The organism is Streptomyces sp. NPDC111802, assembly GCF_055634335.1.
In genome coordinates, this window is sequence record NZ_JBVKCZ010000020.1 from 1 (window position 1) to 57,671 (window position 57,671).

44 protein-coding genes, 3 tRNA genes and 2 pseudogenes (1 of these 49 running past the window's edge) are annotated in these 57,671 nt (G+C 70.9%); 26 read left to right on the forward strand and 23 right to left on the reverse strand.

Going from position 1 to position 57,671, the window contains the following annotated elements; all coding sequences use genetic code 11:
• The 3 genes from ACZ7NC_RS22585 to ACZ7NC_RS22595 form a co-directional block, all read right to left on the reverse strand.
• On the reverse strand, positions 1 to 371 hold a 371-nt coding region (locus tag ACZ7NC_RS22585), incomplete at its 3' end, for a class F sortase (protein WP_471490704.1).
• Positions 372 to 488: 117 nt separating this feature from the next.
• Positions 489 to 998, reverse strand: a complete 510-nt coding sequence (locus ACZ7NC_RS22590) for a hypothetical protein (RefSeq protein ID WP_471490705.1) — start codon at positions 996 to 998, stop codon at positions 489 to 491.
• 318 nt (positions 999 to 1,316) lie between these two features.
• Complete coding sequence (locus ACZ7NC_RS22595) at positions 1,317 to 2,963, reverse strand: M4 family metallopeptidase (protein WP_471490706.1); 1,647 nt, start codon at positions 2,961 to 2,963, stop codon at positions 1,317 to 1,319.
• 110 nt (positions 2,964 to 3,073) lie between these two features.
• Here ACZ7NC_RS22595 and ACZ7NC_RS22600 point away from each other — a divergent pair, with 110 nt between their 5' ends.
• On the forward strand, positions 3,074 to 3,508 hold the full coding sequence (locus tag ACZ7NC_RS22600; protein ID WP_471490708.1) for a gamma-glutamylcyclotransferase family protein: 435 nt from the start codon (positions 3,074 to 3,076) through the stop codon (positions 3,506 to 3,508).
• 101 nt (positions 3,509 to 3,609) lie between these two features.
• Here the strand turns inward: ACZ7NC_RS22600 and ACZ7NC_RS22605 are convergent, their stop codons facing one another.
• Together ACZ7NC_RS22605 and ACZ7NC_RS22610 are read right to left on the reverse strand one after the other, a co-directional pair.
• Positions 3,610 to 5,808, reverse strand: coding sequence for a molybdopterin oxidoreductase family protein (locus ACZ7NC_RS22605; protein WP_471490710.1), 2,199 nt, complete (start codon positions 5,806 to 5,808; stop codon positions 3,610 to 3,612).
• A gap of 124 nt (positions 5,809 to 5,932) precedes the next feature.
• Entirely contained in the window at positions 5,933 to 6,619 is a 687-nt protein-coding gene (locus tag ACZ7NC_RS22610) for a SanA/YdcF family protein (RefSeq protein WP_471490711.1), read from the reverse strand.
• A gap of 223 nt (positions 6,620 to 6,842) precedes the next feature.
• On the opposite strand from ACZ7NC_RS22610, the gene ACZ7NC_RS22615 reads away from it, so the two are divergent.
• From ACZ7NC_RS22615 to ACZ7NC_RS22635, 5 genes are all read left to right on the forward strand, one after another.
• Positions 6,843 to 7,715, forward strand: coding sequence for a sirohydrochlorin chelatase (locus ACZ7NC_RS22615; protein ID WP_471490712.1), 873 nt, complete (start codon positions 6,843 to 6,845; stop codon positions 7,713 to 7,715).
• A gap of 156 nt (positions 7,716 to 7,871) precedes the next feature.
• Complete coding sequence (locus ACZ7NC_RS22620; RefSeq protein ID WP_471490714.1) at positions 7,872 to 9,125, forward strand: deoxyguanosinetriphosphate triphosphohydrolase; 1,254 nt, start codon at positions 7,872 to 7,874, stop codon at positions 9,123 to 9,125.
• A 155-nt stretch (positions 9,126 to 9,280) separates the two neighbouring features.
• A complete protein-coding gene (locus tag ACZ7NC_RS22625) occupies positions 9,281 to 10,546 on the forward strand; it encodes an NAD(P)/FAD-dependent oxidoreductase (protein ID WP_471490715.1) in 1,266 nt (421 codons plus the stop codon).
• A 63-nt stretch (positions 10,547 to 10,609) separates the two neighbouring features.
• Positions 10,610 to 12,517, forward strand: coding sequence for a DNA primase (gene dnaG, locus ACZ7NC_RS22630; protein WP_471490716.1), 1,908 nt, complete (start codon positions 10,610 to 10,612; stop codon positions 12,515 to 12,517).
• An 81-nt stretch (positions 12,518 to 12,598) separates the two neighbouring features.
• Entirely contained in the window at positions 12,599 to 13,900 is a 1,302-nt protein-coding gene (locus ACZ7NC_RS22635) for an RNA polymerase sigma factor (RefSeq protein ID WP_471490717.1), read from the forward strand.
• Between the two features lie 154 nt (positions 13,901 to 14,054).
• Here ACZ7NC_RS22635 and ACZ7NC_RS22640 read toward each other — a convergent pair whose 3' ends face one another.
• From ACZ7NC_RS22640 to ACZ7NC_RS22655, 4 genes are all read right to left on the reverse strand, one after another.
• The gene (locus ACZ7NC_RS22640; protein ID WP_471490718.1) at positions 14,055 to 15,983 is read right to left on the reverse strand and encodes an ABC transporter ATP-binding protein; all 1,929 of its coding nucleotides are present in this window, start codon (positions 15,981 to 15,983) and stop codon (positions 14,055 to 14,057) included.
• Positions 15,983 to 17,716 (reverse strand): ABC transporter ATP-binding protein, encoded by a 1,734-nt coding sequence (locus ACZ7NC_RS22645; RefSeq protein WP_471490720.1) that lies wholly within the window; start codon positions 17,714 to 17,716, stop codon positions 15,983 to 15,985. The genes ACZ7NC_RS22640 and ACZ7NC_RS22645 overlap by 1 nt, the downstream gene beginning before the upstream one ends.
• A gap of 175 nt (positions 17,717 to 17,891) precedes the next feature.
• Positions 17,892 to 19,346: an FGGY family carbohydrate kinase gene (locus ACZ7NC_RS22650; protein ID WP_471490721.1), complete on the reverse strand. Its 1,455-nt coding sequence runs from the start codon at positions 19,344 to 19,346 to the stop codon at positions 17,892 to 17,894.
• Positions 19,347 to 19,498: 152 nt separating this feature from the next.
• A complete protein-coding gene (locus tag ACZ7NC_RS22655; RefSeq protein WP_471490722.1) occupies positions 19,499 to 19,807 on the reverse strand; it encodes a YtxH domain-containing protein in 309 nt (102 codons plus the stop codon).
• Positions 19,808 to 19,965: 158 nt separating this feature from the next.
• Here ACZ7NC_RS22655 and ACZ7NC_RS22660 point away from each other — a divergent pair.
• The 3 genes from ACZ7NC_RS22660 (at position 19,966) to ACZ7NC_RS22670 (ending at position 20,370) form a co-directional block, all read left to right on the forward strand.
• Positions 19,966 to 20,038, forward strand: a tRNA-Asn gene (locus ACZ7NC_RS22660).
• 5 nt (positions 20,039 to 20,043) lie between these two features.
• Positions 20,044 to 20,116 (forward strand) — tRNA-Asn (locus ACZ7NC_RS22665).
• 180 nt (positions 20,117 to 20,296) lie between these two features.
• Positions 20,297 to 20,370: transfer RNA gene (locus tag ACZ7NC_RS22670), tRNA-Ile, on the forward strand.
• A 481-nt stretch (positions 20,371 to 20,851) separates the two neighbouring features.
• Here ACZ7NC_RS22670 and ACZ7NC_RS22675 read toward each other — a convergent pair.
• Positions 20,852 to 21,843, reverse strand: a pseudogene (locus ACZ7NC_RS22675) (carbohydrate kinase family protein).
• Positions 21,844 to 22,038: 195 nt separating this feature from the next.
• Here ACZ7NC_RS22675 and ACZ7NC_RS22680 point away from each other — a divergent pair.
• The 8 genes from ACZ7NC_RS22680 to ACZ7NC_RS22715 all read left to right on the forward strand — a co-directional run bounded on the left by ACZ7NC_RS22680 (position 22,039) and on the right by ACZ7NC_RS22715 (position 34,061).
• The gene (locus ACZ7NC_RS22680; RefSeq protein WP_471490724.1) at positions 22,039 to 23,061 is read left to right on the forward strand and encodes a LacI family DNA-binding transcriptional regulator; all 1,023 of its coding nucleotides are present in this window, start codon (positions 22,039 to 22,041) and stop codon (positions 23,059 to 23,061) included.
• A gap of 75 nt (positions 23,062 to 23,136) precedes the next feature.
• Positions 23,137 to 24,819: an ABC transporter substrate-binding protein gene (locus tag ACZ7NC_RS22685; RefSeq protein WP_471490726.1), complete on the forward strand. Its 1,683-nt coding sequence runs from the start codon at positions 23,137 to 23,139 to the stop codon at positions 24,817 to 24,819.
• A gap of 101 nt (positions 24,820 to 24,920) precedes the next feature.
• Positions 24,921 to 25,898: an ABC transporter permease gene (locus tag ACZ7NC_RS22690; protein WP_190047318.1), complete on the forward strand. Its 978-nt coding sequence runs from the start codon at positions 24,921 to 24,923 to the stop codon at positions 25,896 to 25,898.
• Positions 25,899 to 25,914: 16 nt separating this feature from the next.
• Positions 25,915 to 26,856 carry an ABC transporter permease gene (locus tag ACZ7NC_RS22695; RefSeq protein WP_471490727.1) on the forward strand — a complete coding sequence of 314 codons (942 nt, stop codon included), beginning with the start codon at positions 25,915 to 25,917 and terminating at the stop codon, positions 26,854 to 26,856.
• 3 nt (positions 26,857 to 26,859) lie between these two features.
• Positions 26,860 to 27,813, forward strand: coding sequence for an ABC transporter ATP-binding protein (locus tag ACZ7NC_RS22700; protein ID WP_471490728.1), 954 nt, complete (start codon positions 26,860 to 26,862; stop codon positions 27,811 to 27,813).
• Positions 27,810 to 28,862, forward strand: a complete 1,053-nt coding sequence (locus tag ACZ7NC_RS22705) for an ATP-binding cassette domain-containing protein (protein WP_471490729.1) — start codon at positions 27,810 to 27,812, stop codon at positions 28,860 to 28,862. Before ACZ7NC_RS22700 ends, ACZ7NC_RS22705 begins: the two co-directional genes overlap by 4 nt.
• Positions 28,859 to 30,403, forward strand: a complete 1,545-nt coding sequence (locus ACZ7NC_RS22710) for a glycoside hydrolase family 32 protein (RefSeq protein ID WP_471490730.1) — start codon at positions 28,859 to 28,861, stop codon at positions 30,401 to 30,403. The genes ACZ7NC_RS22705 and ACZ7NC_RS22710 overlap by 4 nt, the downstream gene beginning before the upstream one ends.
• A gap of 85 nt (positions 30,404 to 30,488) precedes the next feature.
• Positions 30,489 to 34,061 (forward strand): glycoside hydrolase family 32 protein, encoded by a 3,573-nt coding sequence (locus tag ACZ7NC_RS22715; RefSeq protein ID WP_471490731.1) that lies wholly within the window; start codon positions 30,489 to 30,491, stop codon positions 34,059 to 34,061.
• Positions 34,062 to 34,208: 147 nt separating this feature from the next.
• Here the strand turns inward: ACZ7NC_RS22715 and ACZ7NC_RS22720 are convergent, their stop codons facing one another.
• The 3 genes from ACZ7NC_RS22720 to ACZ7NC_RS22730 form a co-directional block, all read right to left on the reverse strand.
• Entirely contained in the window at positions 34,209 to 34,688 is a 480-nt protein-coding gene (locus tag ACZ7NC_RS22720; protein ID WP_471490732.1) for a MarR family winged helix-turn-helix transcriptional regulator, read from the reverse strand.
• Positions 34,689 to 34,699: 11 nt separating this feature from the next.
• Positions 34,700 to 35,761, reverse strand: coding sequence for an alkene reductase (locus ACZ7NC_RS22725; protein WP_471490733.1), 1,062 nt, complete (start codon positions 35,759 to 35,761; stop codon positions 34,700 to 34,702).
• 67 nt (positions 35,762 to 35,828) lie between these two features.
• Entirely contained in the window at positions 35,829 to 36,734 is a 906-nt protein-coding gene (locus tag ACZ7NC_RS22730) for an NADP-dependent oxidoreductase (RefSeq protein WP_471490734.1), read from the reverse strand.
• 64 nt (positions 36,735 to 36,798) lie between these two features.
• Between ACZ7NC_RS22730 and ACZ7NC_RS22735 the strand changes: the two are divergent.
• The 3 genes and pseudogenes from ACZ7NC_RS22735 to ACZ7NC_RS22745 form a co-directional block, all read left to right on the forward strand.
• Positions 36,799 to 37,041, forward strand: a pseudogene (locus ACZ7NC_RS22735) (type II toxin-antitoxin system RelE/ParE family toxin); the annotation flags it as partial.
• A 239-nt stretch (positions 37,042 to 37,280) separates the two neighbouring features.
• Positions 37,281 to 38,432: a glutathione-independent formaldehyde dehydrogenase gene (locus ACZ7NC_RS22740; protein ID WP_471490735.1), complete on the forward strand. Its 1,152-nt coding sequence runs from the start codon at positions 37,281 to 37,283 to the stop codon at positions 38,430 to 38,432.
• A 134-nt stretch (positions 38,433 to 38,566) separates the two neighbouring features.
• A complete protein-coding gene (locus ACZ7NC_RS22745; RefSeq protein WP_471490736.1) occupies positions 38,567 to 40,906 on the forward strand; it encodes an FdhF/YdeP family oxidoreductase in 2,340 nt (779 codons plus the stop codon).
• Between the two features lie 27 nt (positions 40,907 to 40,933).
• On the opposite strand, the gene ACZ7NC_RS22750 is transcribed toward ACZ7NC_RS22745, so the two are convergent.
• The 6 genes from ACZ7NC_RS22750 to ACZ7NC_RS22775 form a co-directional block, all read right to left on the reverse strand.
• Positions 40,934 to 42,673, reverse strand: coding sequence for a VanW family protein (locus tag ACZ7NC_RS22750; protein WP_471490737.1), 1,740 nt, complete (start codon positions 42,671 to 42,673; stop codon positions 40,934 to 40,936).
• Positions 42,674 to 42,838: 165 nt separating this feature from the next.
• Positions 42,839 to 43,993: a DUF475 domain-containing protein gene (locus ACZ7NC_RS22755; RefSeq protein WP_471490738.1), complete on the reverse strand. Its 1,155-nt coding sequence runs from the start codon at positions 43,991 to 43,993 to the stop codon at positions 42,839 to 42,841.
• Between the two features lie 2 nt (positions 43,994 to 43,995).
• Entirely contained in the window at positions 43,996 to 44,391 is a 396-nt protein-coding gene (locus tag ACZ7NC_RS22760; RefSeq protein ID WP_471490739.1) for a universal stress protein, read from the reverse strand.
• Between the two features lie 18 nt (positions 44,392 to 44,409).
• Complete coding sequence (locus tag ACZ7NC_RS22765; RefSeq protein ID WP_471490740.1) at positions 44,410 to 45,912, reverse strand: tripartite tricarboxylate transporter permease; 1,503 nt, start codon at positions 45,910 to 45,912, stop codon at positions 44,410 to 44,412.
• A gap of 7 nt (positions 45,913 to 45,919) precedes the next feature.
• Positions 45,920 to 46,447 carry a tripartite tricarboxylate transporter TctB family protein gene (locus ACZ7NC_RS22770; protein WP_471490741.1) on the reverse strand — a complete coding sequence of 176 codons (528 nt, stop codon included), beginning with the start codon at positions 46,445 to 46,447 and terminating at the stop codon, positions 45,920 to 45,922.
• Complete coding sequence (locus tag ACZ7NC_RS22775; RefSeq protein WP_471490742.1) at positions 46,444 to 47,454, reverse strand: Bug family tripartite tricarboxylate transporter substrate binding protein; 1,011 nt, start codon at positions 47,452 to 47,454, stop codon at positions 46,444 to 46,446. The genes ACZ7NC_RS22770 and ACZ7NC_RS22775 overlap by 4 nt, the downstream gene beginning before the upstream one ends.
• A 103-nt stretch (positions 47,455 to 47,557) precedes the next feature.
• On the opposite strand from ACZ7NC_RS22775, the gene ACZ7NC_RS22780 reads away from it, so the two are divergent.
• Both ACZ7NC_RS22780 and ACZ7NC_RS22785 read left to right on the forward strand, forming a co-directional pair.
• The gene (locus ACZ7NC_RS22780; protein ID WP_471490744.1) at positions 47,558 to 49,243 is read left to right on the forward strand and encodes a sensor histidine kinase; all 1,686 of its coding nucleotides are present in this window, start codon (positions 47,558 to 47,560) and stop codon (positions 49,241 to 49,243) included.
• A complete protein-coding gene (locus ACZ7NC_RS22785; RefSeq protein ID WP_471490746.1) occupies positions 49,240 to 49,920 on the forward strand; it encodes a response regulator in 681 nt (226 codons plus the stop codon). The genes ACZ7NC_RS22780 and ACZ7NC_RS22785 overlap by 4 nt, the downstream gene beginning before the upstream one ends.
• Positions 49,921 to 49,932: 12 nt before the next feature.
• On the opposite strand, the gene ACZ7NC_RS22790 is transcribed toward ACZ7NC_RS22785, so the two are convergent.
• Positions 49,933 to 50,202, reverse strand: a complete 270-nt coding sequence (locus ACZ7NC_RS22790; protein ID WP_471490747.1) for a DUF1876 domain-containing protein — start codon at positions 50,200 to 50,202, stop codon at positions 49,933 to 49,935.
• A 144-nt stretch (positions 50,203 to 50,346) separates the two neighbouring features.
• Here ACZ7NC_RS22790 and ACZ7NC_RS22795 point away from each other — a divergent pair, with 144 nt between their 5' ends.
• From ACZ7NC_RS22795 to ACZ7NC_RS22810, 4 genes are all read left to right on the forward strand, one after another.
• Entirely contained in the window at positions 50,347 to 51,210 is an 864-nt protein-coding gene (locus ACZ7NC_RS22795) for a DUF6424 family protein (protein ID WP_471490749.1), read from the forward strand.
• A 305-nt stretch (positions 51,211 to 51,515) separates the two neighbouring features.
• Positions 51,516 to 52,193: a response regulator transcription factor gene (locus ACZ7NC_RS22800; RefSeq protein ID WP_471490750.1), complete on the forward strand. Its 678-nt coding sequence runs from the start codon at positions 51,516 to 51,518 to the stop codon at positions 52,191 to 52,193.
• A 10-nt stretch (positions 52,194 to 52,203) separates the two neighbouring features.
• Positions 52,204 to 53,448, forward strand: a complete 1,245-nt coding sequence (locus ACZ7NC_RS22805) for a sensor histidine kinase (protein WP_471490752.1) — start codon at positions 52,204 to 52,206, stop codon at positions 53,446 to 53,448.
• A 152-nt stretch (positions 53,449 to 53,600) separates the two neighbouring features.
• Positions 53,601 to 54,962, forward strand: coding sequence for a hypothetical protein (locus tag ACZ7NC_RS22810; RefSeq protein ID WP_471490753.1), 1,362 nt, complete (start codon positions 53,601 to 53,603; stop codon positions 54,960 to 54,962).
• Between the two features lie 24 nt (positions 54,963 to 54,986).
• Here the strand turns inward: ACZ7NC_RS22810 and mreB are convergent, their stop codons facing one another.
• The 3 genes from mreB to ACZ7NC_RS22825 all read right to left on the reverse strand — a co-directional run.
• Entirely contained in the window at positions 54,987 to 56,021 is a 1,035-nt protein-coding gene (gene mreB / locus ACZ7NC_RS22815) for a rod shape-determining protein MreB (protein WP_471490755.1), read from the reverse strand.
• Positions 56,022 to 56,271: 250 nt separating this feature from the next.
• Positions 56,272 to 57,609 (reverse strand): carboxyl transferase domain-containing protein, encoded by a 1,338-nt coding sequence (locus ACZ7NC_RS22820; protein WP_471490757.1) that lies wholly within the window; start codon positions 57,607 to 57,609, stop codon positions 56,272 to 56,274.
• On the reverse strand, positions 57,606 to 57,671 hold the final stretch of the coding sequence (locus tag ACZ7NC_RS22825) for an acyl-CoA synthetase (protein WP_471490759.1). 1,377 nt of this gene lie beyond the right edge of the window; 66 of the gene's 1,443 nt are visible here — the last part of the coding sequence; its start codon lies beyond the right edge, outside the window; it ends in the stop codon at positions 57,606 to 57,608. Before ACZ7NC_RS22825 ends, ACZ7NC_RS22820 begins: the two co-directional genes overlap by 4 nt.

Consider the following 57,671-nt stretch of genomic DNA (forward strand, 5'->3'; position numbering starts at 1 on the left):
GGTGTGGTGCCGGCCTCGTACCAGCCGGCGAGGTTCTTCCGTTCCGCGGGCGGCACATCGAGGCTGCCCGTCTTCGTCAGACCCAGGCCCATGAGGGGGGCGTCCACGCGGATCGAGGGGATGCGTATCCGGTCGGGAGGGGAGGGCGGGAGCGCGAGGGCGGCGTCGTGCAGGGGGTCGCGCGGGTCGGCGGGCGGGCGGCCGGTCTCCGGGGCCGCCGCGGCCCCGGTGACGTCCCCGCTCTGCGCCGCCGACGGCTGCGGCGGGGCGTGCGTCCCGGCGCCGTTGTGCAGCAGCCAGGCGCCGGAGCAGAGGGCGAGCACGGTGACGGCGGCTATCGCGGCGTCGCCGACGCCCCTGTGACTGCGCACGCGAGCCTCCTGGGACTCTCCTCGGGCCACCCGATCCCCCTCCGGGCCGCGAGGGGCATCGGACCCGGAGGGGGAGGGGACATGCGGTACCGGCGGACGGACAGCGGAGGGTGTCCGTCAGATCCCGTCGCCTCTCGCCCGGCGATGCAGGAGCCAGGTACCGCCCGCGGCGGCGACGGCGAGAGCCGTCACGCCGGCCGCGGTCTGCACGGGATCGGTGCCAAGAGCGCCGCCGACCCCCGTCTTCACACTTCCTCTCGGATGCACCTGTCCGCGCGCCGACGTCAGCGTGACCACCAGGTCGCCCGTCACCCGTCGGCCGCCCTCGGCGCAGGTCGCGACGATCTCGTACGTCCCCGGCTGCGCGCTCGGCGGTACCCGGAACCGACCGGTCGCCGCCCGCTCGTGCGGTGCCAGCGTGAAGGGACCGGCGCCCACCGCGCTGGCGTCGCCCGCCGCGCCGCCGTCCCGGCACGCGGCCGTGTGCACCGTGACCTGTCCGCCCGGTACGACCGAGGACGGGACCAGCTTCAGCCCGCCACCGTCGCCGTACGCGGGCGCGACGACGAGCCCCACGGCACCGACGGCCAGCGCGGTCCCGGTCAGCAGACGGGCGGTACGTCGCATCGAAGCTCCTCCGAGCGCAACGGCCCACGACCCGCGACACCCCCATGTGCCGCCGCTTCGGCCGAGCCCCTGCTCTTCCGAGGTAAGGGGCAGCGGGCCGGGCGCGCTTCCCGAGAGAGCGCCGGAATTGGGGTGAATGAGGGTCGACGGGAGCCGCCGGAGCATCAATGCGGCGGTGTTTCAGCAGGTCATCGCCGTCATCGCCGTATCGAGGGCGTGCCGCGGAAGAATCCGACGGGCGGAGGGCCGAGGGTGTGAACGGGCGACCACATCCGGCGTGGGCGCCCGTTCCCCAGGGACCGTTCCCCCGGGTGGCCCTCAGCCGACGTTCACCGCGCTCCAGGCCGCCGCCACCGCGTCGTGCTCGGTGCTGCCGGCCCCGTACAGATCCTTCGCCGCGTTCAGCGTCGCCGTCCGTGCGGCGGCGTAGTTCGTCGAGGACGTCATGTAGACGGTCAGTGCCCGGTACCAGATCTTCCCGAGCTTGTCCCGGCCGATGCCGGTGACCGAAGAGCCGTCGCAGGTGGGGGAGTCGTAGCTGACGCCGTTGATCGACTTCGGGCCGCTGCCTTCGGCGAGCAGATAGGCGAAGTGGTTGCCGACGCCCGACGAGTAGTGGACGTCGAGGTCCGCGGTGGTCGTGCTCCAGCAGTCCACCGAGACGCCGTCCTTGGACGGCTTGTCCATATGGCGCAGGGCATCGCGTCCGAGGCCGTCACGGACGATCTTCTCGCCGATCAGATAGTCCCCCGGGTCCGAGGCGTTGCCCGCGTGGAACTCCACCAGGGTGCCGAAGATGTCGGAGGTCGCCTCGTTCAGCCCGCCGGACTCGCCCGAGTACGTCAGCGCCGCCGTCTTCGACGTCACCCCGTGCGACATCTCGTGCCCGGCGACGTCCAGCGACACCAGCGGTCCGAGCTTGGTGCCGTCACCGTCGCCGTACGTCATGCAGAAGCAGGTGTCGTCCCAGAAGGCGTTGTTGTAGCCGTCGCCGTAGTGCACGCGGTTGTACGAGCCCTTGCCGTCGCCCGCGATGCCGTTGCGGCCGTGGACGTCCCGGTAGTAGTCCCACGTCGCGTCCGTGCCGTACTGCGCGTCCACGGCGGCCGACGAGCGGTCGGCCGTAGTGCCGCTGCCCCAGTGGTTGTCGGCGTCCGTGAAGACCGTCGACGGGGCGCGGTCCAGGCAGATGGTCAGGACGCACAGGTCCGTCTTGTTCGCCGCGTCACCCGTGTAAGTGCCGCCACGGGTCGCGTCCTTCAGCTGGTACGTCGATCCCGACGCCGTGGTCTGCAACGGCACCGTGCCCCCGTACAGCGACTTCCCGTCGCCGGACGCCGTCTCGATGCTGTCCCAGGCGTCGATCTGCGCGCCGCTGCCGGCGTCCGTCAGCACCGTGCGGGCGACCGGGTTGCCGCGGGCGTCCTGGGCGACGGCATCGGTCCGCCAGGCCAGTTTCGGCGCGCCGTGCAGGGCGTCGACGACCAGCTCGGGCCTGGCCGTGAGCCGCTTCAGCGTCTCGCCGAGGTTCAACGCGCGCAGCACGCTCGTGGCGAGGTCGGCCGCCTCGGGCGCCGAGACCTTGGGCGTCACGCTCTTCAGGGCGACCGTGTCCCCGGTGGCCCGGGAGGCGCCGCGGTATGTGCCGTCCTTCGCCAGGTGCAGGACGAAATCGCCGCCCAGGACGGGAAGTTGACGATAGGTCCGGTCGTAGCGGACGTGCTGGGTGCCGTCCGCGTCCACGACCACGTCCCGGACGCGGGTGTCCTGAGCGGCCGTCAGTCCCAGGCTCCCCGCGAGGTCCGTGAGAGCCGACGCGGCGTTCTCGACGGCGTCGGCCCTGCTCGGCGTCTCGTCCGCGCCGGCGGTCGGCGAGAGGGCGGTGGCCAGCAGAGCGGTCACGGTCACGGCGATGCCCGCCGTGACAAGACGGGCCCGTCGGATGTGCGAACGTATTCGGCGCATCGGTCTCCTTGAACTGGGCGGCACAGAAGGTGACCAAGATTCAAGGCGCCGTGCACATGCCATGGCCAGGGTGAATACGTGCAGGTGTGTGAGAGGAGAGAATCGTTTCCGTGACCCTCTCTCCTCGACTGCCGTTCTTCGTCTACGGCACCCTCCGCCCCGGCGAGCCCAATCACGACGCCTTCCTGCGCGGCCGCACGCTCACGGAGGAGCCGGCGCGGTGGGAAGGGGCGCTGCTGTACGACGGGCCGGGCTACCCGTACGTCGTCGAGGAGGCGGGCGGCGAGGGCACCGTGTACGGCGACTTGGTCACCGCCCGCCCCGAGGAGTACTCGGCGCTGCTGGCCGCCTTGGACCGACTGGAGGAGTACGCCCCCGGCGACCCGCGCAACCTCTACGACCGCCTGGCCCGCAAGGTGGTCCGCGACTCCGACGGAACGGCCGTGCAGGCATGGGTGTACGTCGCCGCCCCCACCGTCGCCGCCCGCCTGCGCGCCGGCGGCAGGCTCATCGAGAGCGGCGACTGGGCGGTACGGCGCGGCTGAGTCCCCGGCCCGGCTACGGCTTCGCCGCCCGCCTGCGCGCCGGCGGCAGGCTCATCGAGAGCGGCGACTGGGCGGTACAGCGCGGCTGAGTCCCCGCCCCGCTACGGCTTCACCGCCTCCACCCGCACCGCGCACGCCTTGAACTCCGGCATCCGCGACGTCGGGTCCAGCGCCGGGTTGGTCAGGGTGTTGGCGCGGCCCTCTCCCGGCCAGTGGAACGGCATGAAGACGGTGTCCGGGCGGATGCCGGTCGTGATGCGGGCCGGGGCCACCGCCCGGCCCCGGCGCGAGACGACGGCCACCGGATCGCCCTCGGCCGCCCCGAGCCGCGCCGCCAGCCGGGGGTGCAGTTCCACGAACGGGCCCGGCGCGGCGGCGTTCAGCTCCTCGACGCGGCGGGTCTGGGCGCCGGACTGGTACTGCGCCACGACCCGCCCGGTCGTCAGCAGCACCGGGTACTCCTCGTCCGGTTCCTCGGCGATCGCCCGGTGCGAGACGGGGGCGAACCTCGCCCGTCCGTCGGGCGTGGCGAACCGGTCGAGGAAGAGGCGGGGGGTGCCGGGGTGCGTCGCGCCGGCCTCGCGGTCCCGTGCGGGGTCGTCGGCCCCGGTGCCCGCGCCGGCCGGCGAGGAGTCCTCGGCTGCCTCGGCCGGCGAGGAGTTCTCGGCTGCCTCGGCCGCGACCGGGCACGGCCAGAAGACCCCGTTCTCCTCCGCCAGCCTGCGGTAGGTGATCCCCGAGTAGTCCGCCGGCCCGCCCGCGCTCGCCCGGCGCAGCTCCTCGAAGACCTCCTCCGGATCGGTCGGGAAGCCCTTCTCCAGAGCCAGGCCCTTCTCCCTGCCCAGCCGCGCCGCGAGTTCGTGCATCACCTCAAGGTCGCTGCGGACGCCCTCCGGCGGGCTGATCGCGCGCCGCCGCAGCAGCACCCTGCCTTCCAGGCTGGTCGTCGTGCCCGTCTCCTCCGCCCACTGGGTGACCGGCAGGACGACGTCCGCGAGCGCCGCCGTCTCCGACAGCACGACGTCGCACACGGCAAGGAAGTCAAGGGACTTGATCCGCTCCTCGATGTGCGCGGCACGCGGCGCGGACACCACCGGGTTGGAGGCCATCAGCAGCAGCGCGCGGATGTCCGTACCCAGCGCGTCCAGCAGCTCGTAGGCGCTGCGTCCCGGGCCGGGCAGGCTGTCCGGGTCCACGCCCCACACCTCGGCCACGTGCCGCCGCGCCGCCGGGTCGTCCAGCTTGCGGTAGCCGGGCAACTGGTCGGCCTTCTGGCCGTGTTCGCGCCCGCCCTGTCCGTTGCCCTGCCCGGTGAGGCAGCCGTATCCGGACAGCGGCCGGCCCGCCCGCCCCGTCGCCAGGCACAGGTTGATCCACGCGCCCACGGTGTCCGTGCCCTTGGACTGCTGCTCGGGCCCGCGCGCGGTCAGCACCATCGCATGCTCCGGCTCGCAGAACAGCCGTACGGTTTCCCGGAGTTGAGGAACGGACACCCCCGTGATCCGCTCCACGTACTCCGGCCAGTGCGCCATCGCGGCGGCCCGCGCGTCCTCCCAGCCGACCGTGCGTTCCCGGACGTACTCCTCGTCGACCCGCCCCTCGGCGACGACCAGGTGCAGCAGGCCGAGGGCCAGCGCGAGGTCGGTGCCCGGACGCGGCATCAGGTGCAGATCCGCCTGCTCGGCGGTCTTGGTCCGCCGCGGGTCGACGACGATCAGCGTGCCGCCGTTCTCGCGCAGCTCGTTGAAGAAGCGGAGCGACGGTGGCATCGTCTCGGCGGGGTTGGAGCCGACGAGGATCACACAGCCCGTCTTAGGGATGTCCTCCAGCGGGAACGGCAGCCCCCGGTCCAGGCCGAACGCCTTGATCCCGGCCGCTGCCGCCGACGACATGCAGAAACGGCCGTTGTAGTCGATCTGCGAGGTGCCGAGCACGACCCTGGCGAACTTGCCGAGGCTGTACGCCTTCTCGTTCGTCAGGCCGCCCCCGCCGAAGACCCCGCACGCGTCCGGGCCATGTTCCGTACGCGTGCGACCGAGGCCCTCGGCGATCCGGTCCAGCGCCTCTTCCCAGGTGGCGGGCACGAGCGTGCCGCCCGCCCGCACCAGCGGCGAGGTCAGGCGGACGCTCGACGCCAGCACCGCGGGAGCCGTACGGCCCTTGCCGCACAGCGCTCCCTTGTTCACCGGGAAGTCCGGGCGCTCGACCACCGCGACACCCCCGTCCTGGAGGGGCGTGAGGTTCATCCCGCACTGCAGGGCGCAGTACGGGCAGTGCGTGGGCGTCGCGGAGTTCGGCATACCGTCCAGCGTGAGTCGGGCGTGTTACGTGCGGGACGGCTCCCTGTTACGCGGCCGGGACGGTGACCTCCCCGCCGCCGGCCGGCCGCGGTGAGGCTTTGCCGGGAGCGCGCATGTGGGCGCTCTATCGCCCCGCCGCCAACGCGTTCGCCACGCCGGGTTCCCTCGGCCCGAGGAATCGGGGGTCCGGCTCGAAGACGGCGTCCAGGGCCGCCTTGCCGGCCGCGAAAAGCTCCCGGGTGCCGCCGTAGTACCAGGTCGCGTCGTGCCGGTCCTCGACCCCGACGCCGTACGACGTCACCCCCGCCTCCTGGCACAGCGCGACCGCCCGCCGGATGTGGAAGCCCTGGCTGATCAGCACCGCCTCGTCCACGCCGAAGATCTTCTTGGCGCGGACGCAGGAGTCCCAGGTGTCGAAGCCGGCGTAGTCGCTGACGATGCGCGAGTCGGGGACGCCATGCCTGGTCAGATACGCGCGCATGGCGTCGGGCTCGTCGTAGTCCTCCCGGCTGTTGTCACCGGTGACAAGCACCACCTTGATCCGCCCCGCCCGGTACAGCTCGGCCGCCGCGTCCAGCCGGTGCGCGAGATACGGGGACGGCTCGCCGGCCCACAGCCCGGCCCCGAAGACGACGGCGACGTCCGTGCGCGGCACGTCGGCCTTGGTGCGCAGCCGGTCGCCGGTGACGAGGTGCAGCCAGGTGGCCGGAAGCAGCCCCAGCACGCATCCGGCCACCACCGCCCGCACCAGCCGCCGCTGCCCGGCGCGGGTGCGTGGAAGTCTCGGTCGGCCCAGCTTCGGTCGGCGCATCGGACGGTCCCTCCCCGGTCGGCCACACGGCCGGTCCTCGACATTCAGGGACGTCCTGTCAGCCACCGCGGTTCACTCCACGCGACGTGAGCAGCTTCACTCCGCCCGCTGAAACCGCAGGTCAGGAAGCCTCACACAGCCCGCGACCCGCAGGTGAACCCGGCGTAAGAACCCGTCATTCCCGCGAAACGGGGAGGCAACGTCCCGCCGCCACCATCGGTTCATGACGGCGTCGAACCCGCTTCACGACGAGTCCACGACGGCCCACCTCGACAGTACGGCGCACCTGATGAACCGGATCAGCACCCAGCTCGCCAGCCAGCTCAGCCTGGTCTCGCTCGACGGCAGGCGCCGCCCCGAGGCGCCCGCGCTCGTCGTCGTCGCCCACGGCAGCCGCGACCCGCGCGCCCTGAGCACCGTGCGCGCGCTCCTCGACAAGGTCCGCGCCCTGCGCCCCGGTCTGCCGGTCCACCTCGGCCACATCGAGCTCAACGAGCCCCTGCTCCCCGACACCCTCGCCGCCCTCGGCGACCGGGCGGCGGTGCTCGTCCCGCTGCTGCTGAGCCGCGGCTACCACATCAAGCGCGACATCCCCGAGATGGCCGCCGAGTCGGGGGTACGGGCACGCGTGGCCGGCGCCCTCGGCCCGCACCCGCTGCTGGTGGAGGCCCTGTACGCCCGCCTGGTCGAGGCGGGCTGGCGCACCCGTATGGACGAGCCGACGCGCCGCGAGAGCGCGGTGGTCCTGGCGGCGGCGGGCTCCCGTGACCCCGAGTCGAAGGTGGACACCTCCCGCACGGCCCACCTCCTGGCCGACCGCCTCGGCGTCCCGGTGATCCCCGCCTACGCGACGACGGCGGCCCCGACGGTCCCGGACGCCCTGCGCGCCCTCGCGGCCCGGGGCCGTACGAGAGTGGCGGTCGCCTCCTACTTCACCGCCCCCGGCCGCTTCGCGACGGAGTGCGCACAGGCGGCACCGTGGATCGCGTCCGCCCCGCTGGGCACCCACCCGGCGATGGCGGGCCTCCTCCTCCACCGCTACGACCAGATGCTGGCGACGCCGGTCGCGGCGACTCCGGAACTGGCCTCGGCCTAGAACGCCGGGCAACGAGGACGCGCAGCCTTCAGGGGCGCGGGGAACTGCGAGATCAGCCACATCCCACCCGCACTCGCCACCCGACAGCACCCGACAGCGCCCGGCAGACGCGAAGGCGCACTCCGTTTGTCACCACCTGCCCTTACTGTCGGGTGCATGTACTACGACGAGTCGGCGGTCGAACGCTGGGCAACCGAACCCGACAAACGCCCCGGCCGCTCCGCCTTCCAGCGCGACCGGGCCCGCGTACTGCACTCCGCCGCCCTGCGAAGGCTCGCAGGCAAGACCCAGGTGGTCACGCCGGGTACGCACAGCAATGCCTGGGATCCAAGCCCCCGCACCCGCCTCACCCACTCCCTGGAGTGCGCCCAGGTCGGCCGCGAACTCGGCGCGGCCCTCGGCTGCGACCCCGACCTCGTGGAAGCCGCCTGTCTCTCCCACGACCTCGGCCACCCGCCCTTCGGCCACAACGGCGAAGTCGCGCTGAACGAATTCGCCGAGGACTGCGGAGGCTTCGAGGGCAACGCCCAGTCCCTGCGCCTGCTCACCCGCATCGAGCCCAAACGGTTCACCCCGGAGGGCTCCGTGGGCCTCAACCTCACCCGCGCCACCCTGGACGCCGCCACCAAGTACCCCTGGCCCCGCGGCGCCCACCCCACCGACCCGAACTCCCCGAAGTTCGGCGTCTACGAGGACGACAGGCCCGTCTTCGACTGGATCCGCAAGGACGCCCCCGGCGCCCGCACCACCTTCGAGGCCCAGGTCATGGACTGGTCCGACGACGTGGCGTACTCGGTGCACGATGTCGAGGACGGCCTGCACGCCGGCCACATCGACCCCAACTGCCTGCACGCCGAGCCCGAACGGCAGGCCGTCTTCGCGGTGGCCGTCGGACGCTACGTCCCCGAGCACACCGACCCGGCCGAACTGGCCCAGGCCCTCGACCGGCTCCAGGAGGAACCGTGGTGGCCGCACGGCTACGACGGCTCGGCCGTCGCCCAGGCCCGGCTCAAGGACGCCACCAGCCAGCTCATCGGCCGGTTCTGCCTGGCCGCCGAGAGCGCCACCCGCGCGGCGTACGGCGACGGGCGGCTCACCCGCTACGACGCCGAACTCGTCGTACCGCACGAGACCCGGCTGGAGTGCGCGGTCCTCAAAGCCGTCGCCGACCGGTACGTCATGCAGCGTGCCGAGCAGGAGCGGCTGCGCGCCGACCAGCGCATCGTGGTCGCCGAGCTGGCAGAGGCGCTCACCGCCCGCGCCCCCGAGGGGCTGGACCCGCAGTTCCGCGCCCTGTTCGACGCGGCCCCCGACGACCGCGCCCGCAAACGCGTGATCGTCGACCAGATCGCAGCTCTGACGGACGCGTCGGCGCGCGCGCTGCACGCCCGGCTCACCGGACGGGCGTGAGCGCCGTTCCGTCACCCGCGCGCGACGGATGAGACACCAGGGACGAACGGGCACTCGAAAGTGACCCTGCGTGGCCTGATCGGGTCACCCCCTCTTCCCGCATCACGCTGCGTGCGGGACGCTCGTGTGGCGGCACCCTTACGAGGAGGCATCAAGTGGTCGACGCGGATCAGACATTCGTCATCGTCGGAGGAGGGCTCGCCGGCGCGAAGGCGGCCGAGACACTCCGAGCGGAGGGCTTCACCGGGCGGGTGATACTGATCTGCGACGAGCGCGACCACCCGTACGAGCGGCCACCCCTGTCCAAGGGCTACCTCCTCGGCAAGGAGGAGCGCGACAGCGTCTTCGTCCACGAGCCCGCCTGGTACGCACGCAACGACATCGAGCTGCACCTCGGCCAGACCGTCGACGCGATCGACCGTACGGCGAAGACGGTGCGGTTCGGCGAGGACGGCACCGTCGTCCACTACGACAAGCTCCTGCTTGCCACCGGCGCCGAGCCGCGCCGCCTGGACATCCCGGGCACCGACCTGGCCGGCGTCCACCATCTGCGCCGGCTCGCGCACGCCGAGCGCCTCAAGGGCGTCCTGACCTCGCTCGGCCGGGACAACGGGCACATCGTGATCGCCGGCGCCGGCTGGATCGGCCTGGAGGTCGCGGCGGCGGCCCGCGAGTACGGCGCCGAGGTCACCGTCGTCGAGCACAATCCCACCCCGCTGCACGGCGTCCTCGGTCCCGAGCTGGGCGCCGTCTTCGCCGAGCTGCATCGCGAGCACGGGGTGCGTTTCCACTTCGGGCGGCGGCTGACGGAGATCGTCGGCCAGGACGGCATGGTGCTGGCCGCCCGCACCGACGACGGCGAGGAGCACCCCGCGCACGACGTCCTGGCCGCGATCGGCGCGGCCCCACGCATCGGCCTCGCGGAGGCGGCGGGGCTGGAGATCGCCGACCGCGCCCACGGCCGGGGCGTCGTGGTCGACGAACGGCTGCGCACTTCCGACCCCGACATCTACGCCGCCGGCGACGTCGCGTCCTTCCCGCACGCCCTGTTCGACACCCGGCTGCGGGTGGAGCACTGGGCCAACGCCCTCAACGGCGGCCCGGCGGCGGCCCGGGCGATGCTCGGGCGGGACGTCACCTACGACCGGGTGCCCTACTTCTTCTCCGACCAGTACGACCTGGGGATGGAGTACAGCGGGTGGGCGCCCCCGGGGTCGTACGACGAGGTGGTGATCCGCGGGGACGCCGGTAAGCGGGAGTTCATCGCGTTCTGGGTGAAGGCCGGCCGGGTGCTGGCCGGGATGAACGTGAACGTGTGGGACGTCACAGACCACATTCAGCGGCTGATCCGCTCAAAGGCACAGGTGAACACCGAGGCCCTGGCGGACCCGCACATTCCACTCGAAAACCTCGCACCGTAGCTGACCCCCGGCCGAAGCCGGACTCGCCCCAGGAGTGTCAGTTCTGCCCCGTAGAATCACCACGTGGCAGGACGGATCAACGACGAGGACGTGAAGGCGGTACGGGACGCGGTCCCGATCGACGCCGTGGTGTCCGAGTACCTCCAGCTGCGCAACGCGGGCGGCGGGAACCTCAAGGGGCTGTGCCCCTTCCATGACGAGAAGTCGCCGTCCTTCCAGGTCAGCCCGAGCAAGGGGCTCTTCCACTGCTTCGGCTGCCAGGAGGGCGGCGACACCATCACATTCGTGATGAAGGTCGACCACCTCTCCTTCTCCGAGGCGGTCGAGCGGCTCGCCGCCCAGGCCGGCATCACCCTGCGCTACGAGGAGGGCGGATACAACCCCTCCCACCAGCGCGGCGAACGCATCCGCCTGGTCGAGGCCCACAAGATCGCCGCCGACTGGTACATGGAACAGCTGGCCGGCAGCCCGGAGGCCGACACCGGCCGCCAGTTCCTCGCCGAGCGCGGCTTCGACCAGGCCGCCGCCCAGCACTTCTCCGTCGGCTACAGCCCCCAGGGCTGGGACCACCTCACCCGCTATCTGCGCGGCAAGGGCTTCACCGACAAGGAACTGCTGCTGTCCGGGCTGTCGCAGGAAGGCCGCCGCGGCCCGATCGACCGCTTCCGGGGCCGTCTGATGTGGCCGATCCGCGACATCGGCGGTGATGTCGTCGGCTTCGGCGCCCGCAAGCTGTACGAGGCGGACAACGGGCCGAAGTACCTCAACACCCCCGACACGGCGATCTACCGGAAGTCCCACGTCCTGTACGGCATCGACCTCGCCAAGAAGGACATCGCGAAGTCGAGCCGCGCGGTCGTCGTCGAGGGCTACACCGACGTCATGGCCTGCCACCTCGCCGGCGTCACCACGGCCATCGCCACCTGCGGTACGGCCTTCGGCGGCGACCACATCAAGATCCTGCGCCGGCTGCTGATGGACAACGGCTCGGCCCGCGTCATCTTCACCTTCGACGGCGACGCGGCCGGCCAGAAGGCGGCCCTGCGCGCCTTCGAGGACGACCAGAAGTTCGCGGCGGAGACCTACATCGCCATCGCGCCGGACGGCATGGACCCCTGCGAACTGCGCCTGGCGAAGGGCGACGACGCGGTCTCCGACCTGGTCGAACCGCGCACCCCGCTGTTCGAGTTCGCGCTGCGCCAGATCGTGGTCCGCTACGACCTCGACACCCCGGCGGGCCGCGCCGCCGCGCTGGACGAGGCGGCACCGATCGTCGCCCGCATCAAGAACAGCGGCGCCCAGCACGAGGTGGCCGTCCAGCTCGCGGGCATGCTCGGCATCCTGGACACCCAGTTCGTGGTCAAGCGGGTGGCCCAGCTGGCGCGTTGGGCGCGCGACCGGGGCGGCAGGGGACCGGCACCGGCACACCGCGGGGGCTCGCGGCAGAGTTACGACGCCGCGCCCACGCCCCGCGCCTCAGGCCCGGCGCTGACCCTCCGCAACCCCGTCTACGCCACCGAGCGAGAGCTCCTCAAACTCGCCCTCCAGCGCCCCGAGTTGGTCTCCCCGGCGTTCGACGCGTACGGCGTCGACGAGTTCACCGCCGCGCCCTACGCCGCCGTACGCCAGGCGGTCATGGACGCGGGCGGCGCGGAGTACGGCATCCAGGACGCGCAGGAGTACCTGGTCCGGGTCCGTGACGCGGCCCCCGACAACCAGGTCCGCGCGATGGTGACGGAGCTGGCGGTCGAGGCGATCATGCGCAAGGCCGTCGACGAGAACTACGCCGGCGAGCAACTCGTCACCGTCCGCCGCCGTGCCGTCGAGCGCCGCATCCGTGACGTCCAGAGCCAGCTGACGCGCCTGGGCGCGGGCGGCGACCCCGCCCAACTGGCCGCCGTGCAGAACGAACTGTGGGTGTTGCAGCAGTACGACCAGGCCTTGCGGGAGCAGGGCGCCGCCGCCCTCTGAGCAGGCGGTCACGGACCGGACGCAAAAAGTCACCGCACGCCCCTCGTGGCGGCGATGTGTCGTACTCCACACTGGGTTCCGGTGCCTGAGTCCTCGGAGCGCGGCCGATCCGTTCCCAACGGGTCCCACACCCCCGCGGTTCCGCTCATCGCGTACGGGACGGACAGCGGCGAGGCCGCCGACTCCGCCCTCGAAGCAGCGCTGCCGTACGCCTCGGCAGCGATCATCCTGGAGGTCGCCCCCGTGCAGACCCAGACCCTCGTTCAGACCGACAGCACTACGGAAGGCGCGGAGCCGGACGCCGGCGTTCTCGTCGCGGTGCCGCCGCAGAGCCGTGTCGTGCACCACCCCGAGGCGGAGCCGCAGGCCCCGCCCGAGCCGGCGGAACCGCCGACCGAGGCGCTGGACGGCCCCGACGCCGCCGAGCCGGTCGAGGCGCCCCTGCCGGCCCGTGTCCGCGCCGACAACAGCGGTCCCTCCTCGGACCTCTTCCGCCAGTACCTGCGGGAGATCGGCCGTATCCCGCTGCTCACGGCGGTCGAGGAGGTCGAACTCGCCCGCCGCGTCGAGGCCGGACTGTTCGCCGAGGAGAAGCTGGGCAGCACCCCCGACCTGGACAGTCAGCTCGCCCTGGACCTGGACCGACTGGTCGTCATGGGCCGGATGGCCAAGCGGCGCCTCATCGAGGCGAACCTGCGGCTCGTGGTCTCCGTAGCCAAGCGGTACGTCGGACGCGGCCTGACCATGCTCGACCTCGTCCAGGAGGGAAACCTGGGCCTGATCCGGGCCGTCGAGAAGTTCGACTACGCCCGCGGCTACAAGTTCTCGACCTACGCCACCTGGTGGATCCGCCAGGCCATGTCCCGCGCCCTCGCCGACCAGGCCCGCACCATCCGGGTGCCGGTCCACGTCGTCGAGTTGATCAACCGGGTCGTCCGCGTCCAGCGCCGCATGCTCCAGGAGCGCGGCTACGAACCGACGCCGGAAGAGGTCGCCGACCACCTCGACCTCGCGCCCGAGCGCGTCAGCGAGGTGCTGCGGCTGGCCCAGGAACCGGTGTCGCTGCACGCGCCCGTGGGCGAGGAGGACGATGTCGCGCTGGGCGACCTGATCGAGGACGGCGACGCGGCCTCACCGGTGGAGTCGGCGGCGTTCCTGCTCCTGCGGGAACACCTGGAAGCGGTCCTCTCCACCCTCGGCGAACGCGAACGCAAGGTCGTCCAACTCCGCTACGGCCTGGCGGACGGCCGCCCGCGCACGCTGGAGGAGATAGGCCGCATCTTCGGCGTGACGAGGGAACGGATCAGGCAGATCGAATCAAAGACCCTGAACAAGCTCAGGGATCATGCATTTGCGGATCAACTACGGGGCTATCTGGACTGACGCCGTCCGCGCGCCGGTGGGGGTTGGTCGCGCAGTTCCCCGCGCCCCTGAAGGGGCGTGAACTGCACGTACTCAAGGGGCGCGGGGAACTGCGCGACCAGCCACAACGGACCCGCAGTCGCCCCACGACACCCATGGCACCCCCGAACGCGAATCAGTCCACTTCCGCCACCGCCTGGGCGAACTGCGCTTTGTACAACCGCGCATACGCCCCGTCGGCCGCCAACAGCTCCCCGTGCGCGCCCTGTTCCACGATCGCGCCGTTCTCCATGACGAGGATCGTGTCGGCGTCCCGGATCGTCGACAGCCGGTGCGCGATGACGAACGACGTACGCCCGTGCGCCAGTTTCGCCATCGCCTTCTGGATCAGCACCTCGGTACGGGTGTCGACCGACGACGTCGCCTCGTCGAGGACCAGGATCACCGGGTCGGACAGGAACGCCCGCGCGATGGTGATCAGCTGCTTCTCGCCCGCGCTGACCCCGGACCCCTCGTCGTCGATCACCGTGTCGTACCCCTCGGGCAGCGTACGGATGAACCGGTCGGCGTGGGCGGCCCGCGCCGCCTCCTCGATCTCGCCCCGGGTGACCTCCCTGGACGCCCCGTACGCGATGTTCTCCGCGATGGTGCCGCCGAACAGCCAGGTGTCCTGCAGCACCATCCCGATCCCGGCCCGCAGTTCGTCCCGGGACATACGGGAGACATCGACGCCGTCCAGGGTGATGCGCCCGGACGAGACCTCGTAGAAGCGCATCAGCAGGTTGACCAGGGTCGTCTTGCCCGCGCCGGTCGGGCCGACGATCGCGACCGTGTGCCCCGGTTCCACCTTCAGCGACAGGTCCTCGATCAGCGGCTTCTCGGGGTCGTACCGGAAGGACACACGCTCCAGCGCCACCCGGCCCCGCAGCTCCTCCGGCCGCACCCCCGGCACGGGATCCGCCTCCTGCTCCTCCGCGTCGAGCAGCTCGAAGATCCGCTCCGCCGAGGCGACACCGGACTGCACGAGGTTCGCCATCGACGCGACCTGCGTCAGCGGCATCGAGAACTGCCGCGAGTACTGGATGAAGGCCTGCACATCACCGATCGACAGCGAGCCCGACGCGACCCGCAGACCGCCGACCACCGCGACCAGGACGTAGTTGATGTTCGACACGAACAGCATCAGCGGCTGCATCACCCCGCTGTTGAACTGCGCCTTGAAGCCCGCCTCGTACAGCGCCTCGTTCTGCTCGGCGAACTGCTTCGCGGACTCCTCCTGCCGCCCGAACACCTTCACCAGGGTGTGCCCGGTGTACATCTCCTCGACGTGCGCGTTGAGCTTGCCCGTCGAGCGCCACTGCTGCACGAAGTGCGGCTGCGACCGCTTGCCCACACGCGTGGCGACGAAGAACGACACCGGCACGGTCACCAGCGCGACCAGCGCCAGCAGCCACGACACCCAGAACATCATCGCCAGCACTCCGATGATGGTGAGCACCGAGTTGATGAGCTGCCCCATCGACTGCTGGAGCGTCTGCCCGATGTTGTCGATGTCGTTGGTCGCCCGGGACAGCACCTCACCGCGCTGGCGCTTGTCGAAGTACGACAGCGGCAGCCGCGACAGCTTCGCCTGCACGTCCTCGCGCATCCGGTACATCGTGCGGTTCACGGCCCGGTTCACCAGCCGCGTCGCCACCGCCATCAGCAGACCGGCGACGACGAACACGGCGAGCGCGAAGAGCAGGACATGCCCGACGGCGGTGAAGTCGATGCCCTGGCCCGGCGTGAAGTCCGTGCTGCGCAGCATGTCGGCGATCTGGTCGTCACCGCGCTCCCGCATGGCCGCGAGGACCTGCTCCTTGGTCATCCCGGACTCGAACTGCCGCCCGACGATGCCCGCGAAGACCAGGTCGGTGGCCTCGCCGAGGATCTTCGGCCCGGCGACCGACAGGCCCACGCTCACGACCACGCAGCACAGCAGTGCATAGATCGTGATCCGCTCGGGCTTGAACTGGCCGATCAGCCGCCGGCCCGACACCTTGAAGTCCAACGAGCGCTGATCGGGACCGCCGCCGGCCATCATCCGTCCCATGGGCCCGGCCATCAGGCAGCCTCCGCTTCCGTCAGCTGGGAGAGCACGATCTCCCGGTATGTCTCGTTGTCCGCCATCAGCTCGTGGTGCCGGCCGGTGCCGACCACCCGGCCCTCGTCGAGGACGACGATCCGGTCCGCGTCCCGGATGGTCGCCACCCGCTGGGCGACGATGACGACGGTCGCCTCGGAGGTCTCACGCCCCAGCGCCGCACGCAGGGCGGCGTCGGTGGCGTAGTCGAGGGCGGAGAAGGAGTCGTCGAAGAGATAGATCTCCGGGCGCTGGACGAGGGTGCGAGCGATCGCGAGCCGCTGCCGCTGACCGCCGGACACGTTCGTCCCGCCCTGGGCGATGGGGGCGTCGAGCCCGCCCTCCAGCCGCTCCACGAACTCCTTGGCCTGCGCCACCTCCAGCGCGTGCCACAGCTCCTCGTCCGTCGCGTCGGGATTGCCGTAGCGCAGGTTGGTCGCCACCGTCCCGGCGAACAGGTACGGCTTCTGCGGTACGAGGCTCACGGTCTGCGCCAGCAGCTGGGGATCGATGGCCGCCACGTCCTCCCCGTCCACCAGCACCCGGCCGTCGGTCGCGTCGAACAGCCGGGGCACGAGCCCCAGCAGGGTCGACTTGCCGCTGCCGGTCGAGCCGATCACGGCCGTCGTCTCGCCCGGCCGGGCGACCAGGTCGATCGACTTCAGCACCGGTTCCTCGGCGCCCGGATAGCGGAAGCCCGCCCCCCGGATCTCCAGATGACCGTGCCGGCGCAGCTCCCGCACGGGCGCCACCGGCGGCACCACGCTCGACGAGGTGTCCAGGACCTCCTGGATGCGCTCGGCGCAGACCTCCGCGCGCGGCACCATCATGAACATGAAGGTGGCCATCATCACGGACATCACGATCTGCATGAGATAGGCGAGGAACGCGGTCAGGTCACCGATCTGCATCCCGCCGCTGTCGATGCGATGGGCGCCGAACCACACCACCGCGATGGACGACAGGTTCACCACCGTCATGACGATCGGGAACATCAGCGCGAGCAGATTGCCGGTGCCCGTCGCCATCTCGGTGAGCTCGGCGTTGGCCTTGCCGAAGCGCCGCTGCTCGTAGTCGTCGCGCACGAAGGCGCGGATGACACGGTTGCCGGTGATCTGCTCGCGCAGTACCCGGTTCACGGTGTCGAGGCGCACCTGCATGGTCCGGAACAGCGGCCGCAGCCGCCGCACGATCAGGAAAACGCTGATGCCGAGCACCGGCACCACGGCCACCAGCACCCCGGACAGCGGCACGTCCAGGCCGAGCGCCAGCACGATGCCGCCGACGCACATGATGGGCGCCGACACCATCAGCGTGAACGTCATCAGCGCCAGCATCTGCACCTGCTGGACGTCATTGGTCGTACGGGTGATCAGCGAGGGCGCGCCGAAGTGGCCCACCTCACGCGCCGAGAAGGACTGCACCCGGTCGAAGACGGCGGCCCGCACGTCCCGGCCGAGCGCCGCCGCGGTCCGGGCGCCGTAGTAGACGGCACCGATGTTGCACACGACCTGCGCCAGCGAGATGCCGATCATCAGCGCGCCGTAGCTGAGGATGTAGCCGGTGTCGCCGTTGACGACACCCTTGTCGATGATGTCCGCGTTCAGCGTGGGCAGGTAGAGAGTGGCGCAGGTCTGCAGGAACTGCAGCAGCACCAGCCAGGCGATGGGTTTTCGGTACGGACTGAGGTGGGTCCGCAGAAGTCGTATGAGCACGCTGCTTCTCTCGGAGTCGGCGACGGGGAGGCCATTGGTTGCCCCTGGCCCCTATCGTCGGACACTCCACCCGCGTTACCTCAACCGATTAAGCCGTCAGCGCTGCCGCGTACGGCCTTCCGGGTTCCGTTCCTACCGGTCTCTTACCTTCCGCATGCCCGGCCCGCCCCGACCGCTACGGCCGGAAGGCGCTCGGATGCGTCTGTTCGCGCACCGACACGAACTGCTGACGCACCGCCTGGCCCACCGCCAGTTCGTCACCGGGCTCCAGGATCTGCGCGGCCGCGCCCTGCCAGACGGGCGGGGTGCGCGGGTCGAGTGTGCCCTGCGACACCCCGAGCGCCCAGGCGGCCTGCCGGGCGGCGCCGATCGCCGCGTAGTCCGCGGGCTGCGGTACGACGACCTGCGCCCCGAACAGCGCGGGCGCCGCCGCCTGCACGGCCGGCAGCTCGGCGGCCGCCCCGAGCAGGAAGATCCGCCGCACCTCGACACCCCGCCCGCGCAGCACGTCGAGCGCGTCCGCGAGCCCGCACAGCATGCCCTCGAACGCGGCCCGCGCCAGATGCTCCGGCTTCATCGACTCCCGCCGCAGCCCGGCCAGCGTCCCGGCGGTGTGCGGCAGATTCGGCGTCCGCTCGCCCTCGAGATAGGGCAGCAGCACGAGCCCATGGGCCCCCGGCGTCGACTTCATCGCCAGGTCGGACAGACCCTCCAGGTCGGACACACCGAGGAGTTCGGCGGTGCCGCGCAGGGTACGTACGGCGTTGAGGGTCGTGACGACCGGCAGGTGCATACCGGTCGCGTCGGCCAGGGAGGTGATCATCCCGGAGCTGTCGACGAGTGCCTCGGGGTGAACGGCCATCACGGACCCGGAGGCGCCGAGCGAGACGACGGCGTCGCCCAGCCCGATGCCGAGCCCGAAGGCGGCGGCCATGGTCTCGCCCGTCCCCGCGGAGATCAGCAGCCCCTCCGGCGTCGTACCGGCCGCCTCGGCCGGCCCGATCACCTCGGGCAGCATCGCCTGGTGGCCGAGGGCCAGCTCGACGAGATCGGTGCGGTAGGCGCCGGTCGCCGCCGACCAGTAGCCGGTGCCGGAGGCGCCGCCCCGGTCTGTGGTCCTTCTCACGGGCCGGCCGAGCAGCTGCCACACCAGCCAGTCGTGCGCCTGCATCAGCACGGCGGCGCGCGCGGCGTGCTCCGGCTCGGTCTTGGCGAGCCAGCGCAGCTTGGACACCGGCTGCGCGGCCTGCGGCACACAGCCCACGGCCTGCGCCCACGCCTCGCGCCCGCCGAGCGCGTCGATCAGATCCGCCGCCGCGACCTGGGCCCGCTTGTCGCCGCCGACCATCGCCGGGCGCACGGTGTTGCCCTGGGCGTCGAGCGGTACCACCGCGTTCTGCTGCGTGGACACGCCGATGGCCTGCACGCCTTCGAGCAGCCCGCCGCCGGCCGCCTCACCCAGTGAGAGCAGCCAGGCCTGCGGGTCGACGTCGGAGGGACGCGCCGTGCCGTCCGGCGACTCCACCGGGTGCGGGGCATACCCCTGCCTGAGCACGGCGCCTGTGTCCGCGTCGCAGACGACGATGCGAGTGAAATCGGGCGAACTGTCCAACCCGGCGACTATCCCCATGGCCCAAATTGTGCCGTAGCGCTGCGCTTACTTGGGCCGTGGGCGTCGTGGGGGTTCATGGCGTCTTTCGGATGCGGGTGTGTGGAGGGCTGGTCGCGCAGTTCCCCGCGTCCCTTCGGGGCGCGGCACTTTCGGGCGTCCAAGAAGTGCCGTCAGGTGTTGCTCGTGCCCCAGTCGTCCTCCGCGCCTCCGTTGTGGGAGCTGCGTTCCCGTAGGGAGCGGACTCGCTGGGCCACCGTCTCGGGGACTCGGTCGCCGACCTTCTCGCTGACCGTGTGGTACGCCTTGCCCGCGAAGACACGGCCCTGTTGGGCCGCTGACTCGGCGGTGTTGCGCACCGTGGGGTTCCGGGAGATCTCCCCAGCGGTCTTCTTCAGCTGCTCGTAGCGCTCGCGTCCCGCGCGTGTGCCCAGGACGTAACCGACGGCGACTCCGACGACGAACGTGACTCGGTAGCGCATGGCTGCCACCCTTCGCTTGGTAGGTCCCTGGTGCGGCGTCGATGCCTGGGGGGAACCGATTGGCGGAGCACCCCCCTGCTTGCGCTAATGTATGTGTCGCAGCGAGCGCACGCCCCCTGGCGATTACCCAGGTAGGTACGTTCGATGCAACGAGGCATTCCTCCGTAGCTCAATTGGCAGAGCAGCCGGCTGTTAACCGGCAGGTTACTGGTTCGAGTCCAGTCGGGGGAGCTCGGTCCTCCGTAGCTCAATTGGCAGAGCAGCCGGCTGTTAACCGGCAGGTTACTGGTTCGAGTCCAGTCGGGGGAGCATGCTGAACGAGGACCCCACTCAGGGGTCCTTTTTCATGTCCTCATCCCTGTCATGGAACCGCGCAGGTCACAGCGGAGTCCTTCAGGGCATGCGAAGTCGACCATGCGAAGCAGGAGATCGTATGAGCGGCTATGCTGCGGCAGACGGCGCGCACACTTGTACGCGACACGCCGCTATGGGGCGGTAGCTCAGCCGGTTAGAGCAGCGGACTCATAATCCGTCGGCCGTGGGTTCGAGTCCCACCCGCCCCACTGTGCTCGTCCGTGACCCGCGGAAACGTCTCAGCAGGGGTGCGGATTCAGGGCTTTGGGCCAACGGACTGAATCTGCTGCTCGTGAGTTCAACGGCGTTGTCATCATGGTTGGTTGCCGCAGCTCTGACCTGCGCAGACGTATGTGGTGGGCACCGGGATACTGGGCGACCTCTCGATCGCTGGGCTGCCGTCGCGGCCCGAGCTGAAAGCGTCGGCGAAGCCGCTCGTACTGAAACGGCTTCGACGAAGCCTTGCGTCTGACTCCTCAGCTCGGCAGTCGACGTGGTTGCCCTCCGGACACGGCGCAGGTTTCCGAGGCCGCATAGAGGCCGGGCCTGGTTGCTATGCGGCCCATACCGCCGAGGACCGCCCCGCCTGGTTGCGATTCGAGGTCCGGGAGGTCGCGCGGTGCCGGCAGCCATCTGGTCGGGATCGGTGCCCGTTCCCGCGTTCAGGTCGCGGGAACGGGCATGCCGCGTTCAGGCATGCGGCAGGAGCCGCTCGACGTCGGTCTCCAGTGCCGCTTCGTCCGCCCAGGGCGGGTTCGCACCGGGGACGGAACAGGTCAGGGCAGCGACGCGGGCGGCGAACGAGCAGGCGTCGGTGACGTCCTCAAGGCTCAGCCGGTCGAGTCGGCCACCGAGGTGTCCGAGGGCGGCTAGTCGGTGGAGCAGACCGCGGTGAAGGAGTCCCCGGCACCGACGGTGTCCGCGACATCCACAGCCGGGGTCGGGACGGTGACGCGGAGGCCGTCGAGGGAGGCGAGGGAGCCGCGTCCGCCGAGCGTGATGACGACGAGGCGCGCGCCGGCTGCGTGCCAGGTGTCGCAAGCCTCCTCAAGGGTGGCGCCGGGCAGGAGCAGCGCGAGGTCGTCCTCACTGAGCCGGAGGATGTCGGCGAGGGCGCACCAGCGGGGCAGCCGCTCGCGGTAGGCGGAGGGCGGCACGAGGAGGGGGCGGACGTTGGGGTCGATGGACACGGTTACGTGCTCGCGCGCCTTGGCGAGGTGGTCCTCGATACGGCTGCCGCCGGGCTGGCGTATCAGCGCCAGGGAGCCTGTGTGCAGGCAAGCCGCGCCGTCCGACCTCGTGGCGGCGAGTTCCTCGTCGGTCCACTGCCAGTCGGCGGCGCTATCGGCGTAGAAGGTGTAGGTGGCCTGGCCGGTGTCGTCGAGGTCGGCGACGGCGAGGGTGCTGGGCTCGGGGGTGGCGGTCACGCTGCCGGTCAGGTCGACCCCGGAGTCGCTGAGGCGGGCACGGAAGAGGGTGCCGAAGGCGTCGGTGGAGAACCGTCCGAGGAAGCGGGTGGGGGTTCCGAGCCGGGCAAGGGCGACGGCGGTGTTCGCGGGTCCGCCACCGGGCAGGGCGCGCAGCGCGAGTTCGCCGGGGCCGGATCGGGCGAGGTCGGTGAAGGCGTCGGCGACGCACTCGCCGAGGACGGTGACGTTGCTGGGGGCCTGGGGTCGGGCCATGGCGACTGCTTGCCTCTCTCGGAAGGGCGCGGGGCTGCCCGGTAACGGGCCGGTGGCCAGATGCAGCCCATGCATAGGTATTGACATGCCGCTCAAGACGGACGTAACTTCCCTGCCACACGGAAGTAACGCGCGTTATTAAAGCGCGAAACCGGAGGCGCTGTCTTACCCTCGGTCGGGCGAAAGGGACTGGAAGTGGCCACGAACAAGTCGCAGCGCGTCACCATGAGCGATGTGGCGCGCCACGCGGGTGTCTCGCGGACCACCGTCTCCTTCGTCCTCAACGACAAGCCCGGCGCCGCCATCCCCGAGGAGACCCGTCGGCGGATCCTGGAGGCGATCGACGAGCTCGGCTATCGGCCCAACGCCGGGGCGCGGGCGCTGGCCGCGAACCGCAGCGGGTGGTTCGGGCTGATCACCGAGATCGTGACCGGCCCGTTCGCGGGCGAGGTGATCACGGGCGCGCAGAGCCGCGCCTGGGGTGACCGGAGGTTCCTGCTGATCGCCGCAAGCGAGGGCGACCCCGCCCAGGAGGCCGCCGCGCTCGACCAGATGCTGGAGCACCGCGTGGAGGGGCTGCTGTACGCCACGACCTGGCACCGGGCCGTCACGCTCCCCAAAGCCGTCCGCGAGGTGCCGACGGTGCTCGTCAACTGCTACGACGCCGAAGGGGAGCTGCCGTGCATCCTGCCCGACGAGGTGTCGGGCGGATACAAGGCGACCCGCCGGCTCCTGGACGCCGGTCACACCCGCATCGGGTTGATCAACCTCGACCCGGCGATCCCGGCCGCCATCGGCAGGCGCGAGGGGTACGAACGTGCCCTGCGCGAGGCCGGGATCACCCCCGACCCCTCCCTCGTCGTCCCTGGCTGGGCGACCGCCGACGGCGCCTATGACGCCGCCTGCGAACTGCTGGACCGCCCGGCCGGCGACCGGCCGACCGCGCTGTTCTGCGGAAACGACCGCATGGCGATGGGCGCGTACGACGCGATCAAGGAACGTGGGCTGCGCATCCCGCACGACGTGGCCGTGGTGGGGTTCGACAACCAGGAACTCATCGCCGCCTATCTGCGGCCGAAGCTGACGACGCTGGCCCTGCCCTTCGAGGCCATGGGCACCAAGGGCATCGACATGCTCGCCGCTCTCGCAGCGGGGCAGCCGCTCGACACCCCTCGGGTGACGATCGACTGCCCGCTGCTCGAACGCTCGTCGGTCTGACCGCTAATCAGTCCGTCGAGGAATCCCATCCCCGTCTTCGCCCTGTGTGTTGAAGAGAGGAAAAGAGTCTCCATTATGGCACCCTCCCGCATACCTTCACGGCGGTCCCGAGCCGTCCTGAGAGCGGTCACGGCGACCGCCGCCGCGGCCCTGGTCCTGTCCGCCTGTACGGGTGGCTCGGGCACCTCCGGCGCCGGTGACACGTCCGGCAACCAGCTGCTCACCATCCCGCGTGAGGATCTGGCGACGTTCACGCGCAATTTCAACCCGCTCTCCCCGCAGGCCGCCCCCATGACCAAGGAGGCCGTCTACGAGCCGCTGGTCGTGCACAGCATGGCGGACGCCAAGGACACGCCGTGGCTCGCGACCAAGTGGGAGCAGGCCAAGGACGGCAAGTCCCTCACCTTCACGCTGCGCGAGGCCGTCAAGTGGTCGGACGGCAAGCCGCTCGTCGCCGACGACGTCGTCTACACCTTCGAGCTGCGCAAGAAGGTGCTCGGCGGCCTGGAGTACCTCGACAAGGTCACCGCGGTCGACGAGCACACGGTGAAGTTCTCCTTCAACAAGCCCTTCTCGCCCGGCTTCTTCGAGATCGCCGGCCAGCAGATCATGCCGAAGCACATCTGGTCCGAGGTCAAGGACCCGGCGAAGTTCACCAACCCGAATCCGGTCGGCACCGGCCCGTACTCCAAGATCGAGAAGTTCCAGGCCCAGTCGTACGAACTGCGCAAGAACCCCGACTACTGGCAGCCCGCGAAGCAGCGGATCGCCGGTATCCAGATGCTCGCCTTCTCCGGCAACGACAGCGCCAACCTCGCCTTCACCAACGGTGAGGCGGACTGGACGCAGTCGTTCATCCCGGACATCGAGAAGTCCTTCGTGGCCAGGGACAAGAAGCACAACCACTACTGGAACCCGCCCACGGGCGCCATGATCAACTGGCAGCTGAACACCACGAAGGCCCCCTTCGACGACCCGGCCCTGCGCAAGGCGCTCAGCATGGCCGTGGACCGCGACCAGATCACCAAGGTCGCGATGAACGGCTACGCCGAGCCCGCCGACTGCGCGGGCCTGGCCCGCACGTACGACAAGTGGCGCGACAAGGACCTCGCCGCGTCCTGTACCTGGACGAAGTACGACACCGACGCGGCGGCCAAGGCCCTCGACGCGGCCGGCTACAAGGAGAGCGGCGGCAAGCGGAAGCTGAAGAACGGCAAGAACTTCACGCTCGACATCTCCGTCGGCTCCGCCTCCTCCGACTGGATCTCGGCCGCGAACATCATCAAGCAGAACCTCGCGAAGGTCGGCATCACCGCCACCGTGAGGACGCCCGACTGGGGGGCGGTGGTCAGCTCGTACGAGCAGGGCACCTTCGAGACCGGCATCGTGTGGAGCAGCAACGGTGCCACCCCGTACGAGTACTTCCGCGACGTGATGTCGAGCGGGATGCTCAAGCCCGTCGGCGAGAAGGCCACGCAGAACTACCACCGTTACGCCGACCCGAAGGCCGACAAGCTCATCGACGCCTTCGCCGCCGCCACGGACGAGAGCGGGCAGCGCGAGCAGGTCAACGCCCTGCAGAAGCTGTACGACAAGGACGCCCCCGCGGTGCCCCTGTTCACCGGACCCGAGTTCGGCGCGTACACCGACTCCCGCTTCACCGGCTGGCCGTCGGAAGACAACCCGTACGCCACCCTCGGCAACCGCAACACCAGCACGATCCTCGTGCTCACCTCGCTGAAGCCCGTCAAGAGCTGACGCGAGTCCGCGTGGACCGGCGGCCGTCCTCCTCCCCGATCTGGACGGCCGCCCCCACGCACCGCATCCCCGTTCACCCCCACCGACAGGGAGCACGAGCAGTGCGTCTCATCCTGCGCAACCTGGGGTTCTATCTGCTGGCCTTCTGGGCCTCCATCACCCTCAACTTCCTGCTTCCGCGCTTCATGCCGGGCGACCCGGTCTCCCGGATGTTCGCGCAGCAGGCGGGTGCGATGCAGCCCGAGCAGATAGCCCAGTTGCGGAAACTCTTCGGCCTCGACGACCGTCCCTTGTGGGAGCAGTACGTCTCCTACGTCAAGAGCGTCTTCACCGGCGACCTCGGCATCTCCATCTCCCGCTTCCCGACCCCGGTCACCGAAGTGATCGGCTCGCAGATCGGCTGGACGCTGCTGCTCGGCGGTACCGCCCTCGTCATCGCGGCCGTCGTCGGCAACCTGCTCGGCATCGTCGCCGCCTGGCGGCGTGGCGGCGTCCTCGACTCCGCCTTCCCACCGCTGCTGATCTTCGTCGGCTCGTTCCCGTACTTCTGGCTGGCGATGGGCGCGCTGTACCTGTTCGGGGTGACCCTGGGCTGGTTCCCGCTGCGGCACGCCTACGACGCGGGTCTGACCCCCGGCCTCAACGCCGAGTTCATCTCCAACGCCGGCACCCACCTCGTGCTCCCGGCACTCACCGTCGTGGCCGTCACCGTCGGCAGCTGGATGCTGGGCATGCGCAACACCATGATCGCCACGGCGGCCGAGGACTACATCACCATGGCCGAGGCGAAGGGGCTCAGCCCCTCGCGGATCATGTTCCGCTACGCCGCCCGCAACGCGCTGCTCCCCTCCGTCACCAACTTCGGCATGGGCCTCGGCTTCGTCGTCGGCGGCGCCCTGCTCACCGAGGTCGTGTTCGCCTACCCCGGCATCGGCTTCCAGCTGCTGGCAGCCGTGCAGGGCCTCGACTACCCCCTGATGCAAGGCATCTTCCTCACCATCACGGCAGCCGTGCTCCTGGCGAACTTCCTGGTCGACCTCATCTACGTCCGCCTCGACCCGCGCGTGCGCGTCCGCTGAAGGGAGCCGACGAGACATGACCGCCGTAGACATCGCGGGCGACACCCCGGCCGCAGCCCCGTCAGCCCCGCCCACCGCGCAGGGACCGGGCCGACGACGCGGACTGGTACGCCAGCTCCTCGGCAGCAAGAAGGCGCTGTCGGGCCTGTGCCTGCTCGTCGTCTTCGCAACTCTGGCGCTGCTCGCGCCCGTCCTCGCCCCCGGCGATCCCTCCCTGATCAACTCCACCGGCAGTCAGGCCCCATCGGGAGCGCACTGGCTCGGTACGACCACGAAGGGACAGGACGTCCTCGCGCTCACCCTGTGGGGCGCGCGCTCCTCGATGTTCGTCGGGTTCACCGTCGGACTCGCGGCGACCGGCATCGCCATCCTCGTGGGCCTCGCGTCCGCGTACTTCGGCCGGCTGTTGGACGACGCGCTGACCCTGATCACCAACGTCTTCCTGCTGCTGCCCGGCCTGCCGCTGCTGGTCATCCTGGCGGCGTTCCTGCCCCCGGGAACATCCACCGTCGTCCTGGTACTGGTGATCACCGGCTGGGCGGGCTCGGCCAGGGTGCTGCGCGCGCAGGCCAGGTCGATCCGCGGCAAGGACTTCGTGGCCGCCGCCGTCGTCACCGGTGAGGGCCCGCTGCGGATCATGTTCCGGGAGATCCTCCCCAACATGGCGTCCGTGGTGATGACCACCCTGCTGGGCTGTGTCGTCTTCGGCATCACGTCCCAGGCGGCGCTCGAGTTCCTCGGCCTCGGCGACAGCAGCGTCGTCAGCTGGGGCACCAACCTCTACTGGGCCAGCAACGACGGCGCGCTGATGACCGGCACGTGGTGGGTCTTCATCCCCTCCGGACTGTGCATAGCCCTCGTCGCCTTCGCGCTCGCGCTGGTCAACTACGCGGTCGACGAGATCACCAACCCGAGGCTGCGCTCCGCGAGGCGTCGACCCGTGAAGAGGAGGGGCTGAGCCATGGACCCCGTACTTGAGGTGCGTGACCTACGGGTCGAGTACCGCGGTGACGGCCGTACGGTCGTCGGGGCGGACAACGTGTCGTTCGAGATCGGCGCGGGTGAGATCTTCGGCCTCGCCGGAGAATCCGGCTGCGGCAAGTCGACCATCGCCAACGCGGTGATGCGGCTGCTGAAGCCCCCGGCGGAGATCACCGCGGGCAGCATCCGCTTCCAGGGCCGCAACGTCCTCGCCTTGGACGCACGCGAGCTGCGCGCCTTCCGGTGGCGGGAGATCGCCATGGTCTTCCAGTCGGCGATGAACTCGCTCAACCCCGTCCTGACCATCGGCGAGCAGATCGTCGACATCTTCACCACCCACGAGCGGATGAAGAAGCGCGCCGCGCGGGAGCGGGCCGGCGAGCTGCTTCAGCTGGTCGGCATCGACCCGGGAAGGCTGAAGGCGTACCCGCACCAGCTCTCCGGCGGCATGCGCCAGCGCGTGGTCATCGCCATGGCCGTCGCACTGCGCCCCCGGATGCTGATCATGGACGAGCCGACCACCGCGCTCGACGTGGTCGTGCAGCAGGAGATCATGGCGCAGATCCGCGACCTCCAGCGTGAGCTGGGCTTCTCCATCCTCTTCATCACCCACGACATGTCCCTGATGGTCGAGCTGTCGGACCGCATGGGCGTGATGTACGGCGGACGGATCGTCGAACTCGCCGACGCCAAGGACCTGTTCGCCCAGCCGCTCCACCCCTACACCGAGGCGCTGATGAACGCCTTCCCGCCGCTGACCGGCCCGCGCCAAGAACTCACGGGCCTCTTCGACGTCCCGCGCACCGCCGACAGCTGTGGCTTCCACGTCCGCTGTCCCGAGGACCGCTCGGACTGCTCCACGAACATCCCCGACCTGCGCGAGATCGCGCCCGGCCGCTGGGTGGCCCGCAGCCTCGAAGGAGCCCCCCGATGACCGAACCCCTGCTGTCCGTACGCGGTCTGACCAAGGACTTCCAGGTCGGCACCGTCTTCTCCCGGCGCCGTGTCCGAGCCGTCAACGACGTCTCCTTCGACCTCCCGGCCGGCCGGATCACCGCCCTGGTCGGCGAGTCCGGCAGCGGCAAGTCCACCATCGCCCGCTGTCTCGCCCGCCTCGAACAGCCCTCCGCCGGACAGGTGCTGCTCGACGGCGAGGACGTCCTGCGCACCGAGCGGCGCCGGGCGTCACGGGCGTACCGCCGCAAGGTCCAGATGGTGTTCCAGGACCCCTTCGGCTCACTCAACCCCGTCCACCGCATCGAGCACTTCCTCACCCGGGCCCTCGTCCTGCACGGCCATCAGGCCACTCCCGAGGCGCTGCGCGAGCTGATGAAAACGGTCGGCCTGACCGAGGACATGCTCCAGTCCTACCCGCACGAACTCTCCGGCGGCCAGCGTCAGCGCGTCTCCATCGCTCGCGCGTTGGCGGTGGAACCGCGCCTCGTCCTGGCCGACGAACCGACCTCGATGCTGGACGTCTCCGTACGCGTCGGCGTGCTCAACCTGATGCGGCGACTGCGCGAGGAGCGGAACATCGCCATGCTCTACATCACCCACGACCTGGGCTCCGCTCGCTATCTCGCCGACACCACGATGGTCATGTTCGCCGGCGAACTCGTCGAGGGCGGCGACGCACTGGCCGTCATGGACGCCCCCGCCCACCCCTACACCCGCCTGCTGCTGTCCGCCGTACCCGACCCCGAACGGGCCGGCAGCTACGACCCCGTCGAGCGGGCCAGGCTCCGCGAGGCAATCCTCAACCCCACGTCCTGCCCCTACGGCGACGACGGCACGTGCAGCCGCACCGAGCCCGTCCGCCACATCGTCGGCGAGGACGACGGCCAGCCCCACTGGGTGCGCTGCCATCTGCGCGCACCCGCCTCCGACATCGCCCGCCGCGTCCTGAAGGTCACCGACCGGCCGGACGGCAAGGCCACGGACGACACCGACGCCACTGAGAAAGCGGAGACCACCGCCGCATGACCCACGACCTCACCTTCCCCTCCGGCAGCCACACCGCCGAGGGGCTGGCCGAACGCGCCCTGCGCGACCCCCACCGCCCCCGCTTCCACTTCACCTCGCCCGGCGGCTGGCTCAACGACCCCAACGGGCTGAGTCACTGGAACGGCGTCTACCACCTCTTCTACCAGTACAACCCGCTCGCCGCCGCCCACCACCGCATCCACTGGGGCCACGCCACCAGTACCGACCTCGTGCACTGGGCCGACGAGCCGGTCGCCCTGGTGCCGGGCTCGGACGGCCCGGACCGCGACGGCTGTTGGTCCGGTGTCCTGGTGGACGACAGGGGAGTGCCCACGCTCGTCTACTCGGGCAGGCACGGCGAGCATGAACTCCCGTGCGTGGCCAGGGGATCGGCGGATCTGAGGTACTGGACCAAGGACCCGGCCAACCCGGTCATCACCGCCCCGCCGGAGGGCGTCGACATCACGGCCTTCCGCGACCACTGCGTCTGGCGGGAGGGCTCCGGCGAGAACACGGTGTGGCGCCAGCTGGTGGGCTCGGGAATCCGGGGCGTCGGCGGAACGGCCTTTCTGTACGAATCCGACGACCTGCGCAGCTGGCGCTACGTCGGCCCCCTGCTGACCGGCGACGCCTCGCAGAACCAGGGCGAGCTCGACTGGACCGGCACGATGTGGGAGTGCGTCGACCTCTTCCGGCTCGGCGAGGACGGGGAGGCCGGCAGTACCGATGTGCTGGTCTTCTCCGCCTGGGACGAGGGCACCACCCACCACCCCCTGTACTGGACCGGCCGCTACCAGGGCGACACCTTCACCACCACAGCCCTCCACCGCCTCGACTACGGCGGCCGCTACTTCTACGCCCCCCAGTCCACCCGTGACGAGCAAGGCCGCCGCATCATGCTCGGCTGGCTCCAGGAGGGCCGGACGGACGAGGCGAACGCGCAGGCCGGCTGGTGCGGTGTGATGTCCCTGCCGAGGGTCGTCACGCTCGCCACGGACGGCGGCCTGCATCAGGCCCCGGTGCCGGAGCTGACCGAGCTGCGGCGGGAGCGCGTGGAGGTGGCTCCGGGCCGGCTGGCTGACCCGTACACCCGGCTGCCCGCCGTGCGCGGGGACCAGCTGGACATCGAGACGACCCTGAGTCTCGCTCCCGGAGCGACCGCCCGGCTCGTGCTCCGCGAGACACCGGACGGCGCGGAACGCACGGTCGTGGAGGTGAGCCGGTCGCACAACGGAGCGAGCGGCACCCTCCGCCTGCACCGCGAGACCAGCAGTCTCGACCCGACGGTCGACACCGAACCCCGGTACGGAGAGCTGCCGTTGGCCCCCGACGGGCGGGTCGACCTGCGGGTCCTCGTCGACCACTCCGCACTGGAGATCTTCGCCAACGGGCGTGCCCTGACCGCCCGTATCTACCCCACCCGCCCGGACGAGGCCGTCGGCGTCGGTATCGGTGCCGACGGCGACGTGACTCTGGAGCGGTTCGACGCCTGGCAGATGGCGTCGGCCTTCACCGACGGACTCCGGCCGCTGTGGCCGTGACGGTCTTACACACGGCCACGGCCCGCGGGGTGGACGTCCCCGCGGGCCGTGGCCCACCCTCCCCTGTTCTCCTTCAGGAGCCGCCATGAGCGTGTCCCGCCGTACCCTCCTGCTCGCCGGAGGAACCGCCGCCACCCTGCTGCCTCTCGCAGGCATCCTCCCCGCAGCACAGGCCGCCGCCCCGAGCGCCGCCGGAGCAACCCCGGTGCCCGCCCCGATTCCCGACCCCATCCCCGTCACCGGCACCTGGACCCGCACCTTGGACGGCGGCCAGAAGGTGACCGCCGGCCGTCGCGGGCCCGCCCTCGCCCTGTCCGAGCAGCAACTCGCGGCCAAGGGCACGTACGCGGCCTGCGTCACGCCCCAATCCTCCTCAGCCGTAGGCGCGTTGGTGTTCCGGACAGCCCTCGACGGCTCGACCGGATACGCGGTCGCCCTCGACCCCGGCCGCGCCCGCATACGGCTCTACGACCTGGCCGGCGGCGACACACTCGCCACCGCTCCACTCCCGGGCGCGCAGGCCGGAAAGCCCTACGACCTCGAAGTGGCAGTCGACGGACCCGAGCTGGCGGTGCGCGTCGACGGCAAGCGGCTCCTCCACACCGAGGACCACCGCCACGACACCGGCTCGGTGGGCCTGCTCGCCCAGGGCGGCAAGGTCACCTTCGGCCCGCCCTCCCTCTCCTCGGTCACCACCAACCTCACCGGCTGGACCACGAGCGGTGGCACCTGGACGGCGAGTCCGCTGGGCTGGCGCGCGGCCCCGGCCCAGGGAGCCACCGCCCGCGCCATCACCACGACCAAGACGTACGACACCGCGCTCCAGGCCGACCTGCTCCTGCACGACGCCTCCGCCACCGCCGCACTGCTGGTGCGCACCGACGCCAAGGCCACGCGCGGCTACGGCGTCCAAGTCGACGCGGGCCAGGGCAGGCTGAGGCTCTACCGCATCGACGGCGACGTCACCCTCGGCACCTACGCGACCACCATCAAGGCGGACACGGTCTACCGTCTGCGCGTCGAAGCCGAACACGACGAACTGCGCGTGCACTGGCAGACCAACTTCCTCTCTCCCGACGGCTACAGCCCCGTCATCACCGCCCAGGACTCCACCCACACGAAGGGCCGACTCGCCGTCACGGCTTCGGCGGGCGAGGTGTCCTTCGAGAACATCGCCGCGGCCGACCTCGCCACCGGCCTCCAGGGCTGGACGGCCCGCTCCGGCACCTGGACCCCGGACCTGCGCGGCATCCGCGGCGAGAACGGCCTGCGCACGGCCCCCTTCACCGACGGCGACCTGGTGGCGAGGGCCGACATCACACCCGGCGACCGCTCCTCCTCGGCCGGCCTCGTCCTGCGCGCGTCCGCGAACGGCTCCGGCGGCTACGAAGCCCGCCTGGAAGCCGGCCGCGACGCCGTCGTCCTGCTGGACCGCTCCTCCGGCACCCGCCTCGCCTCCGCCTCCGGCCCGGTCCGGCGCATCACGGCCGCAGGCACGTACCGCGTCGAGGCCCGCGCGACGGGCAGAACCATCGAGGTGTACGTGGACGGCGTACGGGCGCTCAAGACCCGCGTGTCCCGCACCGAGGGCGCCGCCTTCGGCACCGCGGCCGCGCACGGGACGTCGTACTTCCAGAACGTCGAAGTGCGCGGCACCGCCGACCACTTCACGGAGCCGTACCGCCCCACGTACCACTACTCCCAGCTCACCGGCTCCACCAGCGACCCCTGCGGCCTGCTGCACCACGACGGCGAGTACCACCTCTTCCACCAGGACGAGGGCCGCTGGGCGCACGCGGTCAGCACCGACCTCGTCCACTGGCAGCCCCTGCCGATCGCCCTGCCCTGGAACGCCTACGGCCACTGCTGGACCGGCTGCGCGGTCGTGGACGCCGACGACACCTCCGGTCTCTTCGACGGCGGCTCGGGCCTGATCGCCTATTACACGAGCTACCACCCGGACAAGCCGGGCGGGAACGCCGGCGTGCGCATCGCGTACAGCAAGGACAAGGGCCGATCATGGCAGCTGCACGGCGGCTCGAGTCCGGCCGTGCAGAACCCGGGCGGCCCAGACGCCGGCTGGACCTTCCGCGACCCGAAGGTCATCCGCGACGAGGCCCACGACCAGTGGCTGATGGTCGTCTCCGGCGGCGACCACATCCGCTTCTTCACCTCGACCGACCTCCTCACCTGGACCCAGGTCAGCTCCTTCGGCTACGGCGACTGGGCCACAACCGGTATCTGGGAGTGCCCCGACTTCTTCCCGCTTCCCGTCGACGGCGACAAGGACAAGGTGAAGTGGGTCCTCACCCTGAGCACCGGTGCCGTACGCGCCACGAACGGCTCGGCCGCCCAGTACTTCACGGGTGAGTGGAACGGCACCCGTTTCACTCCCGACCAGAAGCCCGGCACGGTCCTGCGCGCCGACTCCGGCCGTGACTACTACGCCGCCATGTCCTTCTACGGCCTGACCGACGACCGCCGCGTCTGGCTCGGCTGGATGAGCAACTGGGACTACCCGTTCAGCGCCCCGACCGGCACCTGGAAGGGCCAGCTGAGCACCCCCCGCGAACTGACCCTCACGGACACCGCCGACGGCGTACGCCTGGCGCAGCGCCCGGTCCCGGAGCTGGTCACGCTGCGCACGTCCACCACAACCCGCAAGGACCTCGCCATCGGCCCCGCCTCCGGGAACCCGCTCGCGGGAGTCCGGGGCATCGCCTACGAGATCGAGGCCGAGATCACCCTCGGCACCGCCACGGAGATCGGCTTCCGGCTCCGGACCGACGACGACCAGCACACGACCGTCGGATACGACGCCGAGGCCCAGGAACTGTTCGTGGACCGCTCGGCATCGGGCCTGAGCGACTTCACGCAGTACTTCACGGGCCGCACCACAGCGCCGATGAAGACGACCGACGGCCGCGTGACCCTGCGGGTGTACGTCGACTCGTCCTCGGTCGAGGCATTCGGCGCGGACGGACAGGCCGCCGTGACCAGCCTGATCTTCCCCGGCCCGGACGCCGACGGCATGGCTTTCTACGCCAAGGGCGGCACCGCACACATCGAGTCGCTCAAGGTGCACAAGCTGGACAGCACCTACCGCCTCGTGGACCGAGTGAAGCCGCTACCGACCGCCCCGATCGGCGGCGAATTCCGCTCGGACCTCGGCAAGCTGACCATCACTCCCGCCGGCCGCTGGTCGACGGACAGCGCGGGCCGCGCCGCAACCTTCGACAAGGACTCCAACGCCATCTCGGCACGCACGGCGACCGATCTGGACCTCACCACCCTGGTCCGACTCGGCAGCCCCGACCCGGACACCGGCGGCGCCCTCTCCCTTCTATGGCGTGCCTCTTCCGACGGCACCGACGCCTACTGCCTCAACATCGACCCCGACCTGCGAGTGATCCGCCTGGTCGCCAAGACCGACGGCTACTTCGACGACGCCAAAGCCCTCGCCCGCGTCCCAGCCCTGGTCCGCCGCGGCACGACGTACCCCGTCCGCGTCCTCACCGAGGGCGACCGCATCCAGGTGTTCCTCAACGGCACCCGGATCATCGACGTGACGGACACGACGTACACGAGCGGACACGTCGGCCTGAACGTGTTCGGGGGGAGGGCGGCGTACCAGGACACGTACGTGCGGGAGCTGTGACCGCCGGGCGGGCGAGCTGTAACACCGTAGGGGCTGCGCTTCGGAGAGCAGGGCGCAGCCTCCAAGCGGCCCCACTGTGCTCGTCTGTGACTCGCGGAAACGTCGGCCGCGCCCGGGCGGCCGGACCGCCGTGCGGGCCGAGGGGAGTTACTCGGACTCTTCCGCCGCGACGTCACGCCTGTTGATCGCGTCGGTGATGGCGTAGGCGGTGCGGACGAAGGTCTCTGCCTGCTGCGCCGACAGGTTCCGTGCGGAGGTCTCCTCCAGGGCCTGCCACATGGCTGCCAGCGGCTCGCGCATGGCACGGCCCTTGTCGGTGAGGTGGACGACCATGACGCGCCGGTCGTGTTCGGCCGGCTCGCGGATGAGCAGGCCGGCGTCCTGCATGCGGCGCAGGGACTTGGAGACGGTGGAGTGGTCCAGGCCGACGCTTTCGAGCAGTTCGGACTGGGTCTGGCCGTCCCGGTCGAGGAGTTGCATCAGCAGCAGTTCCTGTCCGGGATGCAGGTCCATCTCGCGGAGCATGGCGGCGGCGCGGGCGCGGTGAGCGCGGGCGAGCTGGAAGATCGCGTAGCTCATCGGCCCCTCGCTGGCCGTGCTGGGGGTGGGGGGTGTGGGGGCGGGCATGGTTCGGTTCCTCAGACGGTGTAGGTGGGGTAGTCGGTGTAGCCGGCCACTCCGCCGCCGTAGAAGGTCGCCGGGTCGGGGGTGTTCAGCGGCGCGTCAGAGCGTAGCCGCTCGACCAGGTCCGGGTTGGCGAGCGCGAGGGCGCCGACGGATACGAGGTCGGCCGTGCCGTTGTCGATGTCCTTGGCGCGGGTGGGCATGTCGGTGCCGGCCCGGTTGAGGATCAGCGTGGTGGGCCACAGGGCGCGCAGGGTGCCGAGCAGCGCGTCGTCGCCTGCGTGGAGGACGTGGAGGTAGGCGAGGCCGAGCGGGCTGAGGGCGCGCAGGAGCGCCGGATACAGCTCGGCGGTGTCGGACTCGGCGATGTCGTTGTAGGGGTTGCCGGGGGAGATGCGCAGGCCGGTGCGGTCGGCGCCGATCTCGTCGGCCACGGCAGCGGCGACCTCGACGGCGAAGCGGATGCGGCCCTCGAGGGAGCCGCCGTAGCGGTCGGTGCGCTGGTTGGTGTTGTCGGACAGGAACTGGTGCACCAGGTAGCCGTTGGCACCGTGGATCTCCACGCCGTCGGCGCCTGCCGCGACGGCGGCCGCCGCGGCGCGGCGGAAGTCCTCGACGGTCGCCGCGACCTCCTGCGTCGACAGAGCACGAGGGGTCGGCATCTCCTGGGGCCCGGACGCGGTGAACATCGCGCCCTGCGGCTGGATCGCCGAAGGGGCGACCGGTCGGCGCCCGTGGGGGGTGTTGTCGGGGTGGGCGATGCGTCCGGTGTGCATCAGCTGGATGACGATGCGGCCGTCGGCCGCGTGCACGGCGTCGGTGACCTTGCGCCACCCGGCGATCTGCTCGTCATTGTGGATGCCGGGAGTGAGGAGGTAGCCCTGGCCGTCGGCGGAGGGCTGGGTTCCCTCGGTGATGATCAGCGCGTGCGAGGCCCGCTGGGCGTAGTACTCGGCGTTCAGCTCGGTGGGGACGCCTTCGGGGGTGGAGCGGTCGCGGGTCATGGGCGCCATGACCAGGCGGTGCGGGAGGGGGATGTCGCCGACGGTGGTCGGTGTCCACAGGGCGTTCAGCATGAGTGGTCCTTCGGTGTGGTGACGGCCAGGTGATGACCGGAGCAAGAGGAATAAGGCGGGCGTGTGATCAGTCGAGGGTGAGGACGAGCTTGCCCCGGACATGGCCGGCGTCGCTGACCTGTTGGGCCGTGGCGGCCCGGTCGAGCGGGTAGGCGGTGACGGTGGTGACGACCTTGCCGGTCGCGGCGTCCTGGGCCAGGGCGGCCAGGCGCGCGGCCGAGCGTTCCTGGCCACCGCTGGAGAAGGTGATGCCGAGCTGGTGCGCGCGGAAGTCGGCGATGGTGACGATGCGCTTGGTGCCGCCCCGCAAGGTGATGGAGTCCTCCAGGGCGCCCTTCCCCGCCAGATCGAACACCGCGTCCACGCCGTCGGGGGCGAGCGCCCGGACCCGCTCGACCAGCCCCTCGCCGTAAACGGTCGCGGTGGCGCCGAGCGAGGTGAGGTAGTCCTGGTTGGCGGGGCCGGCGGTGGCGATGACCCGCGCTCCGCGGGCCGTGGCGAGCTGGACCGCCAGGGTGCCGACCGCTCCGGCCGCGCCGTGCATCAGCACCGTCTCCCCGGCGGCGACGCCGAGAAGGTTCAGGACCCGCTCGGCCGTCTCGCCCGCCACCGGCAGCGCGACCGCGTGCTGCCAGTCGAGGCCGGCGGGCTTGGGGGCCACGGTGGTGGCCAGCGCGTACTGGGCGTACGAGCCGGTGTCCGACCAGCCCAGCACCTCGTCACCCACCTGCACGTCCTGCACGCCCTCACCCAGGGCGTCCACCACGCCGGCGAGCTCGGACCCGGGGACGGAGGGGAGCGGTGTGGGGAACGCGGCCTGCATTGCCCCGGAGCGGATCTTGCCGTCCAGCGCGTTCAGCCCGGCCGCCCTGACCCGGACGCGGATCTGCCCGGGGCCGGGCTGCGGGACCTCGATGTCCGCCTCGTGCAGCACTTCCGTGCCTCCGAAACGGTCGAACAGGATGGCTTTCATGACGACTCCTCTCGTGTCGCCGCCCATTTAGGTGGCTAGACACATAACCAACGTAACAGTAAACATGTGGCTAGCCAAGTATTTGCTGTCGCTGGGACTGCGCAAGAGTGGTCGTGGTCGCGCCGGTCTCTTCGGGACGGCGGTCGAAGAAGGACCCGCGCTGGGTCGGCCCCTGGTGGACGCGATCAAGGGATCAGTGCTGGCGAACCTCAAGGAGCTCCGCCCCGGCTCGGCAGGGGCTACGGAAGTGCGGTTGCTGTTCGTGTTCGACCCGAACCGCCAGGCTGTGATCCTTGTCGGCGGTGACCTCGTCCCCCTTCGAGATCGTCCGCGCGCAGTGCGTTACCCGCGCCGGGATTCCTGTCCGATGGGGGTTGCAGCGCCTGCGGTACGGGCGTTCCCTGGAAGTATCCAGTGGTGAAACATGAGCGCCTGGGGCTACGACACGGACCGAGGGGCTCCTCCCCGTCGCGTGTTTTCCCGGCAAGGGCCTCGGCCAGAGCGGTTCGTCGTCGTCACCCAGCGTTCGACGCGGAGGTGATCCAGGTGAAAGCCGTTGTCTATGAGAAGCCCTTCAGCGTCACCGTCAGGGACGTCGACGATCCGCAGATCCAGCACCCGAACGACGTGCTGGTACGCGTCACATCGACCGCCATCTGCGGATCGGACCTGCACATGTACGAGGGCCGCACGGCCGCCGAGTCGGGCATCGTCTTCGGACACGAGAACATGGGCATCGTCGAGGAAGTCGGCGCCGGTGTGACCTCACTGTCCAAGGGTGACCGCGTCGTCATGCCGTTCAATGTCGCCTGCGGATTCTGTAAGAACTGCCTCGCTGGGAAGACCGGCTTCTGCCTGACGGTCAACCCGGGCTTCGCCGGCGGAGCCTATGGCTACGTGGCCATGGGCCCGTACAAGGGCGGACAGGCAGAGCTGCTGCGGGTGCCCTTCGCCGATTTCAACTGCCTGAAGCTGCCGCCGGGCAACGAGTTCGAGACCGATTTCGTGCTGCTCGCCGACATCTTCCCGACCGGCTACCACGGATGCGAGCTCGCCCAGGTGACCCCCGGAGAGAGCGTGGCCGTCTTCGGTGCCGGCCCGGTCGGGCTGATGGCCGCGTATTCCGCGCTGCTGCGCGGTGCGTCGAAGGTGTTCTCCGTGGACCGGGTGCCCGAGCGGCTCGCCAAGGCCGAGGAGATCGGAGCCATTCCGATCGACTTCACCAAGGGCGACCCGGCCCAGCGAATCAAGGAACAGACGGGAGGCGAGGGAACGGACAAGGGTGTCGACGCCGTCGGCTACCAGGCCCAGGCGCACGACGCGAGCCATGAGGAACCCGCCGTCGTCCTCAACACACTCGTCGAGACGGTGCGGCCGACTGGCATGCTGGGCGTACCGGGCCTGTACGTGCCGTCCGACCCGGGCGGACCCGACGAGAACGCCAAGCACGGTCAGCTGTTGGTCTCCATCGGCAGGATGTTCGAGAAGGGCCAGCGGATAGGCACTGGTCAGTGCAACGTCAAGCAGTACAACCGCCAGCTGCGTGATCTGATCATCGCGGGGCGCGCCAAGCCCAGCTTCGTGGTCTCCCACGAACTGCCACTGGACGAGGCGCCGCTCGCGTACGAGAAGTTCGACCAGCGGATCGAGGGCTACACCAAGGTCGTACTGCATCCCGGTCACGCGCTCGCGGCGTAAGAGCGGGAAGGAAGCCACAGGTACAGGTGTCCGGCCTCCGTCAGGCCGGGCACCGAGTCACGCACCTCGCGTACGCGGCTGCGGTCAGATGTGCCCTCGCAGACCACTGGCCCGTATGGGGCAAAGAGGCAGTCATGGCTGAGCAACCGATCAAGCCGACGGATGCGGATGCACACGAGTCGGCGGGCGTCCCTCCGCCCGCATCGGATCTGACATCGTCAGGCCCGAAGAAGTCCAGCGTCGGAATGCACGGCATCACCGAATCGGCGCGGTACTCCATGACCGAAATGGGGCCGAAGCGGAGTCTGCAGACGCTGTTGGCGGTGAACCATGTCGACGGTTTCGACTGTCCGAGCTGTGCATGGGGCGACCCCGATCCCGACCACCGGAAGAGCGCGGAGTTCTGCGAGAACGGCGCGAAGGCCGTCGCCTGGGAAGCCACGCGCAAACGCGTCGACGCGGCGTTCTTCGCCGAGCACTCCGTCGCCGCCCTGCGGGAGCGGGACGGTCACTGGCTGGAGTCGCAGGGCCGGCTGGCCCAGCCGATGCATCTCGCCCCCGGCGCGACCCACTATGTGCCCATCCCGTGGGAGGACGCGCTCGCGCTCACCGCCGATCGCCTGCGCGGCCTCGCCGATCCGAGCCGTGCCGTCTTCTACACAAGCGGCCGGACGAGCAACGAGGCCGCCTTCCTCTACCAGCTGCTGGCGCGCAGGCTCGGCACGAACAATCTGCCGGACTGCTCGAACATGTGCCACGAGTCGAGCGGCGCGGCCCTGAACGAGACCATCGGCGTCGGAAAAGGCCTCATCACGTACTCCGACATCACCGATCACACAGACTTGATCATCGTCGTGGGCCAGAACCCCGGCACCTGCCACCCCCGTATGCTCACCGCGCTCGAACAGGCCAAGCGGCGCGGCGCCCGCATCATCGCCGCCAACCCGCTGCCCGAGGCCGGTTTCGGCCGCTTCCACAACCCGCAGACCGCGCGCGGCCTGGTCGGCCCGGGTACGAAGCTCGCCGACAGCTACCTTCCGGTGCGCATCAACGGCGATCTGGCCCTGTTCGCAGGCCTGAACCGTGCCCTGATCGATCGGGAGGACTCCCAGCCGGGTTCCGCCCTCGACCATGACTTCATCGACCGGTACTGCGACGGCTACGAGGCAGCGGCAGCGGCATGGCGTGCCCTGGACTGGTCGCGGATCGAGACGATGGCAGGTCTGTCCCGCCGCAGAATCGAGGACTGCGCGGCCGACGTGCTCGCCGCCGACAGCGTCATCGTCTGCTGGGCGATGGGGCTGACCCAGCACCGCAACGCGGTGGCCACCATCCGTGAGATCGTCAACTTCCTTCTGCTGCGCGGCAACATCGGTCGCCCCGGTGCCGGGCCCGCCCCGATCCGCGGACACAGCAACGTCCAGGGCGACCGCACCATGGGCATCTGGGAGAAGATGCCGGACACGTTCCTTGACAAGCTCGGCGACGAGTTCGGGTTCGAGCCGCCCAGCGCCCACGGCCTGGACACGGTCGACTCGATCAAGGCCATGCGCGACGGCAAGGTCGATGTGTTCATCGGCCTCGGCGGCAACTTCGCCTCGGCCACGCCCGACACGGTCGTCACCGAGGCCGCACTGGCCAACTGCGCCCTCACCGTCCATGTCGCGACCAAACTGAACCGGTCCCATCTCTGCCACGGCACCGAGGCACTTCTCCTGCCCTGCCTCGGCCGCACCGAGCGCGACCAGCAGGCCTCCGGCGAGCAGTTCGTCACGGTCGAGGACACGATGGCCATGGTGCACGCCTCGCACGGACGGCTCTTTCCCGGATCACCGCACCTGCGCAGCGAGGTCGCGATCATCGCCGACCTCGGGCACGCGCTCTTCGGCGACGACCTCGGCTGGCGCGTCATGCGCGACGACTACGCGGTGATCCGCCGCCACATCGAGCATGTGGTCCCCGGATTCCACGCCTTCGAGCAACGCGTCCGGCAGCCCGGCGGCTTCATGCTCCCCCGGGCACCGCGCGACTCCCGCACCTTCCCCACACCGACCGGCAAGGCGCGCTTCACCGTCAACCCACCGACCGCGCTCGAAGTCCCGCCGGGGCACTTGCTGCTGACGACGGTACGGTCGCACGACCAGTTCAACACCACCGTCTACGGCCTCGACGACCGTTACCGCGGCATCAAGGGCGGACGACGGGTCGTCTTCGTCAACCGGGACGACCTGCGCGACCTCCACCTGCACGACGGCGACCTGGTGGATCTGGTCAGCGTCCACCCCGACGGTGAACGCCGGGCCCCCCGCTTCCGCGCCGTCCGCTATCCGACGCCGCGCGGCTGCGCCGCCGCCTACTACCCGGAGACGAACGTGCTGGTCGCACTGGACTCCACGGCCGAGACCAGTAACACTCCCACGACCAAATCCATCGTGATCCGCCTCGAACCCTCCAACGGGAAGGATCGACGTTGATCGGCAAGGGCCCGTTGCCGGGGGAGTTCACTCGCAGACGATCTCGTCACGCGGCTTGTAGTGGGTGCGGAACGGCTCCCGTTTCACCTCTCGGCCGTCGGCGACGAACACCCGCTGGACGGTGACGTCGAACCCCTCCAACGGAGTCTGCGGCACGCACTGTTCGTCGGTGCTCACCTTCTTCTCCGGCTCCTTCACGTTGGTGCGCGGCCCCGTGACCGAGCCGATCTCGTCGTACTTCCTGGTGCCGAGGAAGGTGATGGTGACGGACGAGTCGGTGGACTCGGCCTGGATGTAGATGGCGTTGCCGGAGTCGTTGTTGAACTTGAGGTCGAGGCTGCCCCAGGCGACCGTCGCCTCGCGGCCCTCCGGGTAGCGCTCGATGTAGAACGAGTGGGCGCCGTGCTCCACGGGGTCGACCCCGGCGAAGAACATCGCGTTGAACATGGTCGTCGCCACGGCGGAGACGCCGCCGCCGGGAGCCTTGTGGAACTCGTCGTTGAGGATCATGACGCCGTCGACGAAGCCGTTGGCCTCGGTGCGCTCGCCGACGGTCCGGTTGAAGCTCCAGGTCCGGTCCGGCATGACGACGGAGCCGTTGATCAGTTCCACGGCACGGCCGATGTTCCGCGTGCGGTAGGGCGCCGGTTCGAAGTTCACGGTGAAGGAGGACATCCGCTCGCGCAGCCCCAGCCGCTCGACGTTGTCACGGGTCACCTGCGGCTCGGCCACCAGCGTGGCGATCTCGCCACTGCGGCCGGCGCCCCGCTTCGTGAGCAGCGGCAGCACGGCCTTGCCCAGCGCCTTGTCGGTGACGACATGGCCGGCCCGGCCGTCCTGGGCCACCCCGACCCGGTTGCCGACGAGCCGCAGCTCGGCGTTGTGGGCCCGGGCGGGCAGGGTGGACAGGGGCCGGGCGACCGCGGGGTCGGCGCGCAGGCCCTCGTCGTCCAGCCTCGGGGTGAGCCGGCCGGTGTCGTCGGGGCGCATCGTCAGGTACTTGCCCAGGACCGGCTGCTCGATGGAGAAGCGCAGGTCGGCCGCAGTGAGCGTGACCGGCGCCGACATGGCGGGCCGCGCGAACTGGCGCACCGCGCGCCGCACCTCCGGCTCGGTGACCTTCGGCTTGGTCTCGTGGGTGGGCAGGGTGGTGACGGAGTCGGCCTCGCCCCGCTCGAAAGCGGCGCGCAGGGGGGTGACCGCGGCGTCGGTGTCGAGTGCCTGGCCGCTCACCGGGGCGATCGGCTTCACCTGGCCGTCCTCGAAGGTGACGCCGCCCTCGCGGACCTTCTGGTCGACGGACCGGGCCACCTTTTTCAGGCCGGCGTGCGCCTTGTCCTCGTCGACGGCCACGACCGGCTCGACCGGGCCGCCCGAGCTGAAGAGGCCGCCGATCACGGTGAAGGGGTCGGCGGCGTGGGTGCGCGACGCGCGGTCCACCGTCTCGCCGTAGTCGAAGGTGATGCCGACCTGACCCGGATCGATCGTGCCCTTACGGTCACCGATCGTCACGCGCAGGTCGCGGGCGGCGGCCGGGCCCAGCCGGTCCTCCAGCTTCCGTACGGCCTCCGTACGGCTCAGGCCCCCGATGTCCACCCCGCGCACCGTCGTACCGTCCTCTATGTCCCCGCCCGCGAGCAGCAGCCCGGCCAGATACAGGCCGCCGACGCCCACGGTGAGGGCGCCGCCGGTCAGGGCGAGGGGCGGAAGTGCGGTGATGCGGCGTGCTGAGGGGATTCGCGGGGCGGAGGGGGCGCGGAGGCGCATGGGTCTCCCGGGCGGGCTATCGACGAGGACGGCGCGTGGAGTGACGCGACGTTGTGCGCGAGGCAAACACATCCAGCTAGCCATAATCGGGCGAAAACGCCTATGTCGTAGACCACGTTTGCGTCAGATCACGCCTCGTGTCCGCCCGGGAACCCGGTCGGCCCCTCAGGTGCCTGACGGCACCTCCGCCCTCTCGCCCTCCACGCCGGGCGTCACCTCGTCCGCCCCGGAGGCCTCCTGCGCCTTGTTGCGGCGGACCGAGGCGAGGAAGGACGCGGCGATCAGGACGACGCCGATGAGGCCGGTGACGATCTCGCTGATCTGGTGCTGGATGGTGATCAGCAGGATCGCGGCGAGGGCGCCGATGGCGTAGTGGGCGCCGTGCTCCAGGTAGACGTAGTCGTCGAGGGTGCCCTGGCGCACCAGGTAGACCGTGAGCGAGCGGACGTACATGGCGCCGATGCCCAGGCCGAGGGCCATCCAGAAGATGTGGTTGGTGACGGCGAAGGCGCCGATCACGCCGTCGAAGGAGAAGGACGCGTCCAGCACCTCCAGGTACAGGAAGAGGAAGAACGCCGCCTTCCCGGCGAGGGCGACCGCCGTGACCGGCCGGCCTTCTGCCCTGGCCCGCTCCTCCTCCTCGTGTTCGTGTTCCTCCTCCTCTTCGAGCCTGTCCTCGAAGTGGGCGGAGAGCCCGCCGACCACGAGATAGGTGATCAGACCGGCGACTCCGGAGAGCAGCACGGTGGCCGTCTTGTCCGCGTGCCCCGTGCTGACGTGGGCGTGGCCGGCGAAGGTCAGCGCCGTGCCGAGCAGGGCAACGAGCGCGAGGCAGACCGCCAGCATGTCGATCTTGCCGAGCCTCGCCAGCGGGCGCTCCAGCCAGGCCAGCCACTTGATGTCGCGGTCCTCCAGGATGAAGTCGAGGAAGATCATCAGCAGGAACACGCCGCCGAAGGCCGCGATGGCGGGGTGGGCGTCGGTGACCAGGTCCTCGTAGCGCTCCGGTTCGTCCAGGGCGAGCTGGACCGCCTCGACGGGGCCGACCTTGGCGCTGATGGCGACGATCACCACCGGGAACACCAGCCGCATCCCGAACACCGCGATCAGGATGCCGAGGGTGAGGAAGATCCGCTGCCAGAAGGCGTTCATCCGCTTCAGGATCCCGGCGTTGACGACCGCGTTGTCGAAGGACAGCGAGATCTCCAGGATCGACAGGATCAGCACGATCCCGAACGCCTCCCAGCCCCACTGCCAGGCGGCGAAGGCGAGACCGAGCGCCGTGACGCCTAGCGACCAGCCGAAGGTTCGCAGCAGCATCGTCAGCCCTCCGCCTTCACCGCGAGGACCGGGCAGTCCACGCCCAGCAGGATCTGCTGGGCCGCCGAGCCCATGATCAGCTTGCCGACCGCGCTGCGCCGCCGCAGGCCGATCACCACCAGGGACGCGTCCAACTGCTCCGCCAGGTCGATGATCTCCGCGGCGGCGTCACGGGCGCCGAGGACCTGACGGATGTCGAAGTCGATGCCCAGTGCCGTGAGGTCCTCGCGGACCTGGGTCAGGTCGGGTTCCTGGGCGAACCGGGAATCGACATAGGCGTCTCCCCGCGTGGTGTTCACGACCAGCAGTTTCTCGTCGCGGCGGCGGGCCTCGTCGATCCCCGCGTGCAGGGCCGCCGCCCCCTCGGGTGAGGGGACGTAGCCGACCAGGATGGTCATCTCGATCTCCAGAAGGTCTCAGGCTGCGCTTCGCGCGCGCAGGGGACGTACGACGAACCTGCGGATCAGCGGCCACACCAGGACCAGGGCGATCACCGTGTAGACCGTGTACGACACCGGCCCGCCCAGCAGCCCCGACAGTTCGCCGCCGGACAGCTGGAGGGAGCGCCGGCCCTGGAGCTCCGCGCGCGGGCCCAGGATCACGCCGACGATCAGCGGCAGGACCGGCAGCCCGAAGCGTCGCATGGCGAAGCCGACGAGGCCCAGGGTCAGGAGGATGAACAGATCGAGGGGCTGTGCGTTGACGGCGTAGGCACCCATCGAGGCGAAGAAGAGGATCCCCGCGTAGAGGTACGGCCGCGGGATCTGGAGCAGCTTCGCCCACGCCGGGGCCAGCGGGAGGTTCAGCAGCAACAGCAGCAGATTGCCGATGAAGAGGCTCGCGATCAGGACCCAGACCAGGCTCGCCTCGCGCTCGAAGAGCAGGGGGCCGGGCTGGATGCCGTACGACTGGAAGGCGGCCAGCATCACCGCGGCCGTGGCGTTCGTCGGGAGGCCGATCGCCAGCATCGGGACCAGGGTGCCCGCGGCCGACGCGTTGTTCGCGGCCTCCGGGCCCGCCACCCCCTCGATCGCGCCCTTGCCGAAGTCCTCGGGATGCTTGGTCAGCCGCTTCTCCGTGGCGTACGACAGGAAGGTCGGGATCTCCGCGCCCCCGGCCGGCAGCGCGCCGAACGGGAAGCCGTACGCCGTCCCGCGCAGCCAGGGCTTCCAGGACCGCTTCCAGTCCTTCCGGCCCATCCACGGGCGGCCCACCGGGATCACCTCGGCCGGCTTGCGCCGCAGATGCGCGGCCACCCACAGCGCCTCGCCGACCGCGAAGATGCCGACCGCGACCACGACGACATCGATGCCGTCGGCCAACTGCGGTATACCGAGGGTCAGTCGCTGCTGGCCCGACACCGAGTCGATGCCGACCAGGCCGATCGTCAGGCCGAGGAGCAGGGATATGAAGCCGCGGATACGGGACGAGCCGAGGACCGATGTCACGGCGATGAACGACAGCAGCATCAGCGCGAAGTAGTCGGGGGCGCCCAGGCTGACCGCGAAGTCCACGACGAACGGGGTGATCAGGACCAGCAGCAGGGTGCCGATGGTGCCCGCCACGAAGGAGCCGATCGCCGCCGTGGCCAGGGCCTGGGCCGCGCGGCCCGCCTTCGCCATCTTGTTGCCCTCGATGGCGGTGACCACCGACGAGGACTCGCCGGGGGTGTTCAGCAGGATCGACGTCGTCGAGCCGCCGTACATGCCGCCGTAGAAGATGCCGGCGAACATGATGAACGCCTGCACCGGCTCCATGCCGTAGGTGACCGGCAGCAGCAGGGCCACCGTCATCGCCGGGCCGATGCCCGGCAGGACGCCCACCGCGGTGCCGATGACCACGCCGACCAGGGCGAGCAGCAGGTTCAGCGGGGCCATCACGTCCGCGAAGCCCTGCATGAGGTTGTTCAGGTTGTCCATCGCGGCCTCACAGGATTCCTTGCAGCACGCCGGCGGGGAGGTTCACGCCGAGGCCGATCGCGAACGCGTAGAACGTCGTCAGGGAGAGCGTCGCCGCGATCAGCAGGTTGCGGATGTAGTGCCGGTTGCCGAGCGCGAACGCCGTGCCCCAGAACAGCAGGCCGCCGCTGATCACCCAGCCAAGCCGCTCGATGAGCAGCGCGTTCGCCACGATCACCGCGACCAGCAGGGCCACCGTGCGCCAGTCGGCGCCGGCCGACAGGTCGACGTCCTCGCCGGCCTCCGGCTCACCGTGGCCGCCCCGGGCCACGTCGACGGCGTACAGCACGGCGAGCAGGACCAGCAGCGTGCCCAGGATCAGCGGGACCGCGCGCGGGCCGACCGGGTCGGTGCCGCTGGTGATGTGCGGGATGCCGAGGGCGTCCACGATCACGGCGGCGCCCAGCAGGGCGAGGAACGCGCACACGCCGTACTGCGCGCGGTCCCCGCCCTCCCGCGACTCCTGCCCGGTCCGTTCCTCCACCTGGGAGCTCATGCCAGCCCGAGCTCTGCCAGCAGGTCGGCGACCGCCTTGTCCTGCTCGGTCAGGAAGGTGCCGAACTCGTCGCCGGCGACGAAGGCGTCGACCCAGCCGTTCTTCTCCAGCTGCGCCTGCCACTCGTCGGAGTCGTGCATCTTCGTCAGCGCGTCGACCCAGCTCTGCTTCTGCTCGTCGGTGATGCCCGGAGGGGCCACGATGCCGCGCCAGTTGGTGAAGACCAGGTCGATGCCGGAGTCCTTGAGCGTGGGCGCGTCCTTGAGCGCGTCGATCGGCTTCTCGCTGGTGACCGCGAGGACACGCACCTGACCGGCCTCGATCTGGTCGAGGAACTCGCCGAAACCGCTCGCCCCGAAGGCGATCTTGTTGCCGAGGATGGCTGGCAGCAGCTCGCCGCCACCGTCGTACGAGACGTAGTTGACGTCCTTGGGCTTGATGCCGACGGCCTTCGCCAGCTGCATCGGCAGCAGGTGGTCGGGGCCGCCCGGCGACGAACCACCGCCCACGGCAAGCTTCTTGGGGTCCTTCTTCCAGGCGGTGACGAGGTCGTCCATCGTCTTGTACGGGGAGTCCTTCGGCACCACGATCGCGCCGGCCTCCTCGATCAGCTTGGCGATCGGCGTGGTGTCGGTCAGCGTCGCGTCCGACTTGGAGGTGTACGAGGCTCCGACCACACCCAGGCCCATCTGCATGGCCATCTTGCCGTTGCCCTTCTCGTTCACCAGGCGCTGCAGGCCCACGGTGCCGCTGGCGCCGGGCAGGTTGAACACCTGGACCCCGGAGGCGATCTTGGTGTCCTGCATGACCTGGGTGACGGTGCGGGCGGTGAGGTCGTAACCGCTGCCCGGGGTGTTGGGCACCATCAGGCGCAGGCCCGTCAGGGGCTTGTCGGCCCCGCCCGCGCCTCCGGACTCCTCCTTGTCGGCGGTGGCGCCACAGGCGCTGACCGCGATCATCGAAACGGTGGCAAGAGCTCCGACAAGTGCGGCTCGTCGACTTCTCATGGCTCATCTCTTTCGCTCGGCCCGATCCGGCGCCATGATTGTGCGGTTCCTGAGACACCCCGTCTCGGTTGTGTGACCATTGAAGGTTGAGTTCATAGTGGTCATGACGTCACGGTCACCGTCGCGGAAGCAACGCCGCCAGACGCTCGCAGGCGAGCTGCTCGTATGGCAGCTCGCCATTGTCGTGATCGTGCTCGTCGCCGTGGCCGCGGTGTCGCTTGCGCAGTCGAAGGCGACGTTCGACCGCGTCGAGGGGCGCCGGGTGACCGCGCTCGCCGAGGAGATGGCGGGCAACCCCCTCGTGCGCACCCAGCTGGTGCGGCCCGCCCCGGCGGAGATGCTCGCGCCGCTGCTGCAGTCCACGCTGACCAGGTCCGGCGTCACCTCCGCCATGGTCGCCGACAACGACGGCGAGATCGTCGCCGCCACCGACCCGACCCTGGTCGGGACGCGGATGCCGGTCGACGGACCGCAGGTCTCCGAGGCCGTCGGCTGGTCCGGGGAGCTGCCCGTGGGCGGCGTCACCCAGCTGGTCGCGCAGGCGCCGGTGCTCGGGGCGGGCGCGAAGAACGCCGGGGACCACCTCGGCACGGTGATGGTCGGGCGGACCTCCCCGTCGGTGTGGCAGCGACTGGTCGGCGCCTCGTCCTATCTGCTGGTCTACCTCGGCGTCGCCAGCGTGCTCGGGGTGGCCGGTTCCTGGCTGCTGGCCCGGCGGATCAAGCGGCAGACCTTCGGCATGGAGCCGAGCGAGATCGCCGGACTCGCCGAGCACCGGGAGGCGATGCTCTTCGGGATCGCCGAGGGAGTCGTCGCCCTCGACCCGCATCAGCGCCTCACGCTGGTCAACGCCGTCGGCCGCGGGCTGCTGGACCTGCCCGAGAACTGCGTCGGTATGAGCCTGACCGACCTCGGGATCGAGGGGCGCCTGTACGACGTCCTGGCCGGGACCGCGCCCGAGGGGGAGCACGGCGATCTCACGCGGCGGGACGAGGTCGTCATACGCCGGGGCCGCGTCCTGGTGATGAACCGGATGGACGTCACCAAGGACGGCCGCCGCCTCGGCTCGGTCACGACCCTGCGCGACCGCACCGAACTCGCCCAGCTGGAACGGGAGTTGGGCTCCTTCCGCAGCACCACCGAGCTGCTGCGCGCCCAGGCCCACGAGTTCTCCAACCAGCTGCACACCATCTCCGGGCTCATCCAGATCGGCGAGCACGACGAGGTCGTCCGCTACGTGCGCGCCCTGCGCAAGCACCGCGAGTCGCTCGACGTGAGCATCACCAGCCGGGTCCGTGACCGGGCCGTCGCCGCGCTGCTCATGGCCAAGTCGGCGCTCGCCGCGGAACGCAAGGTACGGCTGAAGATCTCCGAGCGCACCTCCCTGGACCGGCTGGAGCCCACCGACTCCGCGGATGTGGCGACCGTGCTCGGCAACCTCGTGGACAACGCGGTCGACGCCGCCGCGAGCGGTTCCCGGACGGGGGACGGCGACCCGGACGCCTGGGCGGAGGTCGAGCTGCGCCAGGACGCCTCCAGCGTGGAGATCGTCGTACGGGACTCGGGGCCGGGCGTGGCTCCCGAGCTGGCGCAGGAGGTGTTCCTGCACGGGTTCACCACCAAGGCCGCGCAGGGCGGCGACCGGGGTATCGGCCTCGCGCTGACCCGGCTGGTGTGCAAACGCCGGGGCGGTGAGGTGTCGGTGGCCAACACGCCGGCGGGCGCCATGTTCACCGCCCGGATGTCCGTCGGCCGCCCGGCCGACCGAGTGACGGAGACAGTCCGATGATCGATGTCCTGATCGTGGAGGACGACTTCATGGTGGCGCGGATCCACCGCGGATTCGTCAACGACGTCGACGGGTTCCGGGTGAGCGGCACCGCGAACTGCGGCGAACAGGCGCTCACCGCCGTCGCCGAACTGCAACCCGACCTGGTGCTGCTCGACCTCTACCTGCCCGACATGTTCGGCCTGGAGATCATCCCCCGGCTGCGCACCGCAGGACACGACTGCGATGTCATGGTGATCAGCGCCGCGCGCGAGTCCGAGGCGGTCCGGGGCGCCGTACGGCAGGGCGTCGTCGACTATCTGCTGAAGCCCTTCGACGCGGAGGACCTGAGGACGCGTCTCGAACAGTACGCCGCCCGGCGCAGCAAGCTCTACGCGGCCGTGGTCAGCGGCCAGTCCGACATCGACCGGGCGCTGGCCCGGGGCGCGGCGCCGGCCACCACACCCGCGACCCTGCCCAAGGGCATGAGCGTGGAGACCGCCGAGCTGATCGAGCGGGAGCTGCGCACGGCCGACGGCAGCCTCTCCGCCGCCGAGTGCGCCGCGCGCCTCGGGGTGTCCCGGGTCAGCGCGCGGCGGTACCTGGAGCACTTCACCGTCACGGGACGGGCGGAGGTGTCCCTGCGGTACGGGCAGGCGGGGCGGCCGGAGCGGCGGTACAGCTGGGCGGAGGACTGACGCCCCGCTCTCTCACCGGTCGACGGGACCGGTCAGCTGGACGATGTCGTCGGACGCGATGTCATGCAGCCTGATCGCCAGGTCCTCCAGGGCACGGCAGGCGGCTAGTTCGTCGCCGATCTCGGCCACGGGCCGGTCGATCGGGTTGCGGCGGGCGACACCGCGGCCGGTGACGGCCACCATGTCCTGCGGTGTGTCCTGAGTGGTCAGCACGGCCTCGGCGCGGGTGTCGTCGCCGTCCTCGGTGATGTGGATCCGGACGGTCCACTGCTTGTCTTCCATCGAGATCACTTCCGTCGAGATCACTTCCGTAGGGGGTCGGATGCCCTACTGATGAGCGTGCGCCTCTTCCCGGGCCGGGTCCAGCGCGAGTCGACGCCGCCGGTTCCCGGCCGGACGATGGAAGGAGACGGAAGGAGGCCGGACATGACCGATGTCCTGACACGGCCGGCGGGCCGTACGAAGTTCGAACTCGGCAAGTCCCGCAAGGAGAGCCACCCTTGGGAGATACGGGTCGTCAAGCACCCGGAGCGCTCGGAGTCCGCGCACTTCCGCGCCGCGAAGAAGACGGCGAAGAAGATCCTCGCCGAGCTGGAGGCCGAGGAGTCCGAGCTGCCGTACGGGCCCGGGCCCTGGGAGATGCACCACGGTGGCAGCCTCTGGGTGAAGGCCGCCGACGGCTGGCGGATGTACCGGGCCCGGGTCGGCATCGAGTGGAGCGCGCAGTTCTGCGCCGATCCCGCGAAGGTCGACCGGCTCCGCCGGGAGGCCGCCGAGCTGATCGAGGTCTTCCCGCTCACCCTGCCGGCCCTGGACGAACTGGGCTACAAACGGGCCCGCGACCTCCTGGACACACCGATCACGGATGCCGACGGCGTCGAGGCCTGGACCGACTCGCTGTTCAACTCGTGCGTGCCGCTCAGCAGCCCCGACCACTCCGGCGTCCTGCCCAAGGCGGCAGGCGAGCACCACTACCCCTGGCCGGTCAAGGCAGCCGACTACTTCCGGTACGACGACTTCGAGCTGTGGGTGACCCTTCCCGACGGCACCAACGCCGGCGTCACCCCCGTCAGCCGGCGCGGCTCCGGCGACGGACAGCTCCGCATCGTCCACGCCCGGCACGGCACCCCGGCCGGGGACGCCGTCGCGGAGGCGCAGCGGCGCCGCATGATGGCCGTCGTGCCCCCGGACAGCCCCATCGCGCTGGCGGCGTTCGAACAGCAGATACCGCGCGGGGCGAAGTCGGCGTCCGGTCCCCTGCGCACCAGGCGGCGCGGCACCCCGAGCTGACAAGGGGGCGCACTCCTCCCGGGGAAGTACCCCTGCGCCCATCCGCTCCTGCCGCGGAGGCATGACAAGAGCCTCCGTGGGCACGATGTGCCGAAAGGTTGCGGAGAGAAGGCTGGTCGCAACGGACCGACCCATCGAAGGAGGAGGGCGTCATGAACCGTCAGACCAACGTCCGTGTGCGTGTCATCCGCCGGCCCGCCGCTCCCCGCGACACCCGGGGTGAGATCGACCGACGCACCCCCTCGGGGCGGATCCTGCCGTACTGACACCGGGCCCGCGCGCCCCGACCGACGTAGCGTGAGGGCATGCGGGTGCTGGTCGTCGAGGACGAGGAGCGGTTCGCGGCGGGGCTCAGGGACGGCCTGGAGGCCGAGGGCTTCGCGGTCGACATCGCGCTCGACGGCGTGGACGGGCTGTGGCTGGCCCGCGAGCACGGCTACGACGCGATCGTCCTCGACGTCATGCTGCCGAAACTCAACGGCTACCGGCTCTGCCGGACCCTGCGCGCCGAGCGCGACTGGACGCCGATCCTCATGCTCACCGCCAAGGAGGGCGAGTGGGACGAGATCGAGGGCCTCGACACCGGCGCCGACGACTATCTGACCAAGCCCGTCTCCTACGCCGTACTCCTGGCGAGACTGCGGGCGCTGCTGCGGCGGGAGGCCCGGCAGCGGCCCGCCGTGCTCGCCGCCGGTGATCTGCGGCTCGACCCGGCGGCCCGGACGGTCAGCCGGGGCGGACGCGACATCGAGGTCACCGCGCGGGAGTTCGCGGTGCTGGAGTTCCTGCTGCGGCGGGCCGGGGAGGCGGTGTCCAAGCGGACCATCCTCGACCACGTCTGGGGCGACGACTTCGAGGGCGACCCGAACATCGTCGAGGTGTATGTGAGGCGGCTGCGCAACAAGGTCGACCGGCCCTTCGGGCGGCGGTCGCTGCTGACGTCGCGCGGGCACGGGTACCGGCTCGTGCCCGACGACGGGTGACGGGTGCCCGATGACGGGCGAGCGGTACGAGCGCCGGCTGCGGGCGGTACGGGTCCGGGCCACGGCCGTCGCCGTGCTCGCGGTGGCCGTCGCCCTGCTCGCCGCCGGTGTCGGGCTCGTGGTCGGGCTGCGCACCGAGCTCAGCGACGACGTCCGGGACGCCGCCCGGTCACGGGCCTCGGACGTGGCCCGGGTCATCGAGGCGGGCCGGGGGGTGCCCGCGCCGACCGTGTCCGCGCCCGACGAGGAGTTCCTCCAGGTCGTCGCGGCGGACGGCACGGTCGTCGCGGCCAGCGAGAACGTCGCGGGACAACCCGCGCTGGCCCGGCTGGACCCCGGCGAGAGCGCCTCCGTCGACACCCCGCTCGACGACGACCCCTTCCTGGTCGTCGCGGTCGGCGCCCGGGACGACGGCCGCGAACTGGTCGTCCTCGACGGGCGGGACGCCACCGGGGTCGCCGAGGCCACGACCACGGTCACCTGGCTGCTGCTCATCGGCTTGCCGGTGCTGGTCGCCCTGGCGGCCACCGCGACCTGGATCGCCGTCGGCCGCACCCTGCGCCGTGTCGCCCGCGCCGAGGCGGCGCAGCGCCGCTTCGTCTCCGACGCCTCCCACGAACTGCGCTCACCCGTCGCCACCGTCCGCCAGCACGCCGAGGTCGCCCTCGCCCACCCCGGGCGCACCGACACCGGCGCCCTCGCCGGCACCGTGCTCGACGAGGCCGTACGCATGCAGCGCCTCGTCGACGACCTGCTGCTGCTCGCCCGCGCCGACGAGAGCGGCCTGCTGCGGGGCGGGCGGCGGCCGGTCGACCTCGACGACCTGGTCCTGGCGGAGGCGGGCCGGCTGCGCTCTGCCACGCCCGGCCTTCGCGTCGACAGCACGGCGGTGGGCGCGGCCCGCGTCACGGGCGACGAGGAGGCGCTACGGCGCCTGGTACGCAACCTGGGCGAGAACGCGGCCCGGCACGCCCGCACCCGGGTGTCCCTGGCGCTCACGGACACCGGGGACGGCTGGGTGCGGTTGCTGGTGGACGACGACGGCCCCGGCATTGCGGCCGCCGACCGGGCACGGGTCTTCGACCGCTTCGTACGGCTGGACGAGTCCCGTGCGCGGGGCGCGGGCGGGGCGGGGCTGGGTCTGGCGATCGTGGCGGAGGTCGCCGGGGCGCATCGGGGGCGGGTGGAGGCGGGGGTGAGCGAAGGGCTGGGCGGGGCGCGGTTCACGGTGATGCTGCCGTCGGCGGGGGAGTGACCGGCGGCAAGCCACGAGCCGGCCTCACCTTTCTGACAGGGCGTTCAGGGGCGTTCAGGGGATGTTCAGCGGTCGCGCGGGACCCTCGGTGCAGCGGACCGGCGCCTGGACCGGCGCCCGGATCGGCGCAGATCGGCGTGGAGGAGGTCGCCATGAACACCCATCGCAGGATGCTGTGGCCGGGGGCCGTCGTGGGTGCCGTCGTGCTGATGGCGGGCGCCTGCTCCCCGAGCGCCGGGTCGGAGCGGACGGGCGACGGCGACTGTGTGCGCGTCGTCGACGAGGAGACCGGCGCGACGGGCCGGGACTGTCTGCCGCTGGCACCCGAGCACGCCCGCGTCGACCTGACCGAGCCGGCCTTCTCCCACCCCGCCCGGATCACCAACCCCCTGCACCCGACCGCCCGGACCGACCAGGTCGTCATGGGCGGACAGGTCGGCGACGAGCCCTTCCGCACCGAGGTCAGCACCCTGCCCGGCACCAAGAGCATCACGTTCGACGGCACCACCGTCCAGGCCCTGACCTCGCAGTACGCCGCCTTCGAGGGCGGCCGTATCCACGAGGTCGCCCTCGACTGGTACGCCCAGGCCGACGACGGCTCCGTGTGGTACCTCGGCGAGGACGTCTTCAACTACGACAACGGCGTGGTCGCGGACACCGAGGGCACCTGGCAGGCGGGCCGCGACCAGGCACCCGCCGCGATGATCATGCCCGCGCATCCGGCGAAGGGCGATGTCTACCGGCCGGAGAACCTGCCCGGCGTCGTCTTCGAGGAGGTCACGGTGAAGGAGACCGACCGGACCGTGGACGGGCCGTACGGGAAGGTCGAGGGCGCGATCACGGTCCACGAACTGCACATGGACGGCTCGACCGAGGACAAGACCTTCGCCCCCGGCTACGGCGAGTTCTCCACCGGGAACGACGGCGGCGACCTGGAGGCGGTGTCGCTGGCCGTGCCGACGGACGCCCGGCAGGGCCCGCCCCCGGCGGAGCTGGCCGCACTGCACCGGGCGGCACGGGACGTGCAGGACGGCGAGGTCACCGGCGCCGACCTGGCCGCCGTGCGGGCCGCGTGGACGGCGTACCGCGACTCCGACGCCGTACCGAAGCTGCTCCGGACGCAGATGACCCGCGACCTCGACACGCTCGACGAGGCCGCCGGCGCACGGGACGAGGAGGAGATGGTCGACGCCGCGCTGCGGGTGGCGCAGAACACCTCGGATCTGCGGCTGCGGTACGAGCCGGTGCGGACGGTGGACCTGGAGCGGTTCGGCATGTGGGCCGGGCAGCTGGGCATCGACGCGGCAGCCGGCGCCCAGGGGGCGGTCGCCGGGGACGTCACCAGCCTCGAACTGCTGTGGGAGCGCCTGAAGGACGCCACCCCCGGCGCCGAGCGGGCCGCGGTCGCGGCGGACCTGCACGCGGCCCGGGAGGCGGCCGACCGCAAGGACCTGGCGCAGGCCGGGCAGCTGGCGCCGAGCCTGCGGGAGCACATCGCACGGGTCGCGTCCTGACGCCGGTCGTCCGTCCTCGGGCGCTCAGCTCGCCGGGTCCAGCTCCAGTGGCTCGATCTTGCCCTCCAGCATGGTGCCGAGGCCCTGCACCGCGCAGACGTCCGGTCGCTCGGCGATGTGCACCGGCATGCTGGTGGCCTGCCGCAGCATCTCGTCGAAGCCGGGGAGCAGGGCGCTGCCGCCGACCATCATGATGCCCCGGTCGGCCAGGTCGGCGACCAGGTCGGGCGGGCAGTCCCGCAGCACCTTGCCGATGCTGTCGAGGACCGCGGTGAGCGGGGTCTGGATGGCGTCCCGGACGGCGGCGGTGTCGACCTGGACGCTGCGGGCGAGGCCGGTGCAGACGTCACGGCCGTGGATCTCGGTGGAGGTCGGGCCGTGCGGGGTGAGCCCGTTGCCGGACAGGGCGAGCTGCAGCGGCCGTACGTTCTGGCTGGGCAGCATCAGCTCGTGTTCGTGCCGCAGGTGCTGCACGATCGCGTGGTCCACCGCCTCCCCGCCGACGCGGACCCGTTCGGCGGTGACGATGTTGCCGAGGGACAGCACGGCGACCTCGGTCGCGGCGGCCCCGCACACCATGATCATGCTGGCCTCGGGCTGCTCCACGGGCAGTCCGCAGCCCACGGCGGCGGCGATGAGGGTGTCGACCAGTTCCACGCGCCGCGCGCCGAGGCCGACCAGGGTCTCGATCGCCGCGCGCTGGGCCAGCGGGTCGGCGTCGTGCGGCGTGCAGGCCGCCGCGCGCAGGAACGGCTTGCGGCGCAGGGCGCGGCGCATCTTGTCGCCGAGCAGGTGCCGCAGCATGCGCTGCGCCATCTCGATGTCGACGACGGTGCCGCCGGAGACGGGCCGTACGACGCGGATGTAGTGCGGGGTGCGGCCGGTCATCTTCTCCGCGAACTCACCGACCGCGATCAGGGCGCCGGTCCGGGTGTTGACGGCGGCGACGGAGGGCTGGTCGACGACGAGTCCGGTGCCCTTCACATAGACGCGGGTCCTGGCCGCCCCCAGGTCGACGGCGAAGTGGCAGCGGCGCAGCTGCTCCAGAGTGGCGGTCATGGGGCATCCTCCCGGAAACGCAGACCATGGGTCCGCCGGGTGGGTGGCGGGCCTCGCTTGGGATTGCGGGTCGTGTGCGGGGCCGGCGCTTGTGTGCGGCCTCCCTCGAATCGTGCGGGCGGCCGGGAGGGGGGCGCCTTCTGGAGGGGGCCGGGTGGGGTGCGGCTGAATGGGGGTTTTTGTTTCTGATGGGATGTCAGGCGCGTGTCGCGGCCGGAGGGGGCGGGCGGTATCGAGTAGGGGCCGCTCCCTACCCCTCGACGACGCCCCGGATCAACCCCAGCTCCACCAGGTCCTGCGGCCGGATCCGGAGTTGATCCGCCGTCGCCTCCACCTCCTGAGGCCCCCGCTTCAGGATCGCCGCCGCCAGCTCCGGCGCGATGACCGAGAAGTAGCTGTCCGGCGTGGCCCAGGTGTTGCCCGGTGACGCGAGCGCCAGCGCGCCGCCGGAGCCGCCCTCGCCGATCAGCAGGGTCGTGATCGGTGTGCGTGCCGAGGCCACCGCGCCGAACAGATCCGCGATGGCGGCGCCCACCCCCTGCCGCTCCGCCTCCGCGTCATTGGCCGCGCCCGGCGTGTCCACCAGCGTCAGCACCGGGATCCCGAGCCGGTCCGCGAGGCGGATCAGGCGGGCGGCGGTGCGGTAGCCGGCGGGGCGGGTGGCGCCCCCGGTCTGCGCGGCATAGGCGACCGTACGGCCCTCGTGCTCGCCGAAGCCGCACAGCATGCCCTCGGGGTCGGTGCCGCCGCAGCGGTCGCCGCTGATCGCGACGCGGTGGGAGAAGTAGGCCGACAGGTACGCCTGCGCACGCGGACGCCGGGGCGAGCGGGCACGCCGGACCGCGTCCCAGCCCGTGGTGGGCAGGTCGGTGCTGGCGAGGGCGCGCGGTGGCGGGGCGGGCCGGGTGGAGCGGGCGGTCAGCAGCCGCAGCCACCGCCCCACCGCGCCCCGCACCTCTCCCGGCCGCACCACCGCGTCCACGGCCCCCGCCGCCAGCTGCGCCTGAGCCGTGTACGCCGCCGGGTCCGCGTCCTGCGGCCTGACCCGGGAGCCCGCGAAGCCGACCTGGGCGTCGGGGAGGGCGAGGATCACATCGGCGCCCGCGCCGAGGGTGGCCCAGCCGCCGCCCGTCGTCGGGTCGCGGAGCACCGCGATCTGGGGCAGGCCCGCCTCACGGGTGAGCGTGGACTGCCGTGCCACGCGCTGGAGTTGGGTGAGGGCGAGCATGCCCTCCTGCACACGACTGCCGCCCGTCGCCACCAGCGGGACCACCGGGAGGCGGCGGGCGCGGGCGTAGGTGTACGCCGCCTCCAGCCGGTCACCGGTGCGCTCGCCCAGCGAGCCGCCCAGGAAGCCGAACTCGAACGCGATCAGGACGGCGCGCGTGCCCTCGACGGTGCCGGTGCCGCAGACCACCGACTCCTCCTCGCCGGTGCGTTCGACGGCGCGGGCGCGCAGGGCGTCGTAGCCCTGCCAGGCGAGGGGGCCGTCGGGCCCGGACCGCCCTTGCGGGTGGGGGAGTTCGGTGAAGCTGCCGGGTTCGGTCATCAGGGCGATGACCTGCCGTGCCGCGAGGCGCTCCGTCATGAGGTCAGCGCCCGCTTCATGATCTTCCCCATGTCGTTGCGGGGAAGGGCGTCCAGGTAGTG

Coding starts and splice junctions, on each gene's coding strand:
- ACZ7NC_RS22590 (WP_471490705.1), bottom strand. CDS start 998: ATGCGACGTACCGCCCGTCTGCTGACCGGGACCGCGCTGGCCGTCGGT.
- ACZ7NC_RS22595 (WP_471490706.1), bottom strand. CDS start 2,963: ATGCGCCGAATACGTTCGCACATCCGACGGGCCCGTCTTGTCACGGCG.
- ACZ7NC_RS22605 (WP_471490710.1), bottom strand. CDS start 5,808: ATGCCGAACTCCGCGACGCCCACGCACTGCCCGTACTGCGCCCTGCAG.
- ACZ7NC_RS22610 (WP_471490711.1), bottom strand. CDS start 6,619: ATGCGCCGACCGAAGCTGGGCCGACCGAGACTTCCACGCACCCGCGCC.
- ACZ7NC_RS22615 (WP_471490712.1), top strand. CDS start 6,843: ATGACGGCGTCGAACCCGCTTCACGACGAGTCCACGACGGCCCACCTC.
- ACZ7NC_RS22620 (WP_471490714.1), top strand. CDS start 7,872: ATGTACTACGACGAGTCGGCGGTCGAACGCTGGGCAACCGAACCCGAC.
- ACZ7NC_RS22640 (WP_471490718.1), bottom strand. CDS start 15,983: ATGGCCGGGCCCATGGGACGGATGATGGCCGGCGGCGGTCCCGATCAG.
- ACZ7NC_RS22650 (WP_471490721.1), bottom strand. CDS start 19,346: ATGGGGATAGTCGCCGGGTTGGACAGTTCGCCCGATTTCACTCGCATC.
- ACZ7NC_RS22655 (WP_471490722.1), bottom strand. CDS start 19,807: ATGCGCTACCGAGTCACGTTCGTCGTCGGAGTCGCCGTCGGTTACGTC.
- ACZ7NC_RS22685 (WP_471490726.1), top strand. CDS start 23,137: ATGGCACCCTCCCGCATACCTTCACGGCGGTCCCGAGCCGTCCTGAGA.
- ACZ7NC_RS22695 (WP_471490727.1), top strand. CDS start 25,915: ATGACCGCCGTAGACATCGCGGGCGACACCCCGGCCGCAGCCCCGTCA.
- ACZ7NC_RS22700 (WP_471490728.1), top strand. CDS start 26,860: ATGGACCCCGTACTTGAGGTGCGTGACCTACGGGTCGAGTACCGCGGT.
- ACZ7NC_RS22705 (WP_471490729.1), top strand. CDS start 27,810: ATGACCGAACCCCTGCTGTCCGTACGCGGTCTGACCAAGGACTTCCAG.
- ACZ7NC_RS22710 (WP_471490730.1), top strand. CDS start 28,859: ATGACCCACGACCTCACCTTCCCCTCCGGCAGCCACACCGCCGAGGGG.
- ACZ7NC_RS22715 (WP_471490731.1), top strand. CDS start 30,489: ATGAGCGTGTCCCGCCGTACCCTCCTGCTCGCCGGAGGAACCGCCGCC.
- ACZ7NC_RS22720 (WP_471490732.1), bottom strand. CDS start 34,688: ATGCCCGCCCCCACACCCCCCACCCCCAGCACGGCCAGCGAGGGGCCG.
- ACZ7NC_RS22725 (WP_471490733.1), bottom strand. CDS start 35,761: ATGCTGAACGCCCTGTGGACACCGACCACCGTCGGCGACATCCCCCTC.
- ACZ7NC_RS22730 (WP_471490734.1), bottom strand. CDS start 36,734: ATGAAAGCCATCCTGTTCGACCGTTTCGGAGGCACGGAAGTGCTGCAC.
- ACZ7NC_RS22745 (WP_471490736.1), top strand. CDS start 38,567: ATGGCTGAGCAACCGATCAAGCCGACGGATGCGGATGCACACGAGTCG.
- ACZ7NC_RS22750 (WP_471490737.1), bottom strand. CDS start 42,673: ATGCGCCTCCGCGCCCCCTCCGCCCCGCGAATCCCCTCAGCACGCCGC.
- ACZ7NC_RS22755 (WP_471490738.1), bottom strand. CDS start 43,993: ATGCTGCTGCGAACCTTCGGCTGGTCGCTAGGCGTCACGGCGCTCGGT.
- ACZ7NC_RS22760 (WP_471490739.1), bottom strand. CDS start 44,391: ATGACCATCCTGGTCGGCTACGTCCCCTCACCCGAGGGGGCGGCGGCC.
- ACZ7NC_RS22765 (WP_471490740.1), bottom strand. CDS start 45,912: ATGGACAACCTGAACAACCTCATGCAGGGCTTCGCGGACGTGATGGCC.
- ACZ7NC_RS22770 (WP_471490741.1), bottom strand. CDS start 46,447: ATGAGCTCCCAGGTGGAGGAACGGACCGGGCAGGAGTCGCGGGAGGGC.
- ACZ7NC_RS22775 (WP_471490742.1), bottom strand. CDS start 47,454: ATGAGAAGTCGACGAGCCGCACTTGTCGGAGCTCTTGCCACCGTTTCG.
- ACZ7NC_RS22780 (WP_471490744.1), top strand. CDS start 47,558: ATGACGTCACGGTCACCGTCGCGGAAGCAACGCCGCCAGACGCTCGCA.
- ACZ7NC_RS22785 (WP_471490746.1), top strand. CDS start 49,240: ATGATCGATGTCCTGATCGTGGAGGACGACTTCATGGTGGCGCGGATC.
- ACZ7NC_RS22790 (WP_471490747.1), bottom strand. CDS start 50,202: ATGGAAGACAAGCAGTGGACCGTCCGGATCCACATCACCGAGGACGGC.
- ACZ7NC_RS22795 (WP_471490749.1), top strand. CDS start 50,347: ATGACCGATGTCCTGACACGGCCGGCGGGCCGTACGAAGTTCGAACTC.
- ACZ7NC_RS22800 (WP_471490750.1), top strand. CDS start 51,516: ATGCGGGTGCTGGTCGTCGAGGACGAGGAGCGGTTCGCGGCGGGGCTC.
- ACZ7NC_RS22805 (WP_471490752.1), top strand. CDS start 52,204: ATGACGGGCGAGCGGTACGAGCGCCGGCTGCGGGCGGTACGGGTCCGG.
- ACZ7NC_RS22810 (WP_471490753.1), top strand. CDS start 53,601: ATGAACACCCATCGCAGGATGCTGTGGCCGGGGGCCGTCGTGGGTGCC.
- mreB (WP_471490755.1), bottom strand. CDS start 56,021: ATGACCGCCACTCTGGAGCAGCTGCGCCGCTGCCACTTCGCCGTCGAC.
- ACZ7NC_RS22820 (WP_471490757.1), bottom strand. CDS start 57,609: ATGACGGAGCGCCTCGCGGCACGGCAGGTCATCGCCCTGATGACCGAA.